This is a genomic window from Paenibacillus sp. 1182 (assembly GCF_017833915.1).
GTDB classification, from domain to species: domain Bacteria; phylum Bacillota; class Bacilli; order Paenibacillales; family Paenibacillaceae; genus Paenibacillus; species Paenibacillus polymyxa_D.
The window spans coordinates 57,672-114,430 of the sequence record NZ_JAFICR010000008.1 but is presented as its reverse complement, the minus strand read 5'-3'; the positions used below and the strand labels follow the sequence as shown (position 1 = coordinate 114,430).

61 protein-coding genes, 2 pseudogenes and 1 riboswitch are annotated in these 56,759 nt (G+C 46.3%); of the genes and pseudogenes, 22 read left to right on the top strand and 41 right to left on the bottom strand.

Features of this window, described 5'->3' with window-relative positions; all coding sequences use genetic code 11:
• Nucleotides 1–276: 276 nt before the first annotated feature.
• The 3 genes from JOD82_RS17155 (at nt 277) to JOD82_RS17145 (ending at nt 2,243) form a co-directional block, all read left to right on the top strand.
• Complete coding sequence (locus tag JOD82_RS17155) at nt 277–522, top strand: hypothetical protein (RefSeq protein ID WP_029518236.1); 246 nt, start codon at nt 277–279, stop codon at nt 520–522.
• A gap of 200 nt (nt 523–722) precedes the next feature.
• Entirely contained in the window at nt 723–1,385 is a 663-nt protein-coding gene (locus tag JOD82_RS17150) for a futalosine hydrolase (RefSeq protein ID WP_165148513.1), read from the top strand.
• Nucleotides 1,386–2,243: a 1,4-dihydroxy-6-naphtoate synthase gene (locus tag JOD82_RS17145; RefSeq protein WP_029518234.1), complete on the top strand. Its 858-nt coding sequence runs from the start codon at nt 1,386–1,388 to the stop codon at nt 2,241–2,243.
• Nucleotides 2,244–2,399: 156 nt separating this feature from the next.
• Here the strand turns inward: JOD82_RS17145 and JOD82_RS17140 are convergent, their stop codons facing one another.
• The 5 genes from JOD82_RS17140 to JOD82_RS17120 form a co-directional block, all read right to left on the bottom strand.
• Nucleotides 2,400–2,720 carry a hypothetical protein gene (locus JOD82_RS17140; protein WP_023990165.1) on the bottom strand — a complete coding sequence of 107 codons (321 nt, stop codon included), beginning with the start codon at nt 2,718–2,720 and terminating at the stop codon, nt 2,400–2,402.
• A 313-nt stretch (nt 2,721–3,033) separates the two neighbouring features.
• A complete protein-coding gene (locus tag JOD82_RS17135) occupies nt 3,034–3,324 on the bottom strand; it encodes a hypothetical protein (protein ID WP_069012616.1) in 291 nt (96 codons plus the stop codon).
• 18 nt (nt 3,325–3,342) lie between these two features.
• On the bottom strand, nt 3,343–3,669 hold the full coding sequence (locus JOD82_RS17130; protein WP_039272696.1) for a hypothetical protein: 327 nt from the start codon (nt 3,667–3,669) through the stop codon (nt 3,343–3,345).
• Between the two features lie 57 nt (nt 3,670–3,726).
• On the bottom strand, nt 3,727–4,341 hold the full coding sequence (locus tag JOD82_RS17125; protein ID WP_069012615.1) for a hypothetical protein: 615 nt from the start codon (nt 4,339–4,341) through the stop codon (nt 3,727–3,729).
• An 84-nt stretch (nt 4,342–4,425) separates the two neighbouring features.
• Nucleotides 4,426–5,355, bottom strand: coding sequence for a DMT family transporter (locus JOD82_RS17120; RefSeq protein ID WP_069012614.1), 930 nt, complete (start codon nt 5,353–5,355; stop codon nt 4,426–4,428).
• Nucleotides 5,356–5,504: 149 nt separating this feature from the next.
• Between JOD82_RS17120 and JOD82_RS17115 the strand changes: the two genes are divergently transcribed.
• Both JOD82_RS17115 and JOD82_RS17110 read left to right on the top strand, forming a co-directional pair.
• Entirely contained in the window at nt 5,505–6,383 is an 879-nt protein-coding gene (locus JOD82_RS17115) for a LysR family transcriptional regulator (protein WP_029518230.1), read from the top strand.
• Between the two features lie 193 nt (nt 6,384–6,576).
• Entirely contained in the window at nt 6,577–7,284 is a 708-nt protein-coding gene (locus JOD82_RS17110) for a DUF421 domain-containing protein (protein WP_069012613.1), read from the top strand.
• Between the two features lie 20 nt (nt 7,285–7,304).
• Here JOD82_RS17110 and JOD82_RS17105 read toward each other — a convergent pair whose 3' ends face one another.
• The 3 genes and pseudogenes from JOD82_RS17105 to JOD82_RS29240 form a co-directional block, all read right to left on the bottom strand.
• On the bottom strand, nt 7,305–7,748 hold the full coding sequence (locus JOD82_RS17105; RefSeq protein ID WP_069012664.1) for a ferritin-like domain-containing protein: 444 nt from the start codon (nt 7,746–7,748) through the stop codon (nt 7,305–7,307).
• A 134-nt stretch (nt 7,749–7,882) separates the two neighbouring features.
• Nucleotides 7,883–9,457, bottom strand: a complete 1,575-nt coding sequence (locus JOD82_RS17100) for a sigma-70 family RNA polymerase sigma factor (protein ID WP_209949704.1) — start codon at nt 9,455–9,457, stop codon at nt 7,883–7,885.
• 94 nt (nt 9,458–9,551) lie between these two features.
• Nucleotides 9,552–9,917, bottom strand: a pseudogene (locus JOD82_RS29240) (hypothetical protein).
• A 261-nt stretch (nt 9,918–10,178) separates the two neighbouring features.
• Here JOD82_RS29240 and JOD82_RS17095 point away from each other — a divergent pair.
• Entirely contained in the window at nt 10,179–10,379 is a 201-nt protein-coding gene (locus JOD82_RS17095; protein WP_029518226.1) for a hypothetical protein, read from the top strand.
• A gap of 149 nt (nt 10,380–10,528) precedes the next feature.
• Here JOD82_RS17095 and JOD82_RS17090 read toward each other — a convergent pair whose 3' ends face one another.
• Entirely contained in the window at nt 10,529–10,888 is a 360-nt protein-coding gene (locus JOD82_RS17090) for a HesB/IscA family protein (RefSeq protein ID WP_013311832.1), read from the bottom strand.
• A 371-nt stretch (nt 10,889–11,259) separates the two neighbouring features.
• Between JOD82_RS17090 and mqnE the strand changes: the two genes are divergently transcribed.
• Together mqnE and JOD82_RS17080 are read left to right on the top strand one after the other, a co-directional pair.
• Nucleotides 11,260–12,366 (top strand): aminofutalosine synthase MqnE, encoded by a 1,107-nt coding sequence (mqnE, locus tag JOD82_RS17085; protein ID WP_029518225.1) that lies wholly within the window; start codon nt 11,260–11,262, stop codon nt 12,364–12,366.
• A gap of 204 nt (nt 12,367–12,570) precedes the next feature.
• Nucleotides 12,571–13,638, top strand: a complete 1,068-nt coding sequence (locus tag JOD82_RS17080) for an NAD(P)/FAD-dependent oxidoreductase (RefSeq protein ID WP_029518224.1) — start codon at nt 12,571–12,573, stop codon at nt 13,636–13,638.
• Nucleotides 13,639–13,722: 84 nt separating this feature from the next.
• Here JOD82_RS17080 and JOD82_RS17075 read toward each other — a convergent pair whose 3' ends face one another.
• Nucleotides 13,723–13,980 carry a YuzB family protein gene (locus JOD82_RS17075; RefSeq protein WP_023990179.1) on the bottom strand — a complete coding sequence of 86 codons (258 nt, stop codon included), beginning with the start codon at nt 13,978–13,980 and terminating at the stop codon, nt 13,723–13,725.
• Nucleotides 13,981–14,067: 87 nt separating this feature from the next.
• Here JOD82_RS17075 and JOD82_RS17070 point away from each other — a divergent pair, with 87 nt between their 5' ends.
• Nucleotides 14,068–14,313, top strand: coding sequence for a NifU family protein (locus tag JOD82_RS17070; RefSeq protein WP_013311836.1), 246 nt, complete (start codon nt 14,068–14,070; stop codon nt 14,311–14,313).
• Between the two features lie 92 nt (nt 14,314–14,405).
• On the opposite strand, the gene JOD82_RS17065 is transcribed toward JOD82_RS17070, so the two are convergent.
• The 8 genes from JOD82_RS17065 to JOD82_RS17030 all read right to left on the bottom strand — a co-directional run bounded on the left by JOD82_RS17065 (nt 14,406) and on the right by JOD82_RS17030 (nt 22,486).
• Entirely contained in the window at nt 14,406–15,170 is a 765-nt protein-coding gene (locus tag JOD82_RS17065; protein WP_029518222.1) for an SDR family oxidoreductase, read from the bottom strand.
• Between the two features lie 142 nt (nt 15,171–15,312).
• Complete coding sequence (locus JOD82_RS17060) at nt 15,313–16,155, bottom strand: MetQ/NlpA family ABC transporter substrate-binding protein (protein WP_029518221.1); 843 nt, start codon at nt 16,153–16,155, stop codon at nt 15,313–15,315.
• A 74-nt stretch (nt 16,156–16,229) separates the two neighbouring features.
• Entirely contained in the window at nt 16,230–16,898 is a 669-nt protein-coding gene (locus JOD82_RS17055) for a methionine ABC transporter permease (RefSeq protein ID WP_069012611.1), read from the bottom strand.
• Nucleotides 16,895–17,917, bottom strand: a complete 1,023-nt coding sequence (locus tag JOD82_RS17050) for a methionine ABC transporter ATP-binding protein (protein ID WP_069012610.1) — start codon at nt 17,915–17,917, stop codon at nt 16,895–16,897. Before JOD82_RS17050 ends, JOD82_RS17055 begins: the two co-directional genes overlap by 4 nt.
• A gap of 136 nt (nt 17,918–18,053) precedes the next feature.
• A riboswitch (SAM riboswitch) is annotated at nt 18,054–18,194 on the bottom strand.
• A 125-nt stretch (nt 18,195–18,319) separates the two neighbouring features.
• Nucleotides 18,320–19,045: a Cthe_2314 family HEPN domain-containing protein gene (locus JOD82_RS17045; protein ID WP_069012609.1), complete on the bottom strand. Its 726-nt coding sequence runs from the start codon at nt 19,043–19,045 to the stop codon at nt 18,320–18,322.
• A gap of 51 nt (nt 19,046–19,096) precedes the next feature.
• Nucleotides 19,097–20,863 (bottom strand): UbiD family decarboxylase, encoded by a 1,767-nt coding sequence (locus JOD82_RS17040; protein ID WP_208332629.1) that lies wholly within the window; start codon nt 20,861–20,863, stop codon nt 19,097–19,099.
• Between the two features lie 129 nt (nt 20,864–20,992).
• Entirely contained in the window at nt 20,993–21,922 is a 930-nt protein-coding gene (locus JOD82_RS17035; RefSeq protein ID WP_029518217.1) for a COX15/CtaA family protein, read from the bottom strand.
• A 219-nt stretch (nt 21,923–22,141) separates the two neighbouring features.
• Nucleotides 22,142–22,486 (bottom strand): thioredoxin family protein, encoded by a 345-nt coding sequence (locus tag JOD82_RS17030; RefSeq protein WP_025723593.1) that lies wholly within the window; start codon nt 22,484–22,486, stop codon nt 22,142–22,144.
• Nucleotides 22,487–22,725: 239 nt separating this feature from the next.
• Between JOD82_RS17030 and JOD82_RS17025 the strand changes: the two genes are divergently transcribed.
• The gene (locus tag JOD82_RS17025) at nt 22,726–24,015 is read left to right on the top strand and encodes a DUF2515 family protein (protein WP_029518215.1); all 1,290 of its coding nucleotides are present in this window, start codon (nt 22,726–22,728) and stop codon (nt 24,013–24,015) included.
• A 17-nt stretch (nt 24,016–24,032) separates the two neighbouring features.
• Here the strand turns inward: JOD82_RS17025 and JOD82_RS17020 are convergent, their stop codons facing one another.
• The 7 genes from JOD82_RS17020 to JOD82_RS16990 form a co-directional block, all read right to left on the bottom strand.
• The gene (locus JOD82_RS17020; protein ID WP_029518214.1) at nt 24,033–25,667 is read right to left on the bottom strand and encodes a putative polysaccharide biosynthesis protein; all 1,635 of its coding nucleotides are present in this window, start codon (nt 25,665–25,667) and stop codon (nt 24,033–24,035) included.
• Between the two features lie 138 nt (nt 25,668–25,805).
• Nucleotides 25,806–26,285: a DUF456 domain-containing protein gene (locus tag JOD82_RS17015; RefSeq protein ID WP_061829850.1), complete on the bottom strand. Its 480-nt coding sequence runs from the start codon at nt 26,283–26,285 to the stop codon at nt 25,806–25,808.
• Nucleotides 26,286–26,336: 51 nt separating this feature from the next.
• The gene (locus JOD82_RS17010; RefSeq protein ID WP_209949703.1) at nt 26,337–27,086 is read right to left on the bottom strand and encodes a Cof-type HAD-IIB family hydrolase; all 750 of its coding nucleotides are present in this window, start codon (nt 27,084–27,086) and stop codon (nt 26,337–26,339) included.
• Between the two features lie 82 nt (nt 27,087–27,168).
• The gene (locus JOD82_RS17005) at nt 27,169–29,247 is read right to left on the bottom strand and encodes a peptidoglycan D,D-transpeptidase FtsI family protein (protein WP_069012606.1); all 2,079 of its coding nucleotides are present in this window, start codon (nt 29,245–29,247) and stop codon (nt 27,169–27,171) included.
• Nucleotides 29,248–29,424: 177 nt separating this feature from the next.
• On the bottom strand, nt 29,425–31,509 hold the full coding sequence (locus JOD82_RS17000) for a peptidoglycan D,D-transpeptidase FtsI family protein (protein WP_069012605.1): 2,085 nt from the start codon (nt 31,507–31,509) through the stop codon (nt 29,425–29,427).
• Nucleotides 31,510–31,529: 20 nt separating this feature from the next.
• Nucleotides 31,530–32,681: a transglutaminase domain-containing protein gene (locus JOD82_RS16995; protein WP_069012604.1), complete on the bottom strand. Its 1,152-nt coding sequence runs from the start codon at nt 32,679–32,681 to the stop codon at nt 31,530–31,532.
• A 16-nt stretch (nt 32,682–32,697) separates the two neighbouring features.
• The gene (locus tag JOD82_RS16990; protein ID WP_029518209.1) at nt 32,698–33,180 is read right to left on the bottom strand and encodes a hypothetical protein; all 483 of its coding nucleotides are present in this window, start codon (nt 33,178–33,180) and stop codon (nt 32,698–32,700) included.
• 223 nt (nt 33,181–33,403) lie between these two features.
• Between JOD82_RS16990 and JOD82_RS16985 the strand changes: the two genes are divergently transcribed.
• From JOD82_RS16985 to JOD82_RS16980, 3 genes and pseudogenes are all read left to right on the top strand, one after another.
• Nucleotides 33,404–34,573 carry an MFS transporter gene (locus JOD82_RS16985; RefSeq protein ID WP_069012603.1) on the top strand — a complete coding sequence of 390 codons (1,170 nt, stop codon included), beginning with the start codon at nt 33,404–33,406 and terminating at the stop codon, nt 34,571–34,573.
• Nucleotides 34,574–34,757: 184 nt separating this feature from the next.
• Nucleotides 34,758–34,826 (top strand): annotated as a pseudogene (locus JOD82_RS29235) (YjcZ family sporulation protein); the annotation flags it as partial.
• Between the two features lie 166 nt (nt 34,827–34,992).
• Nucleotides 34,993–35,337, top strand: a complete 345-nt coding sequence (locus JOD82_RS16980; protein WP_029518206.1) for a toprim domain-containing protein — start codon at nt 34,993–34,995, stop codon at nt 35,335–35,337.
• A gap of 89 nt (nt 35,338–35,426) precedes the next feature.
• Here the strand turns inward: JOD82_RS16980 and cyoE are convergent, their stop codons facing one another.
• Nucleotides 35,427–36,371: a heme o synthase gene (gene cyoE, locus JOD82_RS16975; protein ID WP_013311855.1), complete on the bottom strand. Its 945-nt coding sequence runs from the start codon at nt 36,369–36,371 to the stop codon at nt 35,427–35,429.
• A gap of 203 nt (nt 36,372–36,574) precedes the next feature.
• On the opposite strand from cyoE, the gene JOD82_RS16970 reads away from it, so the two are divergent.
• Nucleotides 36,575–37,558, top strand: a complete 984-nt coding sequence (locus JOD82_RS16970; protein ID WP_029518205.1) for a metal-dependent hydrolase — start codon at nt 36,575–36,577, stop codon at nt 37,556–37,558.
• Nucleotides 37,559–37,813: 255 nt separating this feature from the next.
• On the opposite strand, the gene JOD82_RS16965 is transcribed toward JOD82_RS16970, so the two are convergent.
• Complete coding sequence (locus JOD82_RS16965) at nt 37,814–38,035, bottom strand: alpha/beta-type small acid-soluble spore protein (RefSeq protein ID WP_013311857.1); 222 nt, start codon at nt 38,033–38,035, stop codon at nt 37,814–37,816.
• A gap of 121 nt (nt 38,036–38,156) precedes the next feature.
• On the opposite strand from JOD82_RS16965, the gene JOD82_RS16960 reads away from it, so the two are divergent.
• Complete coding sequence (locus JOD82_RS16960; RefSeq protein WP_007431986.1) at nt 38,157–38,324, top strand: hypothetical protein; 168 nt, start codon at nt 38,157–38,159, stop codon at nt 38,322–38,324.
• A gap of 43 nt (nt 38,325–38,367) precedes the next feature.
• On the opposite strand, the gene trpS is transcribed toward JOD82_RS16960, so the two are convergent.
• Entirely contained in the window at nt 38,368–39,357 is a 990-nt protein-coding gene (gene trpS, locus JOD82_RS16955; RefSeq protein ID WP_029518204.1) for a tryptophan--tRNA ligase, read from the bottom strand.
• Nucleotides 39,358–39,810: 453 nt separating this feature from the next.
• Here trpS and JOD82_RS16950 point away from each other — a divergent pair, with 453 nt between their 5' ends.
• The gene (locus JOD82_RS16950) at nt 39,811–40,776 is read left to right on the top strand and encodes an aldose 1-epimerase (RefSeq protein WP_029518203.1); all 966 of its coding nucleotides are present in this window, start codon (nt 39,811–39,813) and stop codon (nt 40,774–40,776) included.
• Nucleotides 40,777–40,866: 90 nt separating this feature from the next.
• A complete protein-coding gene (locus JOD82_RS16945; RefSeq protein WP_013311861.1) occupies nt 40,867–41,103 on the top strand; it encodes an alpha/beta-type small acid-soluble spore protein in 237 nt (78 codons plus the stop codon).
• A gap of 144 nt (nt 41,104–41,247) precedes the next feature.
• Here the strand turns inward: JOD82_RS16945 and JOD82_RS16940 are convergent, their stop codons facing one another.
• A complete protein-coding gene (locus tag JOD82_RS16940) occupies nt 41,248–41,649 on the bottom strand; it encodes a hypothetical protein (RefSeq protein WP_029518202.1) in 402 nt (133 codons plus the stop codon).
• A gap of 261 nt (nt 41,650–41,910) precedes the next feature.
• Nucleotides 41,911–43,698, bottom strand: coding sequence for a M3 family oligoendopeptidase (locus JOD82_RS16935; RefSeq protein ID WP_029518201.1), 1,788 nt, complete (start codon nt 43,696–43,698; stop codon nt 41,911–41,913).
• A 97-nt stretch (nt 43,699–43,795) separates the two neighbouring features.
• Here JOD82_RS16935 and JOD82_RS16930 point away from each other — a divergent pair, with 97 nt between their 5' ends.
• Entirely contained in the window at nt 43,796–43,966 is a 171-nt protein-coding gene (locus JOD82_RS16930) for a YycC family protein (RefSeq protein WP_014277894.1), read from the top strand.
• Nucleotides 43,963–44,199, top strand: coding sequence for a hypothetical protein (locus JOD82_RS16925; RefSeq protein ID WP_029518200.1), 237 nt, complete (start codon nt 43,963–43,965; stop codon nt 44,197–44,199). Before JOD82_RS16930 ends, JOD82_RS16925 begins: the two co-directional genes overlap by 4 nt.
• An 88-nt stretch (nt 44,200–44,287) precedes the next feature.
• On the opposite strand, the gene JOD82_RS16920 is transcribed toward JOD82_RS16925, so the two are convergent.
• Both JOD82_RS16920 and JOD82_RS16915 read right to left on the bottom strand, forming a co-directional pair.
• On the bottom strand, nt 44,288–45,019 hold the full coding sequence (locus JOD82_RS16920; protein WP_049817024.1) for a DUF2225 domain-containing protein: 732 nt from the start codon (nt 45,017–45,019) through the stop codon (nt 44,288–44,290).
• Nucleotides 45,020–45,040: 21 nt separating this feature from the next.
• Entirely contained in the window at nt 45,041–45,418 is a 378-nt protein-coding gene (locus tag JOD82_RS16915) for a globin domain-containing protein (protein WP_029518198.1), read from the bottom strand.
• Nucleotides 45,419–45,829: 411 nt separating this feature from the next.
• On the opposite strand from JOD82_RS16915, the gene ylbJ reads away from it, so the two are divergent.
• Both ylbJ and JOD82_RS16905 read left to right on the top strand, forming a co-directional pair.
• The gene (gene ylbJ, locus JOD82_RS16910; protein ID WP_039272721.1) at nt 45,830–47,125 is read left to right on the top strand and encodes a sporulation integral membrane protein YlbJ; all 1,296 of its coding nucleotides are present in this window, start codon (nt 45,830–45,832) and stop codon (nt 47,123–47,125) included.
• 66 nt (nt 47,126–47,191) lie between these two features.
• Entirely contained in the window at nt 47,192–47,995 is an 804-nt protein-coding gene (locus tag JOD82_RS16905) for an NAD kinase (RefSeq protein WP_013372943.1), read from the top strand.
• A 58-nt stretch (nt 47,996–48,053) separates the two neighbouring features.
• On the opposite strand, the gene JOD82_RS16900 is transcribed toward JOD82_RS16905, so the two are convergent.
• Both JOD82_RS16900 and lipA read right to left on the bottom strand, forming a co-directional pair.
• Nucleotides 48,054–48,968, bottom strand: a complete 915-nt coding sequence (locus JOD82_RS16900; RefSeq protein WP_069012602.1) for a YutD family protein — start codon at nt 48,966–48,968, stop codon at nt 48,054–48,056.
• 24 nt (nt 48,969–48,992) lie between these two features.
• Nucleotides 48,993–49,895: a lipoyl synthase gene (gene lipA, locus JOD82_RS16895; protein WP_029518195.1), complete on the bottom strand. Its 903-nt coding sequence runs from the start codon at nt 49,893–49,895 to the stop codon at nt 48,993–48,995.
• 246 nt (nt 49,896–50,141) lie between these two features.
• Between lipA and JOD82_RS16890 the strand changes: the two genes are divergently transcribed.
• On the top strand, nt 50,142–51,248 hold the full coding sequence (locus tag JOD82_RS16890) for a M23 family metallopeptidase (protein ID WP_069012601.1): 1,107 nt from the start codon (nt 50,142–50,144) through the stop codon (nt 51,246–51,248).
• Between the two features lie 46 nt (nt 51,249–51,294).
• Here JOD82_RS16890 and yunB read toward each other — a convergent pair whose 3' ends face one another.
• From yunB to JOD82_RS16855, 7 genes are all read right to left on the bottom strand, one after another.
• Nucleotides 51,295–52,104, bottom strand: a complete 810-nt coding sequence (gene yunB, locus JOD82_RS16885) for a sporulation protein YunB (protein WP_051718005.1) — start codon at nt 52,102–52,104, stop codon at nt 51,295–51,297.
• Between the two features lie 126 nt (nt 52,105–52,230).
• Entirely contained in the window at nt 52,231–53,163 is a 933-nt protein-coding gene (locus JOD82_RS16880; RefSeq protein WP_069012600.1) for an aldo/keto reductase, read from the bottom strand.
• Between the two features lie 89 nt (nt 53,164–53,252).
• Entirely contained in the window at nt 53,253–53,942 is a 690-nt protein-coding gene (locus JOD82_RS16875; RefSeq protein ID WP_069012599.1) for a DNA alkylation repair protein, read from the bottom strand.
• Nucleotides 53,943–53,961: 19 nt separating this feature from the next.
• Entirely contained in the window at nt 53,962–54,579 is a 618-nt protein-coding gene (locus JOD82_RS16870; RefSeq protein WP_209949702.1) for a DNA-3-methyladenine glycosylase family protein, read from the bottom strand.
• Between the two features lie 63 nt (nt 54,580–54,642).
• Entirely contained in the window at nt 54,643–55,458 is an 816-nt protein-coding gene (locus tag JOD82_RS16865; RefSeq protein WP_029518189.1) for an SPL family radical SAM protein, read from the bottom strand.
• On the bottom strand, nt 55,448–55,990 hold the full coding sequence (locus JOD82_RS16860) for a methylated-DNA--[protein]-cysteine S-methyltransferase (protein ID WP_029518188.1): 543 nt from the start codon (nt 55,988–55,990) through the stop codon (nt 55,448–55,450). The genes JOD82_RS16865 and JOD82_RS16860 overlap by 11 nt, the downstream gene beginning before the upstream one ends.
• 16 nt (nt 55,991–56,006) lie before the next feature.
• Nucleotides 56,007–56,576 carry a bifunctional transcriptional activator/DNA repair enzyme AdaA gene (locus tag JOD82_RS16855; RefSeq protein WP_209949701.1) on the bottom strand — a complete coding sequence of 190 codons (570 nt, stop codon included), beginning with the start codon at nt 56,574–56,576 and terminating at the stop codon, nt 56,007–56,009.
• Between the last annotated feature and the right edge of the window lie 183 nt (nt 56,577–56,759).

The window sequence follows — 56,759 nt, the reverse complement described above, 5'->3', positions numbered from 1 at the left end:
CCCTTTATTGTACTATTAGATGAAACGCACTAGCATCACAGTAGTGTAAACGCAATGTAAAATGTGTGTAAACACAAACTGGATATTTGAAAAGGTCATTCGGATGCTTTACAAAAATAGCATTAAGCGGTACAGTGTTTACGTCTGTTTCATAGAGTAGATTGAAGAACCGTTTCTTTTTCAGTTGTTTATGTTCGTTATGATGTGTAGTAACCACTTAGAAGCCACGTTCAATTGCTGATTTTCAAATGGCATGATATAGGGAGGATTTACGTTATGGAACCCAAGAAAACGCCACGCGTACTGCAAAAAAACATCGAATTTTTCACCGCAGCGCTGTCTCAACACCTCGTTACGGTCTGGCAAGAGGACCCTACAGGTGTATACTGTGAGATTGGCTGTGGATATATCGAGTTATTCAGTAGCGAGATGATTCGGGTGCGCAATCAAGATGGAACCCCAAGCCATTATGACCGCAATATTACCATGTTTCAGCTAATCACAAAGGATCAGCCGATATAATTATTATATGCTATGCCTGCGCTGTTCTTCCAGATTAGAATTGCTTTATGTTTACAACTACCGATTTTCATATCTGCTGAATCTTGCAGTTTTTCAAAAAGCGCCTCAGAGCGCTTTTTTTGTCGACCTTTTTTGAACATCGTTTCGAAAAGCAGTATGATAAGGGAGCATATTACCTAAATTTAAAGGGGAATCAACCGATGGAGCATACAACATCAGATGAGCGCATCCTGGTTATGACCGCGGTTGAAGGCGAACGGGAAGCTGTACTGCGGGGCCTGAAAGGCGACACCCGTTTTGTGGTCGAGCTAGCTGGCGTGGGCGCACCGTCCGCGGCGGCTTCAACCGCGCTAGCACTGGCGGCGGCTGGTGACTACCGTCTGGTCATCAGCGCCGGAATTGGTGGCGGCTTCGCGGAGGTCGCTGCATTGGAGAGCGTCGTTGTTGCTGACGCGATCATTGCCGCCGACCTGGGGGCCGAGACGGCAGAGGGCTTCAGCAGCGTGGACGAGCTAGGGTTCGGCTCAAGCAAAATTGCCGTGAACGTTGCCACCGCGCAGCGATTGGTTCAGACGTTGCGTGCCGCCGGACAGACGGCTGTCGCGGGGCCGATCCTGACCGTCTCTACGGCCACCGGTACGGCGGCAACAGCGGAACGGCTGGCCAAACGCGTTCCTGGAGCTGCTGCCGAAGCGATGGAAGGCTACGGCGTGGCCGTGGCGGCAAATAGGCTAGAACTGCCGACGATGGAAATCCGCACGATTTCCAATGCTGTCGGTCCACGTGACCGTGCAGCCTGGCGAATCAAAGAGGCTTTGCAAGCATTGGAAGCCGCATTTTCTACATTAACGGAGGTTATATAGATGCAAATTGCTTTTTCACCTTGTCCCAACGACACTTTTGTCTTCCATGCCCTGGCGCATGGTTTGATTCCGGGCGCACCCGCGCTGGACATTACATTCGCCGATATCGACATCACCAACAATCTGGCGATCACACCAGACGGACTGGATATCATGAAAATTTCGTATGCTGCACTCCCTTGGGTACTGGATGAATATGCCCTGCTGCCTTGTGGGGGCGCACTGGGCCGGGGTTGTGGGCCACTCGTGCTGACCAAGGAAGGTTCCACCGTCAAAGGCCCGGAAGCCCTGTCCGGCAAGCGTGTAGCCGTTCCGAGTGAACGTTCCACTGCCTATCTGCTGTTCCGCCTGTGGGCGGCCAAGCATGTGCCTGGGGGTGTCGGCGAGATCGTCGTGATGCCGTTCGACCAAATTATGCCTGCTGTCCGTGACGGGAAGATAGATGCCGGACTAGTTATTCATGAAGCACGGTTCACGTATCCGTCCTACGGGCTTAGTAAGCAAGTCGATCTGGGGAACTGGTGGGAAGAAGATACAGGACTGCCGATCCCGCTCGGAGCTATTATTGCCCGCCGTACGCTGGATCTGGATGCGATCACAAACTGGATACGCGCCTCTGTCGAATACGCTTGGCAGCATCCAGAAGCTTCGCGTGAATATGTATTGTCTCATGCGCAGGAGCTTTCACCTGATGTCGCCCAATCGCATATCGACCTGTACGTTAACGATTTTACCGCCAATCTGGGCGACAGTGGATATGCCGCCATCGAAGCTTTGCTCGGTCGTGCCGCGCAGGAAGGGCTGGTACCTTCGTTTGATTTAGCCCAACTGCGCCCTACATCCACAACAATACGTTAAAAGGGAGAGACATGCCTTGCATGTTTTCCTACTGAATAGAGTAGTTTAAACATATAAAACCTCCCGAACGAGCACATGGCCTAGCCATGCGCCCCATTCGGGAGGTTTTATCATTTCATATGGCGAATCTTCATTCGACTCGCTTGATCCCTATACTTAGTTCTGTTCCTGCTCCACAACCTCGGTCTTAAATACGTTATCCAGTTTGGTACCCAATCTTTTGACCAGCGGCACCTTGATATCCCGGCTCAGCTCCTTGAAAAAAGCGTCCATGTCACAATTAATCTTATCCAACACGACCTTCACGGTACCCTCCTCCAAGATCTGCTCATTCAGATCCTCCGGTACGGTAACCGAGATATCATACTTCTTGCTTAACGTTTTAATGTAGCGGGTAAAGATTTCGATAAGCTCCTCATTGTTGAACTTCTCAACTGCAACTTGCCCTTTGTTGGTAAATTTCAAATTCACTCTCACGTTAGCATTTCCCCTTTTCCTTTTGACCATTTATTTTGGATAAACGTTGAACCTTTCAGAGGCTCTTCAAAGAAAGGGCCTTACCGGTCGTTTTAGACTCTTGTCCTTTGATATACTAAGTATAACACATTAAGGCCGTTTTCATTTCCCAACTTGTCGTTTTATGATAAAAAATGATAAAATTTGCGCATTTTCAGCATAAATTCTTTCTTTTCATGCCAATCATTAGGAATACCCCCTACACAAATACACAAAAAAACGCCTATCTCGCAAAAGAAAGACGTTTCCGTATAGATGCCTAAGTGGTATGCATTTACAGAGGTTTCGTACATTCCCAACCATGTGAACGATACTCACGCACAGCGTCTCGTATATCCTCAATATCATCAGTATGCAGCAAAACGGCAGGTAGAATAACCCAATATTCATTCTCCGCTAGATCAATAAATACGTCCTCGACATCGTAATATTGCATATCGCCAAATGCCGTGTCCCTGATCTTCTGTCCAACTAAAGGTGTAAACGGAGAATCAAATGTTTTCATCACCTTCGTATATTCCTTCACGCCCGTTGCCGAGATTTGCTGTGAAATAATGACGCTCAATGCTGTTACCTCCCTGACCTAATAATGCTCATTATACCCTTCTCTCAGACCCTCTACAAAACCTTGCGTAAAAAAAATCATAAAAATCAATAGACCGATGCCAATAGCAACGGAGCTGATTACAATAATGAAGATGCCCTGCGTGTTTCTTTGTTCCATTCGTTTCGTCAAAATTCCAAAAACCAAACCTAAGACACCCAACAATCCTCCAAAGACAAAAAAACTAAATATGAACCCCAAACCTGCAAAAATCCAGCCAAAGAAAGCGAGCAGCCATCCCTGCTGCTGCGGCTCGCTCTGTTTCATCTGCCAACGTTCCCTCGCTGTAGGTGTATATCTGTCCATTCCTTAACTCCCCCGCTTCATCTGCAAAACCCAACATCGGAATACATTAGGTTCCTCCTACTGCTGACCGGTGAGTTTAAAAGTGCCGCCTTCCCGCTTCCCAAGCGGATAATTTTGAACCGTCATTTCCACCCTCGTATTCTTATCCCATACCGGAAGCTTGTCAGATGTACCGTACTCTTTCATAGCTATGTTTATGACTTCCTCCGCCTTCTTCGTCAATGCAGCTGAGGACATATTATATTTACCATAACCTTGATAAGCACCGCCAAAACCAAGATTAGGTTGATTGTTCACATTCAGTAGCACACCCTTCAACGTGCCATCCTCTGTTACATCAAAAGTCACTTTTTCCAATACAAAATCATCGGTAACGACAGATGTCTGCTCTAACATATGCGTTATGGCTGACAGGTTAGCTGTTAATCTAACTCGTCCCAGTAGCGCCTCTGTATCGTTGTGTTGCTTCGTTAACGCTTGTGTTGTTTTATTTAGTGAAGCGTTCGCACTAGTTAAAGTATTGACCTTCGTATTCAGATTATAATTCCACACCGCCAAGGCTATACATCCTAGTACAGCTACTCCTGAAATGACTGTTGCTACAACTGCGAGCTTACGAACAGAATGTGCTTGCGGCTCCACAGACTGAGCATGACTGCTTAATTCTCCCATACCAAACTTCCTCTCTACTTATATAGTCATATTTTACTATTCCCTCCTCTGATAATCTAGTATATTTTTCCTAATTCCATATTTCTATGCATTTGTACAGGAATTCGTTTCATCAGCCCTGGAGTTTCGGTTCTTTCGTTTTCTAGGAGATGCTGTATTTACCAGATACACACTGCCTGCAATCAGCACCAGCCCCACAACAAACGTCAAAGTAAGCGATTCCTTGAGCATTACCATACTAAAGACTGTGGACAACACCGGAATCATAAACGTATATGAGCCGACGGTTCCTGCATCTCCATTGTCGATCAGTTTAAAATAAATTATCCAGCCCATCGCAATCACGAATATCGAAATAAACAATAGAATTGCGATAAAGGAGGTCGTCCAGTGAATATCGCTCCATTTCTCGGTCGTAAATCCAATCCCATTGAGTATAATCCCTCCCAATACGAGCTGCATCGTCACCGCCCAAATGGAGTCCAGCTGCTGACTTTTTTTCTTCATATAAATCGTTCCGAGCGCCCAGCACAATCCTGAAGCTAGCCCCAACACAATACCCAGTACCGATAAATGCCCTGCCATTCCACCAGAGCTAATCACGATCACCCCGCCAAAACCCAGTACCAGTCCAATGACCTTCAGGGGAAACATGCGCTCCCCTAACCACATCCAGGAGAATAATCCCAACAGGATCGGCTGAAGGAATACTAAAGTGGAAAATAACCCAGCAGGCAAATAACGCAGCCCTACCGTCTGCAAGCCATAGTAGCCTGCAATATTAAATATGGACAGCACAAGATAAGTCCACGCATTTTGTCTAAAACGCAAGGTTTCCCGGTGACGTATAGCGAACAATAGCAGAATCACACCACCCAGCAGGGTACGGATTCCTGAAAAAAATATCGGCGGCGTATCTGGCAAAGCCAGCTTGGTCAACGGCCAGTTGATCCCCCATACCATCACTAATATCAAGACAAGCCACAACGTAGCTTTAGGTGTTAATTTTTTCATAGATGTCTTCTCTCCCTTAGATTTTTCATCGCTCATTGCTACCGACTAAAATCTGAATAGCCGTTTGCAAAGTTTTGCTTTACTAGCGTATACTGTGGTCACTAATAAATAAAATGAATGTTTTCAATAAGGGAGATAACTTTTCACTTATGACCATTACTCAGATTATGATCTTCGTTCGTGTAGCTGAAACGCTAAACTTCACCCAAACTGCCCATGAGCTGCATATGACGCAGCCCGCGGTCAGCCATGCCATCGCCAGCATCGAAAACGAGCTGGGTGTCCAGCTATTGCTGCGCGACCGAAAAAAAGGAGTGCTGCTGACAAATATCGGGCACAAGGTACTGCTGCAATTCCGTATGATGCTGCAAAGCATGGAAAAGGTACAGCAGCAGGTGGCTGCTGAAAAAGGTCTAGACGTGGGCACGATCACGATCGGTGCCTTTCCTTCTGCCTCAGCCTATTTTCTGCCCCCGATTATTCATCATATTCGTCAGCATTATCCGAACCTTGTTTTCGATCTACATGAAGGCTCCACGAATGAAGTCAAGGAGTGGGTGCATACCAGAGAAATCGAAGTCGGTATCATCCTGTTACCAGACCCTCAGGTAGATATCATCCCATTATGTCAGGATGACATGGTTATTCTCCTGCCAGACGGTCACCCTCTACAATCGCACAATAAAATTGCCATCCGTGACTTGAATGAGCAGGATATGATCTTTTGTAAAGGTGGACATGAGGTCGCCATTATGGAAGGTTTTGAACGCGAACAAAGTCAGTTGCAGGCACAATTCATTACTCACAATGTCAGCACCTTGGTCAGCATGGTTCGACAAGGACTGGGTATGGGCATTGTTTCTTCACTCGCCTTGTCCACGTTCCCCCATGATCTGACCGTCAAGGAGACTTCACCTCTGATCACACGTCAAATCGGTATCGCTGTACCATCCCTGCACAATGCTTCTCTGGCTGTACAGTTATTTGTGCGTACTGCGCAGGAGCTGTTTACGGATATGAAGCAGTAGAAGCATTGGATTATGAACATAAGGAGGTCTATTCATATGCAGAGAAATCAAATCATTCGACCAAATAGCTAAATTTCTAACCTATAAGCTTATACATCACATATAATGCATTAATTACATTGGTATATTATCCCATCCCAGCGGGTAACCTATATGCTGAATACCTGCAATTTTCAAACTAGGAGGGTTTTGCATGGATCATCTCGTTATTTTGATCAGAAGTTTTTCTGCATTCGTTATCCTCATGCTAATTGGGAGAATATTGGGGAAGCAAACCCTTTCCAATATGAACTTTCACGAATTCGTAACGGCAGTTATATTAGGAGCTATGGCTGCTAATTTTGCATTTAACCAAAAAATAGAAGTTGTCCACCTATTAATAGCCCTGTCTGTTTTTACAATTACTTCTTATGTTTTATCCAAGTTTTTTTTGAAATTCAGAAACTTTAAGATGTGGACAGAGGGAGCACCCACCGTTCTCATAGAAGGAGGGTTCATTCTCGAAGATAACCTAAAAAAAAATAATATGACATTGGATTCTTTAAACCAACAACTTCGCCAGAAAGAAATTTTTAATATAGAAGAAGTGCAGTACGCCCTCCTTGAGATTAACGGAAAACTATCTGTTCAAAAGAAAAAGGAACTGCAAGCCGTGACATTAAAAGACCTGCAGTTGAATGCAGGTAATGCCACACAGTTCCCAATTGAGCTTGTAATCGACGGACAGCTTTTGCATGGCAATTTAAACTCCAATCATATTCCCGAATCATGGCTGCTGTCTCAACTGAAGGCCCGCGACAAAAAGTTAGAGGACGTATTCTATGCCGTTAAAGGCAGCAACGGCCAACTCTATGTGGATGAATATAAGGATAAAATCCAGCATCCAATTGATGTGGAGTAGTATTGACTTTCGGTCAATAGTTACCTGAGATTCAACGTAATCAGATAATTGTATTTGGCAGCGTGCTTAAGCTCATCCAAAATGATACCGTACACCGTGTCCTTATAGATACCGGCAGGCAAACCAAACCAGATGTTGCGATATCGTTCCACCGCACCCAACTCTCCCATCAAGGCGCGCTGTAGACCTTCTGTATAAGATTGCACCCTCTCATATTGCTCACTACTGATGCCTGCAATTTCCTGTCCTGTCAAAGCCCGATACATCTCTCTGAACATTTTATTGTGACCGCGCTCATCATTACGGATGCTTTCAATAATAGCCACCTGCTCTTGTGAGGGTGCCAAATTGATCAATTCATCGTAGAACAACTCATCGTTACGCTCCCCTTGTACCGCTTCCTTTATCATTTGTACTGCTTTCGGAAATCCTGTGTTCCAGATCGGTACAAAATCGGCCCGCATATAGTATGAATTTCCCCAGTAAGAAGGTACTTGATACAAGTTTATTCCTCCTAATGTTAGTTTTTAGAAAGTATATGCGCATCTGCCCATGTCGGTTCCTAACATTAGGAGAATATACTGATGATAGCTATCCTTCAATGTCGGATCAAACCTCCAGCTACATCATCCCAGCGCCAAGAAACCTCATGTCCATGGAGATGCAGCCCCCCAAACCACTCATCGATCCCTTGAACTGCAATGCGGTCCGCTGATCCATTCAGTACCTCTTTACCCAACTCTGTCAGAATTACCTTTCGGTTCAGAAAATCCGGAATTTGTCTGAAATCCAAGCCCGCCTCAATCCCGTCAATGATCAGCAAAGGATGTTCGCCTTGCGCCAAAGCACGAATAAATTTCCAGTATTCGAGATCACCCATGCCAAGCACATGCAGAACGTCAGTTACCTGACGAAACAATTCCAATGCCGTATTCACTTCATTATGAACGGCCTGAAGCGTGGTCTGTTCCACAATGCCAAGACCATTCTGCTCCGAGGGCAGCCGCTTGAGATGCGCTGTGAAAGCTTCATAGGCAAAAGGCAGGCCGGATGCTGCCAATTCTGCCTTCTTGTCTTCCAGCAGATTAGCCATTTGAACAGGATCAGGAGAAGCATACGCCTTCCAAAGCTCGCTTCCGAGTTCCATTTCTTGCCGCCCAATAGTCCGCCAGGTCCCAGATAATGTCTGAAGCTGTGCCGGAGTGAGCTGTCCCAAGCCATGAAAGCGTTCGATTCCCGGAAACTCCCCAATGCAGAGCAAGCTCAGCTTCGTGCGGCCCAGTTTCTGTCTTTTGAACCAGTGGAGCAGATAGGCGAGCATGCTCTGATCAAACAGGTCATGCTCAAACCACAATACGACTTCATCATACTTAATAAACTCACGAAGTTTCTGCTCCTGTTCCTCACAACCCATAATATATTCGCTGGTCGGAATACCCATCGATTCTTCTAGGACCCTGGCCCGCAATGCCCGTTCTTCCGCCCCCGCTGGATTTAAAAATATCGGTCCTGCCGGATATACCTCTCTCCATACAAGCACATCACCCTGTACAACACCCTGCTTCAACATCTCGCCTACAACATCACCGTTAACAATATGTAGCATGTTTTGCCCTCCCTCATACAAATGATTGAACACAGAAACGAGATCAGCTACCGGGAGTGTACCTTTCAGCTTTCGGCGAGCATCGTGCAACCGCTTCTTAAGCGTCGGGACCGGAGTGCCCAGATAATCGGAAATTTCCTGAAGAGAATAGCCGTAAAAATAAAACAGCAGCAGAGGCACGCGCAGCTTGGCAGACAGTGCCTTCACCGATTGTTGCAGAACTTGGCTCTCCTCCCTACGCTCCGCAATTTCTGCTACACCCGGTACTCCTCCCGATATCTGCACAGCCTCATCCAGAGGAAGCACCGAATGATGCTTGCGCCGCAGCATTCGCTGGCACTGTCTTACCACAATGGTCTTGAACCAGCCTGGAAAAGCAGACGGGGTCTGCAGCTTCTCCAGATTCTGATAAGCTTCTATGAGCGCATCCTGCACGGCATCTTCCGCGAGATGAACATCCTTCAGCATGTCATAGGACACCGCATAGGCCATCCCGCGAAAATGCAGCATTAGCTGCCCGAACGCTTCTTCATCCCCCTGCCGTGCCTTTTCAACCCACTCCTTCATACATCCCTAGCCTCTTTTCTCTCGTGTTCTTAGTCTTAAGTGCCAACTCCGTGGAGGAAGGTTACAAATCAGCTAGTTTCTCAACAGAAATATATCATCCTTTATTTTTTACGAGGTTAAGTTCAATATGACTTCGACCATGTAGCCATAGCAGTTCGTCCAGTAAAAACGTCAATCCATCCTTACTACGCAAACGCTCGATCAGTTCTGTAACGACTTCCATAATCCCACGCTGTACATTCTTCGCTAGTTAGAGGCCCCCACTTTCCCCATCCACATAAAGATGTGGATGGTCCGGTTGTTCTACCTTTCTTACATGTCGCAGACACAGTATCCCATGTTCAAGATAAAAGAAATAACTACGATCATACAGAACTCCCTCAAATAATTCATACATATGAGGATCATCATCAGGTCCATATGTCATGGTAGCCCTTTTTAAACTAACTGGATTGTTCATATATTCTTTCACTCCCTCAGAATTTAAATTGTAAGTTCCTATACTGAAATTCTAGTGAAGTAAAACTCTAATTAAAATAATGTGAATTTTTTATTTGATAAGTCCTGAATGTTTGTATGCAATACTGTAATTTATGTATAAGAAGTCGTTCATTAAATACATTCGCAATATGGTATATATACCAAGTTAACTTCTATTTTGTTAATGAGGTACTTATACTATATGTTTTGAATTCTTATAATCAAATTGGAGAGTGATACAATGAATTTTATAAAATCTATTTATACAAAACAAAACGTAAATAGCTCAGTACTCTTTTTTGCATTTTTAGTTTTATATAGTGTTTTTTCTAAGATTGAAATTAAACCCGTAGCTCTTTTGCTTTTTACAGTTGCATTTGCCTTTTTTAATGCCCTGAGTAAATTTGTCCAATCCACACGTAGTGATAATGATCCTAAGTAAGTAATCTCTACATATTAAAAAAGACCTCCAGGACGAATATAGTACGTGACTATACCGTTCTGGAGGTCTTGATTTACATTTTCGAATTGTTAACACCCCATCATGCAGGTTTGCAGACAATTCATTTCATTGTACCCTTTTAAACTACCTTAACAAGGCTCTTCGTTCGGTTTCCCGGCATCTGTAGCTGTACGGAAGCTTGAACCGCAGCCGCATGTAGCTACGGCATTCGGGTTATGAATCGTGAAGCCGCCTGACATTCCAGACTCTTCAAAGTCGATTTCCAGACCGTCCAGGTAGCGGATGCTTTCCTTTTCCACTACAATCTTCATATCCTGTACGTTCATATATATATCCTGATCCGTCTCGTTGTCGTCAAAGCCCATTGCATACGAGAATCCGGTGCAACCACCTGGCGTAACACCCAGACGTAAAAACATATTCGGCGTTTCCTGCTGCTCCAGCATATCCTTCAAACGCTCAGCAGCGGAATCGGTGATGTTAATCATAGCTCCATCCTCCTCTTTTACTTCATGTTCTCCTTCAGTATACTCCACTATTTGCAGGTGCTCAAGTCATGGAATGTCCTTCCCTTACAGGCTTCAAGACCTGTTTTTCTATTCGTTTGTATTGAACACCGGTGGTGTGAGGTTTATAATAGGTGAAGAGTGTGTAAAAGAAACTGTCGGAAATTTGTCATTTCAAAGGCGATATTTTGAGATATTCATCATTGTAGCCTGGCATTGTAACATTTTTCACATATCGTATATCCGCGCTGCCGTATTTTACCGACGGAACGGGACATCCTGTGCGCACTTAGCGCTTGTGTCGCTGATTTGGCGGACAGCCTCGCACAGAGCAACTTGAAGGAGGAATAGGCATGTCCACATTAGTTACACCTTTTACAGACCGCAGAATGGCGGAAATTGTAGAAAAGGTACAGAACGGGATTCGTTTGAACCTCGAAGATGGTATATATTTGTATGAAACTGACGATATCCTCACACTGGGTCAGTTGGCTAACGAAGCTAATTTACGCAAGAACGGAAAAAAGGTTTATTTTATCGAAAACATGAGCCTGTACTTCACCAATGTATGCGAAGCGCGCTGCGCGTTCTGCAATTTCCGCAAGGATCAGGGGGAAGACGGCTCTTATACGTTGTCCGGGCAGGAAATGATTGATTATGTAGAGCAACACATCCATCCGGGGGTAAGAGAATTTCATATCGTCGGTGGTCATAATAATCATGTGCCTTTCCAATACTATGTAGACTCATTGAAGGCGCTGAATGAAAAATATCCCCACGTTACACTGAAAGCCTACACAGCAGCGGAAATTGACTTTTTCACACGCATAAGCGGCTTGAGTATTAAAGAAGTGCTTGAGGAGCTGCAAAAGGCTGGACTTCAATCCCTGACTGGTGGTGGCGCAGAAATCTTGTCCGACGAATATCGCAAGAAGATGCGTGTTACCAAAGCCAACGTGGACCGCTATCTCGAAGTACATCGCACGGCCCACAATCTCGGCATGAAAACTCATACGACTATGCTGTACGGTTCGGTCGAATCGTATCAGGATCGTATTGAACATATGCTGCAAATTCGCGAATTGCAGGACGAAACGAACGGATTTATGGTATTTATTCCACTGTCCATGCAGCCGAAAAGCAAAAACGCCAACATTATGCGTCGTAACTCCGCTTACGAAGATCTCAAAACCATTGCGATCAGCCGCCTGATGCTGGACAATATCGACCATGTCAAAGCTTACTTCATTAATATTGGCCCGCAATTGACGCAGGTCGCTCTCACCTTTGGCGCATCAGACGTCCATGGCACGATTGTGCGCGAGCAGATCAGCCATGCCGCAGGTGCGTTGACCCCTGCCGGATTGACCCGTAAAGAGCTGATCTGGCTGGTCAAAGGTGCAGGACGCATACCTGTAGAACGAGACACCTTCTATAACGAAATCGAAGTTTTCGAATAAATGTAATATCGGATTCAGATTTCCCGCGAGCATATCATCCCCATTACTCACATCATGCAGCATCATGCTGCCCCGGAATACGCTGGTCTGTCTGCCACAGGCAGGCCCGATTCTCGGGTTTTATAACAACAAAAACTTGTGTTAGATCGACGAGACACCAGACCATTTGCCGGGGACACGGTAGCGAAAGGAAGGCGGATTTTGATGAAAAATTTCGTTATTCTGGGGGGCGGCTATGGCGGCCTTACCATTGCCAAAGAATTGCTGGATAAACACATTCCCGACGATGTTCAAGTTATTTTAGTGGATCGAATGCCCTTTCAGGGCTTGAAAACAGAGTACTATGCCCTCGCAGCAGGTACGGTTTCTGATTTTGATTTGCGGGTGCATTTTCCAGATGAGCAACGTCTTATTCGCAAATACGGAGAGGTCACCTCGATGGATCTGGAGAATAAAATGGTCCATTTTCAAGACGGTGAACCCTTGCCCTATGATCAGCTTGTCATTGCGTTGGGTTGTACCGACCGCTTTCACAATACACCGGGGGCTGAAGAACACAGCTGTACGATCCAGTCGTTTAACCATACCCGCCAAACCTATCTGCGCTTGAACGAAATCAAGCCATATGGACATGTCCATATTGTAGGCGGCGGTCTTAGCGGTGTTGAGATTGCAGCGGAGTTACGTGAAAGCCGCACGGATTTGAATATTACCATTATGGATCGGGGCGAGCGGGTGCTGTCAGCATTCCCGCAACGTTTGTCTGCCTATGTACATGCTTGGTTCAAGGAGCATCAGGTTAATGCCCTGAACCATGTTGCGGTTTCTCGTATTGAGCCGGGGGCTATTTATAACCGTGACGAGCAAATTGTAACGGATGCAGTGGTATGGACGGCCGGGATTCAGCCAGTAAAAATCGTGCAGGATTTAGCTGTCCCTAAAGACCCTCAGGGTCGTATCGTGCTCAACGATTACTACCAAATACCAGATCATCCAGAGGTATATGTGGTCGGAGACTGTGCGAGCCTTCCCTACTCTCCAAGCGCTCAGGCAGCAGAGGTGCAAGGGGAACAAATCGCACATATTGTACGTGATCTATGGAAAGGTCAAACGCCTCACCCGCATCCTTTAAAGCTGCGCGGTACATTAGGCGCACTTGGCAAGAAGGCCGGGTTCGGCTATGGCTTTATGGGCAGCACTTCATTGCGCGGCCGTGTACCACGCCTGCTTAAAAGCGGTGTGCTCTGGAAGTCCAAACGCCATTTTGGCTGATCATGCTAAACAAACAAAGAAGACCCGCTCCCAAAGCAGGTCTTCTTTGTATATTGCGTGTATGGGCTAACAGAGCATTATATTTCAATCCAAGTCTAGGTTATCCCATGCTTCAGCTTCCTTAATTTTGTTCATAATCACTTCGTACAGAAGCTCTGCTGAATCTGCGGATACAATCTCACCATTGACCATCGCATAGGGTTCCGCGTTACACTGACCGCAATTGCTTAGGCAGCCGTATTCAATCACATCATAATCTGGATTCTGTTCCAGCTTGGACATGATTTCATCAGTGCCCCAATGCATATTACTGGTGCAAAACTCAATAATAGGTCTTAACATTTTTTCACCTGCTTTGGATGACGGGCATTTTAATTTGGCCCGCTTTGTAATATAATAATAAAGGTATAGGAAAGGAGTTGAATTCTAATGAGCGAAACACAAAGCGTTCAAATGTATGATGAAGTAGCAGATGTACTGGATAAGCTCCGTCCGTTCCTGCAACGCGATGGCGGCGACGTTGAGCTGGTTGACGTTGAAGACGGCATCGTTAAGCTGAAGCTGGTAGGTGCTTGCGGCAGTTGCCCAAGTTCCACAATCACGCTGAAAGCAGGGATTGAACGCGCTCTTCTCGAAGAAGTCGACGGCGTCCAAGAAGTGGTACAAGTATTTTAATGCTTGATGCATAATGATCATGAGAGTCTTGACTTCGGTAACGAAGCTCAAGACTCTTTTTTGTGTTACAGCGTCTGAGGGATCACTCAAGCTTATATGGTTGGCCGAATGGGGTCCAATCCTCCCGATACATCCATAATATTGCCTGTTATAAAATCCGAATGCTCCTCACACAAATAGGCGATCACTCGCGCAATGTCCTCTCCGCTCCCCGGACGCCCACGCGGTGTCTCTTTATCCTGCATGCCGATGACATCGGCGATTGACATTTCCTTATTTGCTCCTCGAATATCCCCTGGACAGATCATATTGACCGTGATGCCATAAGGAGCCTCCTCTACAGCCAGTGACTTCGTAAAAGACACCAGCCCCACCTTGGCGGCTGCGTAGACGGCGCGATGCGGCCAAGCCCTCGCTTCTCCAGCATGACCAAAGCCAAAATGAATAATACGTCCCCATTGCTGGCTACGCATGTGAGGCAATACCAAATGATCCAGCAACATGGTACCGACCAGATTCCCTTGTATCATGGTATGAATCTCAGCTACACTGTAATCCGCAAACAGGCGGCGTTCCCGGATGAACGGTCCAGCATTGTTCACCATAATATCGACTCCGCCTAGCCGATCCTGGACTTCACCAATCAGCCTCGTGATATCTTTCTGAACAGTGATATCCCCTTGTAAAGACAGGCAGCGTACTCCCTTAGACTCAATCACCCGCTTAAGCGCTTCGGCTTCTGCTTGGCTATGCACATAATTCAGCGCAATATTACAGCCTTCATTCGCCAGACGCAGAGCGGTCGTTTTACCTAAACCTTTGGCACTACCCGTTATGAATGCGACTTTATCTCTCAACAATTTTCCTCCTGTTCACAGAGAACGGTCACCCCCAAGTATAAAATATTTAAGCTTCCCCTACAACTCTATCCAAAAGAAACCCCAGTCCTCTTGTTCAAGAGAATCTGGGGTTTGCGTGCAATGTGTTCTCGTTCCCTACTTAAAATGCCGGGATAATTGCGCCTTGGTATTTATCTTCAATGAATTTTTTAGTTTCTGGGGATTGCAAAGCTTTAAGCAGCTTCTGAATCGCTTCAGAATCTTTATTATCAGGACGAGCTACCAGAACGTTAGCATATGGAGAATCTTTATCTTCCAGTGCCAGTGCATCCTTCGTCGGGTTCAGCTTAGCTTCCAGAGCGTAGTTCGTGTTGATCAACGCAATGTCCACTTCAGGCAACTGACGTGGCAGCATAGCCGCTTCCAGCTCCTTGAATTTCAGGTTTTTCTTATTTTCAGTAATATCTTTTACCGTAGCTTCAATGTTGCTTGCGTCTTTCAGCTTGATCAGACCTTGTTTTTCCAACAACAACAATGCACGGCCTCCGTTTGTTGCATCGTTCGGAATGGCTACCGTTGCGCCATCTGGGAGTTCATCAAGCTTTTTATATTTTTGGGAGTAGATGCCGAAAGGCTCCAGGTGAACCGCGCCCACAGAAACCAAATTCATTTTGCGCTCTTTGTTCATAACATTCAAGTAAGGTACATGTTGATAGAAGTTAGCATCCAACTGCTTGTCAAACAATTGAACGTTCGGCTGTACATAGTCGTTAAACTGAACGACTTGGAGACGAACCCCTTCTTTTTCCAACTGAGGTTTGATTGCTTCCAAAATTTCCGCATGCGGCACAGGAGAAGCTCCAACTTTCAGCTCCACTTCACGTGGTGATCCGCCTGTATTTTCGGCCGCATTGTTTGTATCCGATGTTGTGCTCTTTGTGCCGCAAGCAGCCAGCACCGCAATTAATGTCAAGCTTAATACAGCCAATACCCATTTCTTCATGTTATTACCCCTCCAATAATTTGTAATATTCAGGAGCAGACGTCCTGATCAATAAGGATATCTATATGTTTTCCCTATTTTCGAGTATAATGCCGCACGAGACGGTCTCCCGCCATTTGCAGCAATTGAACCAATACGACCATCAGCACGACCGCAACGATCATTACAGCCGTTTCATAACGATAATAGCCGTAGTTGATAGCCAGTGTACCCAGTCCACCGCCCCCGATCATCCCGGACATTGCCGTGTAGGATACGAGTGTAACGACGGTAATGGTTAATGCGGCTAGCAGTCCCGGAAGTGCCTCACGTAACAGCACACGCCGGATAATTTGTCCTGTCGAGGCCCCCATTGCTTGTGCGGCTTCAATGACACCCTTGTCCACTTCACGCAGAGACGTTTCGACAAGACGTGCGAAGAATGGGGCAGCCCCGATAACCAATGGTGGGATGGTTCCCAACACCCCGGTCGAGGTACCTACCAGCGATCGTGTAAAAGGAATAAGTGCAACGATCAAAATGATAAATGGCACGGAACGTAAAATGTTAACGATGAATGATAATACAATGTATATCACCTTCATCAGAGTCAACGAGGAGCGGCTCGCCAGAAACAATAATATGCCGAGCGGCAAACCAATAATGAGGGTGAACAATGCGGATGCACCGAGCATCTGAAGGGTTTCCATAGTAGAATTCCCTAGCTCTTCCCAACTCACTTGTGAAAAATCAAGTTCGCTCATTGTCCGATCACCTCCACATCAAGTCCTTGCCCAGACACTTCGCGCAGCGTATGCTCTATATCCTCATGATTTCCTTCAAAACGAACGATTAGCTGACCATAGGGTACATTTTTAATCGTAGATATGGTTCCCTGCAAGATCGCAAAATCAACCCCAGTGCTTCGAGCCGTACGCGACAGAATCGCATCATATGTTTTGCTGCCCAAAAAGGAGATACGCACCACCTGTGCCGACTCGCCGCCACCTGCTGCCGCAATCGCTGCTTGCAACTCCTCGGGATGTTCTGACTCCCGCTGGATAAAGTCCTTGGTTACCTGGTGCTGTGGCTTCAAAAATACTTCCGCCACCGGACCTTGCTCCACGATGTCACCCTGATGAATGACGCCAACTTTATCACAGATGCTTTGAATGACATGCATTTCATGTGTAATCAGCACGATGGTTAAATTAAATCGCTGATTAATATCCAGCAGCAATTTCAGGATAGACCCCGTCGTCTGCGGATCAAGCGCAGAAGTCGCTTCGTCACACAGCAATACATGAGGATCACTAGCCAACGCCCGCGCAATTCCTACCCGCTGTTTCTGTCCACCTGAGAGCTGTGACGGATATTTTCCACTGTGCTCTTCGAGACCCACCAGTTCCAGCAGTTCACGGACCTTCTGGTCCAACTTCTGCTTGGGCGTGTTTACCAGCCGCAACGGAAATGCAATATTGTCATATACCGTCGCCGAAGACAACAAATTAAAATGCTGAAAAATCATTCCGATTTTTCGGCGCTGCATTTGTAACTGGGATTGATTCACAGTAGTGAGGTTTACCCCGTCTACCCATACTTCACCTGAAGTAGGGCGTTCCAATAAATTAATACAGCGGATCAATGTACTTTTCCCCGCTCCGGAGTGACCAATCACTCCGAATATTTCTCCACGCTTTATAGAAAGATTCAACCCAGACAGCGCATTAACGCGTCGGTTGCCTTTGCCATAATGCTTGGTTAACTGCTTAAGCTCTATCAACGTGCTGCGACCCCCTTCACTTCTTCCTTACCCTTTTTACCAGTTGTCATCTCTCAGGATTGTATAAAATCGCTATTTATTTATACAAAAAAGAGCCCCTTTCACAGAATGAAAAGGGCCCCACCTAGCGATCCTTTTCTCATCTGCCAAAATCGCTATAACTCTAGCGGTTTTGTAGGAATTAGCACCATCATGTTCCCTCCCAGTGTATTACACCGGGAAAAAAACGGGTTGCCGGGCTTCATCGGGCCAGTCCCTCCACCTCTCTGGATAAGAAAAATATGTTAAACTCCAGCTTTAGCTGTCCGTTAAGTTTATATAAAAAAACATAATTCAAGCATTTTTCTGAAACTAGGTTTCAGTATAGATAGTTTACATTGCTTTGTCAAAGGATATTTTCTATCATATTTTTGGGCGTACTGCCCGGTTCTCCCATTGTTTCGCAGTATAAGTAAAGGCGATTGACAACGACCGACACACCATTTCCAAGCCCTGCTGCAAATCTTCCAAATGGTGATCGAGATCCTCCAGTTGGATTTTTCCATACAAAGCTCGGTGTCGTTGCCAGAGATCATCCTGCATTTCCGTATTCATATAGTGTATCTCCGTATTTCGCCGCTTACGCAGCCGATTGATGGCATCGTTGTATGTATCCTTGATATCATTTAAATTATCGGTCAATACAGGATGCATTTTGAGATACTTGAGCTGCCGCAACACGGTAAAATACGAATAATGAGCCTTATACTGCCCTGTTTTTAAATCATACAGATCATTTAGCCAGTTGCCCAGCTTATCCAAAATGGAAAATACCCTCACAAACCCATCTTTATAAAAGAAAACATACAATGCATAGTCGGATTTTTCATCCTCACTCATATCTTCAGCATATCCGGCTTTCACTTTCATACGGAAAAAGGCGGCAGCATGATGGCTCTGCTCCAGTTCATCCAGAGATGACATTAGACCGCGTGTCAAAATATCCGCCTTCCGAAAATCGTGGGTCGGATCTCCACCAGCCTGAATTTGCCGTTCCAGCAGGTTCAACATATCTGACATGCTATTCATGGCATCTAGCAGGATGCCCTTGTTCACACGCGGCGGCTCACCCAGTAGCTTGCGTATCATGCTTACGCCTCCTTATAAATATAAAATCCGGCTGTAGGTTTAATTAGGGCGTCAAGCGAAATAACTTGTCCATCGTTGATCTACAAGCTTAACAATATCCTCACGCGGTAACACCTCATCCGGATACCCCGGCTTCATACGCGCATCCACTACAATCGGCAGCTTATAGTTCAGATGATGCAAACGCACTTCGCTGTCCGCGTACATATCCGTAGCCGGGTTAAAGCGAGTGAATACCGTCCACAGGAACGAGGCTTGAGAGCGAACGACTTCCTTGGCATCGTCCACAATGAAAACGAGCGGCCACTCTTGCTCACCCGCAGCTAATCGCTCCAATACACGCGCAGCGAGTTCAGGCTCCTGCTCAAAGGAAGAGCCGGACACAACGAGGCACCCTCCGCAATAGGGCTCAATTTCACGAATGCCCGGCAGATCGCCTCCCTCATAAGCACGAGGCAATTCACGTACAGGCTCACCTATTCCCATCAGGATCGCCTTACTGCCATGATTCAGCTTGCGGCCTGTGTAATCGAGTGTATCGTGTGACGTGTGATTGAAAATAAATAAATCCCTTGCTGGATTAAATCGCTCCAGAATGGTTTCTAACAGCAGGTTAAAGTCAGATAAATCAATGACTCGATCTGTCAGCATCAGGAACTTGGTCAATGACAATTGACCTTGACCCAAAATGGTAAAACCGGATACAAGCGCTTCACGGGAGTAGCTTTCACGTACGACTGCCGCTGCCAGCGCATGTACGCCCGTTTCCGCATACGCCCACAGGGACTTGACGGAAGGCATCACAAGCGGATAGGCAGGCGACAGCAGACGTTGCAAAAACTCACCGAGGTAGTAGTCTTCTTGCCGAGGCTTACCTACAATAGTTGCCGGATAAATGGCATCCTTGCGGTGATGCATATGTTTGACATGAAATACAGGGAAATCATGCTGTAATGAATAATATCCAAAATGATCGCCAAACGGGCCTTCCGGACGGCGTTCATGAGGTGGCACATAACCGCTGATTGCAAATTCTGCTTCTGCTGGAATCCGATGACCCCCAAGCGGGTCCTCTGTCATGGGCAGCTTGCCTCCCATAATAAGCGAAGCCAGCAACAGCTCAGGCAAGTTTTCCGGTGCTGGAGCAATGGCAGACGCAATCAGAGCAGGCGGGCCACCGATGATAATCGTCGTAGGCAACGGCTCATTACGCAGCTCCGCTTCATGATAATGGAAACCGCCGCCTTTATGAATTTGCCAGTGAATGCCCGTCGTCTGATCATCATAAATCTGAATGCGGTACATCCCCAGATTATGATCCTTGGGCTGACCTGGCTTCTCGGTATACACGAGTGGAAGGGTAATAAACGGTCCTCCATCCTCATGCCAACTGGTCACTTTAGGCAGTGGTGCCAGCGGAGCCTCTGTACGGCGAACTCCCAATACAGGAGCCTCGCTATGAGATACTGTTTTTAGGCCTACTTTTAGCATGTCCTTAATCAGGCCACGTTCATTCCACAATGCTTTGGGTGTAGGTGGAAACAATGTTTTGGTTGCTCCTACAATCGCATCCATCAGTTGCTCTGGGCGCGGGCCAAAAGCCATGTCCACACGGCGATTCGTGCCAAACAGATTACTGGCTACAGGAAACGGAGTTCCTTTTACATTCGTGAACAGCAGTGCCGGCCCTTCTTCCTCAATGACTCTTCGATGAATCTCAGCCAGCTCCAAGTAAGGATCGACAGGTGCCTCTATAATTTTAAGATGATTTTCTTTACGCAGTGCTTCAATAAATTGGCGCAAATTCTGGTAGATCAACTGGACGATTCCTCCTAAGCAAATCAAGCCCTCGAGAAACTCGTGGGCCTGGTTTGTTTCTTATATGCTATTATACGTGTTTAAACGCCACTTGGGCAAAAATCCGCTTCACTATGATCTATGAAATGCTTAGGTACGTTGTGCTTGGGTCGGAACAAGCTTGCGATCCGGTGACAATTGCCATACACGATAGCTCAGATAAGCCAAGATGGAGAACAACGATGCAATCACCAGCATATGCCCCAGCACGATAAACATGTAGATTTCAGGTCTGTTGACGTACAGCAAGATAATTCCAATCACCACTTGAAGCAGGATTAACAAGACCGATACAACACCCAATATACGGATGTCCCGGTGATTCGGGTGATAACGGTATGCGTAGTGACCCACAGCCAAGATAATGACGAACAGCAGACCGGCTGAAATCTGATGAAGCAACAGTGGAGATATGAAGCCTCCAATATTTACAACCTTCTGGATGACCGAGTGACTAAGCAATGCCCCTGAATAGACAGCAATATAGGTATAGATCGTCGATAGCCATATAAAATTACGAAAGCCCCGACTGACAGGCCCAGGAATCAGACGCGGAGTGTGGCGTGAGTCCGCATGCTCCTGCCAGGCCCCCAGCGTCATCATAGTCGCACTGGCAAAAGCGATAAGCGCAAAGCCAAAATGCAGTCCCATGACCGCAGCTGATTGGGAGAATATGACAGCCAACGCCCCCATTGCACCTTGTATGATCACAAACAAGAGCGTGAGCAGCGAGAATAGCTGTAAATCCTTTCGATGCTTCATAAACAGCAAAAAGCCAACAAATGAGGCGATAGAAAGAATCCCGGCCATGGCACTGACGGAGCGGTGAGAGAACTCAATAAGGGATGCGATCGTATGTGCCGGAACCAGCTTACCATTGCATAGCGGGAATTCCCGGCCACAGCCCAGACCCGAATCCGTCCGCGTCACAACACCTCCACCGAAGGTAGCCAAAAACATGACAATACATGTTACGAGTGCCAGCCATTTTAATATTCTAATTTTGTTATTCAAATTCACCCGTATCCTTCCAAATATAATATTTATTCACTTTATATGTTGTGAAATGATCACTTATAGTAATTATAACTGATATATCGTTCCTTGACATACGAGCTTTGTTGACAAAATGTGAACGTGTTCGTGAGAAAGCCGCCCCCTTGAAAGGAAGCGGCTTTCTGAATGTCTTGATGTTTAAAATTCAATTTGGAACCTTCATGTATGCATGTACAGCATTCATTATTTTGCCAAGCTCGCATGGACTTCAACAGCCCGATCCAAAAATTGCTCAATCTCCTCGCGGGATTTGCGCAGTCTGTTCACCAGACGTACCAGTTCTCGCCCTTCACTGTAAGCGATAAAGCTAGGAATCCCCAATACATTCTGCTCTTGACTGACGCTTTCGGCCTGTTCTACATCAATCTCAATTAATGTAAGCTTATCTGCATATTGTTGTTCCACATCAGGCATGAACGGATCAATGAAATGACAATCCCCACACCAGTCCGCCTTAAATACAGCCACCGTTACGCCCGGAGTGGATATTGCCTTATTAAAGTCTTCATGAGAGACGATTTTTTGCATGGATGATTCCTCCTTAAATTCTTTTTATACTGAAAAGATTGCACTTTCTATTGTAACGCCAAGTGAAGCTTTTGCACACTCCCCCATTCTGCTCACATGCCGATTGGAAGCCCTCTCATTGAGGCATACTAAATATATACTTAAGAATCCACCACATAAACGACGACATCCTAACAGCATACCCAACTTACTTGGCAGGATACGGGGATGCTTGCAGTTGGAAAGGAGGTTATTTAGTCATGTCTCTTACCGAATGGCTCCATACGGCATCTCGACAGCTTCAGGGAGGGCTAAAGTTACTGGGTTCCGTTCCCCGTGTTGCTGAGGAAGCTTGGGAAGGCAAACGGGCAGCCTGGACCGAATCCCGCAAATTACGCTACCCCTTGCGTGAACTAGCGTGGGATTATCATACGGCACAGGCCGCTATGAATGAAGCTGAAGCGTTAATGTTGGTGAACGGACCCGCTACGCGTCCCTCTTCTCTGAATATGCCCTTATGCGAAACAGACTGTGAGCTGCTGGAGCGGATCAAGAACGATACAGCACAGGAGAATCGCAGCAACGTTACCCGCACTGCTGCTTACCTTGAATGCTATCGTGGCTACCCGGAGTTACACTGGGCATTACTGGCTCACCTGGTTTCTCGTAATGGCGGCTATCATATGACCGATCTGAAAGGGGGACTGATTGACAACCTATTCGGCGAGCAGGAAAAGGAATGGCTGTATCGGCTACTGGAGCGCTGTAACGCCCTTATTTTTCAAGACGCTTATCCGCAGTTGCAACTTTACATGCACAGCCGTCATTTAGGTCGGAGTTGCTTTCATTTGTTGCCTTATTTTCACGTTTCGCCATTCATGAAGCCCTTTTGGGAACGTTTCTGGGCATGGCGTGATAGCTCTCTGTTGACTGTGGCGCTCATCATTAATGAACAAAACTATATTGAAGGACGTGTGGTAAAAGATCCGTATTTTCAAAAATTTGTGACACACAAGCCGGGCTTTTATTTGCATGACTGGCTCCAGCTTAATCAGGTTATATTTCCACTTGGGCTAAACGGTGGGCTTGCTGGACTAGTGATGGAGCGTTTCGGCCATTTGGACGAGCGGATCGGCTTTGGCAAAAGTCTCTATGCTATGCTCTTCGGCCATCAGCAGGTGCTGGACCAGGCATCAGCATTCGCTAACAGTGTGCCGCATACGGGTTCACGCAGCGACTATTGGCCTGGACTATTCACCCCGAATGAACAAAAAGCGTTGCACTCTCCAGATGAAAGTGCAACGCTTTTAGCACATGAATGGCTACCGCCAGGACAACGTCTGTACAGCCCGGAGCTGAACGCCGTCTGGTCCGATACAACTTATGATCCAATCCCCCGGTATGACTGGTTTCAGGACGGCTCCACACTTGGGCATCTAAGCGAACCAAGGCGACCGCTGTTATTTGCCATGCGCCACGAGCATCGCCATGGCATACAAAAAACAGCAATGGCCCACGTTGCCCATAACAGCTTGCAACCTTTCCACTGAAAGACTGGAGAGCTCTTTTAGCCTCGCTGTCCTGTGGACTCACGCTGTAGGCGCATTAACGGACGTAGTACCTTTTGCAACATACGTGGGTAGTTGCCCAGCTCGTCCCTGCGCAATACGCGCAATACAACCAGCAACACCAAGTAGCATACCAGTACAGTCGCTCCGGCAATGCAGCATGCGATGAAGAAGGCTACACGCGCAGGCATCAGATGCACCAGCAGAATACAGGCTTCATTTACACCGTATCCGATAGCTCCTGAGACGACGACTGCGGTTAGGAAACCTGCCCAGCGACGGCCCATGATGGAAAAGGAGACGATCCCTTTAAGCACACGCAAATTCAGCAATGTGATCACGAGGAAACATAATCCGGTTGCGGCAATGATCCCGTAAATCCCAAGCCAACCAGCCAGCAGCCAGCTCGCTGCAAACTTGACGACGATCCCGACCATGACATTAACCATTGAAATACGCGGCTTGCCCATACCGATCAATATCGAATTAGAAGTCATCATCGTAATCTGGAATATCGTTCCGAGTGTCAGAACAGCGATGATACCACTGCCTCCAAGCGAGCTGAACAGTAAACCATTAATAGAATAGGCGGTCACACATAAAGCCAGCACAATCGGCATTCCAGTCAAAATAGAGATACGCAAAGCCAGCGTCATCTGATTTTGTAAATGCTGCTCATCCTTACGAGCAAATGCCGCTGAAATGATCGGAATGAGCGATTGGCTGAGCGCAATGGCCAAAATCGGCGGAATCCCCGCCACACTCTGTGCCCGAGAGCCTAGATAACCCAACTGAGTAGTCGCCTGATCCAACCCCACTTGACCAGACAGCAGTCTCACCACAATCGAGGTATCAATAAAGTTGACCGCCGGAACGGTCAGAGACGACAATACAATCGGAATGGAAAGCTTAAAAATATCTTTGTAAATGCGCATCATCGGTAGCGCGGAGCTTTCCTCTTGGAATTGATCTTGACGATCCTGTCGATCCTGACGACGCAATTTTACCGTGTAGTACAACATGACCGCCAGAGCGCCAAGACTTCCCATGACACCCCCAAAGGAGGCCCCAGCTGCAACCTCGCGATCTCCATAACCCAGCTTCAAAATAATAAAAGCGAGTATAATAGCGGTCGCTACCCGTGCAACCTGCTCCACGATTTGTGAAATACCGCCTGCGGTCATATTACCGCGCCCTTGGAAGTATCCACGCATCATAGCAATGGCAGGGAACAGCAGTAATGCTGGTGCCAAAGCCTGAATGGCCAAAGCGGATTGCGGAACCCCTGCTACATGCTCGGCAAAATAAGGCGCTCCAAAATACAGCAGCGCTGTAATGATAATGCCTGCCGCAGCCGCGAATATTAAAGCTGCACGATACACACGTCGCGCTTCCGAAGGCCGATCCAGTGCATAACGTTCTGAAACCATTTTGCTCAACGTGCTTGGAATGCCGGCCGTAGCCACCGTGAGCAGCATCAAGTAAGCGTTGTTCGCAATGGTAAACGAGGCGTTCCCTACGGAACCTAGCAGATGCTCCAATGGAACACGCTGTACCAGACCAAGCACTCTGGCCACCAAGGCGGCAGCAGCTAAAATAAGCGTACCTTTAAGGAATGTTTCTTTATTGGACAAAATGCGTTCCCTTCTTTCTTGCTGTTCACACGCATGCAAAAGCCCCGCACAAACAATCATGGCCTGAGCCATCACCGGTGCGGAGCCGCATGTCGATTCTGTCTCTGCAAATCATAATAAACGAAAACGAATCTCGGGTCATAACACCCAAATCAAGAATACAATAATCATGGCAAGCTGCAAAATCACTTTCATCACGGTGCTGGTAAAAAGACCTAATACAGAGCCAAAGCCCACTTTTATAGCTCGATCCAGCGGGGCTTTGCCAATCAGCTCACCCAGTACGGCGCCGATAAATGGTCCCAAAATCAGGCCAAATGCCGGAATAACGAAGGGGCCAATAATAATCCCGACAGTGCTGAGGATTGCTGACAGACGCGAGCCGCCAAATCGCTTGACTCCCCACGCATTCACAGCATAATCGGCAACAAAAAGGGCAACGACGATTAGTGTTTGTATAATCCAAAACAATGCATTGTATGGAGCAAACGAGAAAAACCAGCCGTATACAAAAAATGCAAAATAGATGGCGAGCGCCCCCGGCAATACGGGATATACCGCCCCGGCCATGCCCACAATGAACAACACAATGACAACAATCCAACCTACAACGTCCATGGGCCTCCTCCTTCTCGTCCATTCATCCTGCTTGCTGCATCATTCGTTGTATTACACAAGCACATAATCACGAATCACTTCTACAATGCCGTCGTCATTGTTCGAAGCCACGACCACATCAGCGGCTTCTTTAACTGTATCCTGAGCATTACCCATGGCTACGCCCAGTCCAACCGCTTGAATCACAGCCAGGTCATTCAGACTGTCGCCAACAGCAACCACCTGCTCCAGAGTAATGCCCAGCAAGTCGCACACTTCAGCGATTCCACTGGCTTTGGATATACCAGCTGGGTTAATTTCCAGATTTGTCATCGAAGAATTGGAAATTTCAAGTCCACCCATGTCCTGAAGCTTAAGCAAAATTTGGTGGCGAATTTCATCATTTTCCGTATTATAACCGAATTTAAGCCATTCCTGTGTGTTCAATGTATCCGGCCAACGATCTCTGTTATATAATTCCTCCGTTGAGTAAGCCCAGAACCAAGAGCCTGTTTCTACGGCAATCTGGTGCATCTTACGAACGAGCTCCTTATCAAGTAAATAACGGCGCCACAACTCGTGGGGTGATTTCCACACCTCACTGCCGTTTACAGTTACCATTGGCGTCTCCAGGCCGAGTTGCTGACCGTAAGGCAGAGCATGCATCGCTGCACGTCCAGTAGACAAGCATACAAGGATCCCTTCCTGAATCGCCTTGTTAATCCAGTTAATCGTTTCCAAGGAAATTTCATGATTATCATTCAGTAAGGTTCCATCCATGTCGAGCGCAAGCAGTTTGTATTTATATTGGTTCTCTCCCATAGTGTCTCTTCCTCCTGTATGTCCCTTATGTCCAACGACATTTTACCATGAAAAAGAGAAGCCCACAAAAAAATTCAAGTCCTCACTTTGCTGCCAGAGGCTTTTTAGGAGTACCATCTAGCCCATATACTTCGTCATACGCATCAAATATTTTACGCGCAACCGGTCCCGCGCTCGTCGCACCAAAGCCCCCTTCAGGAATGATGACCGCTACTGCCAGCTTCGGATTTTGACGTGGAGCAAAAGCGATGAACACCCCGTTATCTTTAACCGTACGTCCCACCACCTGCTCGGAAGTCCCCGTTTTACGGGCATAATCATAAGGAAATCCATTAAAGGCTTTAACATCCGTAGCCATACCTCGAATCACTGTATTCCAGTGCGCATCTGAAAAAGCGACCTCATTCAGCACCTTCGGCTTAAATTCACGTACAAGATTCCCCTGATCATCTACAATTTTGCTGACCAAATGAGGCTGCATACGCTTGCCCTTTGTTGCCAGCACAGTTGTATACTGGGCTAACTGCATGGCCGTATACTTTCCCTGCTGACCAAAGGATGCCTGTACCAAACGTGTCAGCGCACTTTCATGCTTGCTCATATACTCAAGTCTGCCTGCCCACTCGCCCGGCAAATCTACTTCAGTTGGTACGCCTAATCCAAATTCCTTCATATACTTGTCCCATACATCAATTCCCTGATGAATCCCTGCATTACTTCCGTATTTGTCATACATCGGCTTGCCGATCATATCCACCATAAACGTATTTGACGAGACCTCAATTGCCCTGCTAGGTGTCAAAGAACCATACACATGTCCGCTAGAATTCCCAACCCGGCTGGAGCGATTTTTACCGTAGTACGCACTTCCCGTATCCTGATAAGTCTGTCCGGGGGAAAACAGGTTTTCCTTCAACCCGATCAGCACGGTCAGCGGTTTAATGGTTGAACCCAGAAGTACCGAGGATTCTGGATGTGGACCTGCTTTACCGCTAGGGACGGATTTAATGGTTCCGTTTCCCATTTTATGCTGAATTTCGTCATATACCGAAGGTGGGGTACTCCCACTTTTCCATACATTAGAGTCATAATCCGGCATACTGGCCATTGCCACGATATTTCCGGTCTCTACCTCCATCGCTACAGCGAAGCCAGTGGTTGCGTCTTGATGAAGCTTCCCCGATACGGCATGAGTATGAAGCCAGCGAAGCTGATCCATAATGGCCTGTTCGGTTTTCTGCTGAATTTCCTTGTTGATGGTGGAATATAAATGATTTCCTTTTTCAGGAGGAGTAATGGATTCAATGCCCTCCGGCATGCTGCGAGGATTGACCTCTACCGTTTTATATCCGTTTTTCCCTCTCAGCTCGTCCTGGTACTGAAGCTCCAAGCCATCATATCCGACCGTTTCACTTTCCGAATAAACCTGTGCCGGTTTTAAAACCTCTGAATTCGCTTCATAGAGCTCTTTATATTTGGGCCGGTTCGTTCGAGCTCCTTTGAACTTGTACATATATCCAATCGTTTGTACCGCCACCCGATCCGGGTCATAATGGCGTACACTTTCTTCTATAACCTCTACACCAGGGAACTCTGTCCGATGTTCCAGAAAATAAGCGATTTCCTCCCGACTCAAGTCGGATTTGACCAATCGCGGGGTAAATCCCCTATATTGATTATAGTCCGGGTCCAGTCGCTTTTTTATTTCCTCTGCATTAAGCTGCTCCCCTTCGGTATGCCCCAGTTCGTTTAATTTGGCAGCAAGTCTGGTAGCAAAAGCATCGAGCTCAGGGAGCAGCTTTTCCCCCGGCTTGCGATCTTTCTCCGTACGTTTGCTATAATCCTTAGATAAAGTTACATACAAGGACTGTACTGAAGTCGAATACGCCAGCTTAACCGTACCTGTAGAGTCATAAATCGTGCCGCGACTCGGGGCTAACGGGACATTTTTCGTATTTACGGATTGCTGCTGCCCTTTCAGCTCCTCCGATTGTACAAACTGCAATACAGCTAGTCTGGTAATGATCAGGGCAAACAGCACAAAAGCACTAAAAAACAGCAGGTTGGTTCGTAAAACCGTCCGTTTTTTTCGTGACTCTTCATTCTCTTCAACATTTTTCTTTTTGAATGAAAACTTTTTATCCAAACTTCCTCTGTCCATATTAGCTTGTCATTACTCCTTCCAATAGGGTATATTCCTGATCCTACCATATCCAAAGCCATAAACGATGAATTCCGAGATGACAATTTTGTAAGAAAACATAGAAAAAACATAAAAAAGCTTCCCTCAGCCCAAAGGCTAAGAGAAGCTTTTATGAAATGATATCGTATAAAATGATTATGGCTGTTTGATTGCGTTAGGATCGGTTGCTGTGGCATCCTTTTTCTTAGGTACCCCGTCCAATCCATAAACTTCGTCGTAGGCATCAAAGATTTTACGTGCCACAGGTCCGGCGCTCCATGCCCCGAAGCCCCCCTCAGGAATAACAACCGCTACTGCAAGTTTGGGATTTTGACGTGGAGCAAAGGCAATAAATACCCCGTTATCTTTTAGTTCTCTGCCCACACTTTGCTGCGATGTCCCTGTTTTGCGAGCAAAGTCATAAGGGAAACCTTTAAATGCGCTGACATCTGTTGCCATCCCGCGTATGACCTCATTCCAGTATGCATCCGGGAATTTCACTTCATTTAGCACCTTCGGCTTAAACGTTTGAACTACATTACCGTTGGTATCTTTAATTTGGCTGACCAAATGTGGCTCCATCCGTTTGCCCTTGGTAGCCAATACTGCTGTATATTGTGCAAGCTGAAGCGTTGTATATTTACCCTGCTGACCAAAAGAAGCATATGCAAGTTTAGATAATGAAGACTCTTTCGAATTATGAGCATACTCTCTGCGTCCAGACCATTCACTTGGTAAATCTACACCCGTAGAAACACCTAGTCCAAATTCCTTCATGTAGCGGTCCCATACATTCACACCTTGATCTTCCTTGGCATTATTAATGTATTTGTTGTACAATCTTTTGCCCACCATATCGACCATAAATGCATTGGAGGAATGCCGAATGGCAGAAGCTGGGTCCAACCCGCCGTACACATGACCCGAGGAATTCCGAACTCGTGACGAATTATTACGCCCAAAGTAAGCCGCTCCTGTATCCTGGTAATACGATGAGGTACTGAATAGATTTTCCTCCAGTCCTACTAACACAGAAAGCGGCTTAATGGTGGAGCCAAGTAGGACAACCGACTCTGGATGTTGACCTGATTGGCCCGATCCAAAGGAGCGAATAGTACCATTCAAGTATACATTTTGTATTTTCTTATAATTATCGCTAGATATATTTCCGGTCTGCCAGTAATTAGCATCATAATCCGGCATACTAGCCATCGCCACCACATTTCCTGTATCCACTTCCATAGCCACAGCAAAGCCTGTTTTAGCATAAGGATGGGTCTTGCCAGATACAGCGTGTGAATGGAGCCATCTCAATTGATCCATAATAGCATCTTCCGTTTTAACCTGAATTTCTTTGTTAATCGTAGAATATACATTATTTCCTTTTTGCGGAGGAGTAACAGAATCTACACCTTCCGGCATATTGCGTGGATCAATCGGAACCGTTTTATAGCCATTTTTCCCTCGTAACTGTTCCTGATATTGATATTCCAGTCCATCAAAGCCAACAGATTCGTTATCCATATAAATGAGGCCCGGATCATTTTCAGCTGACATGGATTTTTGAATATTCTTATATTTATCCAACGTTTCACGCGCACTTTTATAGCTTTTAATGTAGCCAACCGTTTGGACAGCTACCGTATCTGGATCGTAATGACGTACCGTTTCCTCTACGACATCTATGCCCGGGAACTCACTCTTATGCTGCATAAAATAGGCCACTTCATCTTTGTTAAGATTCGTTTTAATCAGACGCGGCGTAAAACCGCTAAATCGCTGATAGTTACGGTCCATAGCGTCCATAATTTGCTCTGCCGTCATTTTCGGCTCATCTTTATTCCCATATTCAGCAAAGCGATTCGCCAGCTTCTGTGTCATTTTCTCCAGCTCAGGCAATAGCTTTTTGTCATTATCACGCTTTTCTTCCATACCATCACTGTAGTTCTTGGAGAGCGTGATATACAGCGATTGTACAGGTGTAGAATACGCTAGTCTGTTCTGCCCGGTGGAATCATAAATCGTTCCGCGAATCGGCGTAAGTGGTACATTTTTGGTAACATTACTGGCCTCCTGCTGCTTGAGCTGAGGTCCATCCACGAATTGAAGTATCGCCAATCTTACAATGATGACTGTAAATATAATGAACGAGCTGAAAAAGAACAGATTGATCCGAAAGCTGAATCTTTTTCGATCAGACGTCCCATTGTCTGTTCCCTGCTCGTTGTCTATCTTTCTCATGTGCCCTTTTCCACTCCTTATTAAATCACTTTATCCTTGATATGTGTTTGGGCAAAACCAGGCGGATTAAACCAGTCCCCACTTTGCGCCCAGGTCGGGTCTAGCGGTACCCACTGATTCTGTCCGCTCAAATATACCTCATTCCAGGCATGGGACCCGTATCCTCCCTGTCCGTTGTACCCAAGGCCTGTCACCACCTTGACCTGTAGCCCCTGCGAACGAGCCATCATTGAGTACAGGCGGGCATAATCAATGCACACTCCTTTACGTGTATCAAACGTATCTCTGGGAGTCTGTTCATGCCAGTCACCACGTTGCTCATAGGCTTCGACCTTACTGTAATCATAGCTAATACGGGTGCCTACCCATTCATACAACGCTCTAGCTTTTTGCTCGTCACCGCTAGCCCCTTCTGTAATCTTGGCCGCTGCCTGAACGATATCGCTTGGAATGTCCCGGTCGATTATTTCATATTTGCGCTGCATGATACCATTCAATTCCTTGGTAACGGCCTGCGTAAATACGGGCAGCTTATCCTTAATCAGAGTCCCGGACAACGGCTCAATGACCGATTGCGCACCTTGCTTATAAATCGGCGAAGCTTGTACGTAGCTGCTAAACCCGCTGTTTGGGTACAGACTAACGCCTATGAACAGCAGGGCTATGATCATCATGGCGCGAGCTCCACCAATAAGGGTACCTATTCCGGCCCCTGCCACCCTGCTGAAAAAGCCCGATTTTTTTGGATGCTCATGGAGGGAGGAATCTGATTTTCCACCTACCATCAACACATAAATGGCACGCAGTATAAACTGGGCAATAGCATAACTGAGCATGAACAATACGGCGAATCGCAGCAGCGGAAAACCCTCTATCCCCGCCACAAGCGTATAATAAAATTGCTCAATCCCGCTTAGTTTTCGCTGTGGCAAATGCTCCATGTAAGCTGCCAGCCATTGTTGCACCTTCGGTGAAAGCCACATGGCTAATCCGAGCGAGCACAAAATACCCGCTACAGTCAGTATGCCATCCACAATAAGACTAAACAGCGCCCCTACAGATCTGGAAGCTCCTCGTCTCCAGCCCTGAATCAACGACAGCAGTACAATGACAATTAAAAACACCGTCACGCCATTCCAATGAAGAATAGGCTCCAGCCAGGATGGTTTCATTGTGTTCCTCCTGTCTCTACGGCGACTGTGGCGACTGTGTTACAGCCGAGCCTTTCGCACCTTCGATATATTTCTTGACGGTATCGCCCATACTCCACTCGCCCAGCGACATCCCCTGAAACCATACCTTGACCTTGTCACCATCAAATGGACCTTTCACTTCCAAGTTGGAGCTGGTTACCGAAAACGTACCATCCGCGTTGGATGTGTATTGGGCATCCCGTCCCTCTTTGATCATCATGTTCAAGGCCTCGCTCTGAACCTTGTTAATCGCATCATCCTTTGCCTGAGTAACGACCTTGCCGACCTGTTCAAAGGAAATGCCACTGTAGATAAGCAAGCCTGCAATTACGACGATGACAATCAGCCATTTTATGAGAGTTCTTACAACCTTCAATATGACTAACAATAGGACAAGCCCAATTAATATATACAGCCAATTATCTTGAACAATCTGCCAATTATGTTCCAAAAACTCTCTCCAGACGCCCTTATCCATTTCGCTACACTCCCGTTTTCAACTACATGATTCGAATTGCAAAATTGTCTCTGTAATTATACATGATTACGCAATGTCCTGTCAGCTTAGGTCTTATACATACCTTGTCTTTCAATTCTTGTCCATACAAAGTGGTCTATGTTCGTCCAATCCAGCGTACAACTTAGGAAGGGCCAATACGAAGTAACATGAAAGTTTACATTAGGGAAAGGGGGTCATTCACATGAAAACAGCCCTCTGGCTGTATCTCTTTTTGTTCATTGCCTTTTTTGATCTGCATGCGCAATATCCTATTTTGACGCCATTCGCCATCTCTCTGGGGGCAGCTCCTACCTTTATCGGTTGGATGATGGGGATTTACTCTCTGACTCACCTGCCTGGCAATTTGATGGCAGGTCCCAAAGTCGACAAACACGGCAGTCGCCGATATATTATGTTCAGCCTGACAGCTGCAGGCCTGATCCTGATCATTCAATCGTACATCCATACACCGTGGGAATTACTTTTTCTGCGTGCGATTAGTGGCTATGTGTTGGCTTTTTTATCTCCAGCCTGTCTGGCCATGCTGGCGCAACTGTCTGATCATCCGGTTACGCAGGGTAAATATATGTCGGGGCATGGTGTCGTCCATACGTTGGCCTCTGTTCTGTCTCCAGCCGCAGGCGCATTTATCGTAGCCAGTTTTGGCTTTAGCGAGACATTTAGTTCCCTTGGCATCATTCTCGTAATCACGGGGCTTATGGCTTATTTCACCTTACCCAAAAAAGCACCCGCTCCGCAGGCCCAATTATCTGATGGTCATACGATACCTGCTCCACTCTCGGCAGCACAGACGCGGTTACCATTCAATTGGCGTTACCTGCTTTTACCTTTTGTTTTGGCGTGCGCACAAGGCATTTTATTTTATGAGATCCCATTACGAAATAACGGTTCTGCGTCCATGATGTCCACCGGATTGCTTTTTTCCATCATCAGTTTGGGAGCACTCTGTACGCTTAGTTTGCTTTTTCTGAACAAATATTCACCGATGGTCAGGCTACTTTGTGGCATTATTCTGATGTCTTTAAGCTTCTATGCACTCGCCACCACGCCCGAAGCGACAATAGGCATCATCCTGTTTATTTTGGGAACAGCCAAAGGCATCATTTTTCCAGCGCTGGCCTCTCTCTTCATACGAATTGGAGGTGCTCGATTGGGCAAAACCTTTGCCCTGCAATCCATTGCAACGTCAATCGGCTCCTTTGCCGGGCCTGTACTGGCGGGTCAGCTTCCGGATCACATATCCCCTTTTTTTATCGCATTTCTGATTCTGATGGCTGGCCTGCTATTCGTTCCCGTTAAGCGCATATCTCCGACGCCGCCACTGTCTGCCACAGGACCTTATCATTCCTAGCTAGTCTGAGGCAGTGGGTATGCTAAAATGCTATCTTTAAAGCCCAAAATGCCGTTCCAGAGGGCAGATGCACAGTACACTATACCCCTATCCACATAGACTATTTTGACTGAACATTCACTAATAAAGGGAGGTGCAGCCTGTGAGCCACTGTCATCCTGTAAGCCCTTGCCCTGTTTTTGGAACTTCAACTGGCACCATTCTTGTTCTTTATATTCTGCTCGTCATCATTCTCCGTACTTGCTGGTTTTAATGTCTAAATTGCCCTAACATGTTGTCCCTTGTACCCATGCCTGCCACTTCTGGCAGGCTATTTTGTTATTTTTTGCATGAGAACCCTATTTGGAGCTACACTATACTCATATTCTTCATTTCCCGGGGAATTTCGAGCATATGTATCAGACAAGGGGTGAGCTTAAATGGCGATAACCGTGATCGTCGAAGGGAAAAATGACCGCAGCAAACTTCGCCGATTACTTGACCCGGAGGTTCACATTTTATGCACCTTCGGCACACTAAACTCTATAAAACTGGAATCCCTCCACAAGCGAGCCAAGCACGACGAAATATATTTATTTATGGACAATGACAGCTCAGGGAAAAAAATAAGGGGTGTGCTTGCAGACTCTTTTCCAGATGCCTACCATATGTATACCCGCAAAGGATACGCTGGCGTAGAAGGGACTCCAGACGAATATGTGATCGCTCAATTGGAAAAAGCAGGATTGGAAGAATACATTATATACCCGCCACCTGTTCTTTAGTCTTGAATAACAAAAAAGGCTGTCCTCAGGCCGCTTTCATGCCTGTTGGACAGCTATATGGTGTACTATAAAATGCCTCTAAAATGACATTAGAATTTATGAACCGTATCGACGATCATCAGCAAGAAGCTGAGTGTCAGATGGTTAATGGAAAAGAAAAATACTTTTTTGGCCCAGGAATCCGTTTCTTCTTCCTTAATCGTAAAACCTTTAAAGGCATAGAATGCCCACAGCACGGACAGTAACACGGACACGATCATAAAAATCATACCGGCATATCCATAAGCATACATAAGGATGGGTACCGGAATCAGCAATACAATATAAGGAATCATCTGAATCTTTGTCCGATGGATACCTTTTACGACTGGCAACAACGGAAATCCTGCTGCGCGATATTCCTCAACTCTGCGAATAGCAAGTGCCCAGAAGTGAGGCGGCTGCCATAAGAACAGGAGAGCGAATAAAAGCCAAGCGCCCATATCAATACGACCCGAAGCGGCCACATAACCAATTACAGGAGGCATTGCACCAGAAATACCGCCGATGGATGTACTCCATGTAGATGAACGTTTTAACCAAAGTGTATAAATACCGACGTAGACGAACATACCAAGTAATCCCAGTAACCCTGCCTTTACACCAGAGAAGAAGAATAGAACAGCTAACCCTACAACACCCAAAATAATAGCGTATGACAACACCGTTGTAGGGGTCAGACGCCCTGTTGGCAGTGAGCGATTACGTGTACGCTCCATTTTCAAATCCAGCTCACGGTCAAAATAGTTGTTAAAAACACAAGAAGACGCCATAACTAGCATTGTACCTAAAAGTGTAAGAATTAGCTTTATATAGTCAACGTCCCATTGCGATGCTAACCAAAAACCACCAAAGGCTGCAACCAGATTGGTACGAAGGATGCCTGGCTTGGTAACTGTAATAAAATCTTTCCAAGTGCCCGCTTTGCCGGGTGGTTTAGATTTTACAGAATAGGTAGCCGCATCCGAAGAAGTCTTATAACTTATATTATCCATTGTGAGTAACTCCCCCTTAGAGATGTATGAATTCGGGAGTAAGTTGAACTCCGATATAAATTTTATCATATACCTACCCCAAAAAGTTTGACAGAAAACGCACAAAACGTTCACAATTCCGATGGCAAATCGCCCCTGCTGATCGTTTACAGTAAATTTGGGTAGTAATAAGTACAGGAAACAATACAAAAGGAGCGACAGATATGGATACAGCCACACACTTTGTCATGGGAATCGGATTGGCCGGTCTGGCCTACACTGACCCTGTCGTCGCCGGAGATCCAAAGTTGGCCGCAGTGGTGCTGCTCGCTACAGTTATAGGGTCACAAGCTCCGGATTTTGACACTTTGCTTCGGTTGAAAAATAATGCAGCCTACATTCGCAATCACCGTGGACTGTCGCATTCAATTCCCTTCTGGTTGATATGGATCTTGTCCATAACAGGGCTAATTTGCCTGATCTTCAGAGATGTGCCCCCAGGTCATGTAGCATTATGGGTAACGATTGCCGTCTGCCTGCATGTATTCACAGATTTATTTAATACGTACGGAACACAGGCATTCCGGCCGTTTACAAACAAGTGGATATCTTGGAATATCATCCATATTTTCGATCCCTTTATTTTTGGCACCCATGTTGCTGCGATTATGCTGTGGATCACCGGATTGATTCCACCCGCTCCCTTATTTATTACGCTGTACGTCATTATTGGCCTGTATTACATTTGGCGAACCTGGAGTCATTTTATTACCAGAAAAGCGGTACGTAATATGGACAACGAGCGTCAGGAGGGCGACAATTATTATATCATTCCCACCGTATCATGGAACCGGTGGCATGTGGTAAAAGCTCATCAGAATGGAAGTTATGACATCGGTGGATTAAATGGCTCGCACTTATTTTGGACGAAACACGCAATTCCATCCACACATCCTGCCGTAGAAGCATCCAAATCCTATCGCGATGTGCAGGCATTTCGCTATTTTTCCTCCTTTGCCGTTGCCGAGGTGGAAGAACTGGAATGGGGCTATATTGTGCGATGGGGAGACGTCAGGTATCGACACCGGAGACAATATCCATTCGTGGCTGTGGTCGCGATGGATAAGCAGTTTGGGCTGATCAACAGTTATATCGGATGGCTCAGTGACGAAAAGATGCAAAAACGCCTTTCCCTGCATACGAATTAAAATCTGCTTACAAGCTAACAACCAGCCGTATGAACAAGAGACAGCAAGTTCCCCCTTAATCTGGGAGCTTGCTGTTTTTTTGGCCATTCGCGCCAAAAATCACATCTCATGAAAGCGCCCTCTTGACGAAGCGGACTTGCGTGATTCACAATGGTCATAAGCCATGCGTAAAAAAAATCCGGAGCATGATCGCTCCGGATTTTCTTCATGACAGTTGCTCATAATACAGCTTCCAAGATGGAGTGTTTATGTGTATTACTGCAAACGGCTGCTGCCCGACAAGGATTGTTCTGCTTGTTGGACTAGCTTTTTCGTAATATATCCCCCAAGAGAACCTGTTTCGCGGGAAACAACATTACCGAAGTAACCGTCCTGAGGGATGGTGATGCCAAGTTCTTGAGCTGCCTCATATTTTAATTGTTGTAAAGCGGCGTTGGCCTGCGGTACTTGCAGGTTGTTTGAACGACGTCTGCTCATATTTGAATCTCCTTTCAGTTCTTTGTGAGTGAGGTTCATTGCAAGCTTGCAAGATTATTATGGCTCGCTTACAACTACTTATTCCTGAAATTCAACATTCGAACACTGGAGGTTTTTACCAATGAGCAAAGGTTTATCCCTATGGTTCGCCGTTTCATCCATTGTCCTGCTGACCGCAGCCGCTATATCCATCAGTTATTCCGCATGGCTTGCCATTCTACTGGGGCTATTATCTGTCGGCAATATTGGCTGGGGTTTCGTGGTCAAAGCCCGACAACGCCGCTCCTAATCCAATCCTATAAAAGGCCTAATTCGTTTCGCCTCAATATGCTTTAGCGTAGACGTGGCAGAAAGCCCATGCGCTCTTTGACCGCAGACAGCGTGACTTCAGCAGCTTCTTGTGCACGCTCTGCGGATTGGGCCAAAATATGTCCAATTTCACCAGATTCCCGGATATCGCGATAGCGTTGCTGAATCGGTTCAAGCATAGCCACAACCGTCTCTGCCAGTTCTTTTTTAAATGTCCCGTACATTTGGCCTTCATAACGATCCTGCACTTCTTGGAGCGACAAACCGGAACACTGGCTGTAAATGCTCATTAGATTACTAATTTCAGGTTTATTGGCCAGATCATATCTAACCTCACTGCCAGAATCGGTCGTAGCGCGGCTGATTTTCTTGCGTATGACTTTCGGTTCGTCCAGTAGCGCAATAAAACTGCCTGCATTCGGATTACTCTTGCTCATTTTTTTGGATGCATCATCCAGGGACATAATTCTCGCCCCTACTTCAGGGATATACGGCTCGGGAATTGTAAAATAATCTCCATAACGATGATTAAAGCGGCCAGCCAAGTCCCGTGTCAGCTCCAGATGCTGTTTCTGATCTTCGCCCACCGGGACGAGATCCGCGTTGTAGAGCAAAATGTCAGCTGCCATCAACGACGGATATACGAACAACCCTGCTCCTACGGAATCCTTGCCAGCAGCCTTGTCCTTAAACTGAGTCATACGTTCCAGCTCGCCCATATTCGTCAGTGTTGTCATCAACCATCCCAGCTCAGCATGCTGAGGAACATGGGATTGTAAAAAGACGTTGGATTTCTCTGGGTTAATACCCGCTGCAATAAATAATGCCGCTACCGCCTCCGACTGCTCGCGTAATTGAGCTGGTTCCTGCGGTACGGTAATCGCATGAAGATCTGGAACCATAAAGTAACATTGGTGATCCTCTTGCAATTTGACAAAGTTTTTCATTGCACCAATGTAGTTGCCCAAAGTAAGTTGTCCGCTAGGCTGAATACCTGAAAGTACAGTTTTCATACTCTTCCTCCTCCGATTATTTCAATATTTAGAACGCAAAAAGGCCCCGCATCCTCAAGGGACGCGAGACCGTGGTACCACCCTTATTCATTGCCGTCAGCCTTTGCTTATCGGAGCTATGCGCCATGACTGATTGCAATCTTAAAGCTCCGTTAACGGGGAGCAATCGGCCGTCATACTGAGGACTGTAAAATCCTGTTCTGTGCGGCACTCCAAGGTCCATTCAGCAATGCAGGCTCACCGGTTCCCATCCACCACCGGCTTTCTGAAGAGCTTATGCGAAAGCTTACTTGTCCTCATCATCGCGTTATCCATGTCATTACTTTCTAAACTACATTAATGATAATTCCGCATAATGTTATTGTCAAATGACGATTGTGCCCTACGATCAAAAATCTGTTATCATAATGACACGAAGCTTCAACCGATTATAGTGGACAAAGGAGCATGGATATGAAACAAGTGACCAAAGAACACTGGAACGGTTACGACACGTATGTTTTACATAGTGGTGAACTGGAGGTTACGATGATCCCTCGCCTCGGGAATAATATTATCTCAGTGCGTGATCTGAAGCTCGACAGGGATATCGTACGTCGGCCCGGTGAGGAAGAATTGGCTTTTTATTTACAAAAGCCTTATCATTTTGGCTTGCCCATTTTGATTCCTCCTGGCCGAATTCGCAAAGGACAATTTGAGTTTGACGGTGTTCCTTACCAGTTCGACCGAAATACAGCCAATGACAACCATATACACGGTCTGCATCGTAATCAATCCTGGCGCTGCAGTGATATTGAAGAGGATGAAGAAGGTTGCAGTGTCACTACCGAGCTTTTGACAGAAAGTGATCCGCACTGGATGGAACAATTCCCCATTCCTTTGCGTCTGGAGATGACGTATCGCTTGCAGGGTGCTATATTAAGTCAAACACTGCGCGTAACCAATTTGGGTGAAAAAGCAGCCCCATTTGGCTTGGGATATCACACTTGGTTTATGGTGGACGGAGAACCTGAGCGCTGGCGCCTAAAGCTACCTGTAAACGGCGTATATGAACAGGATGCTGAACAGCTACCTACAGGTATCATTACTTCGTTGAATGACTTGGAACAGCTCTCTTCGGGTCTTTCTCTGAAAGGAACGAATCTAGATACGTTGCTGCGGGCAACGGAAGGCCCTGCTGTAGCTCTTTTGACTCGTGATGATGGTTATCAAATCCGCTACACAGCAGATGAGCAATACTTTAAGTATTGGGTGTTATACACCAAAGGTGAATGCGATCAGTATCTTTGCATTGAGCCTTATACCTGGCTGTCAGATGCTCCTAATTTACCTGATCCTGTTGAAGGAGGCGGGCTGATCCGTCTGGAGCCTAAGCAATCCATCGATCTCAAAACTCAGATTCATATCATATATCCGTAATTTCCCTCTAGTCACTTTCCTTCCTTCGGCGCATATTTTCATAACTCTGTCGCATACTAACCTCATCACAGCCGAAGGAGGTGACTACACATGAATGAAGCTAATCAAGGCAGAAGTCGTCGCAGTAACAACCTTGTTGTTCCTCAAGCCAACAACGCACTGCAACAATTGAAATATGAAGCTGCACAAGAGCTGGGCATCACCATTCCGGCAGATGGTTACTACGGTGACATGCCATCCCGTGAAGCTGGTTCTCTGGGAGGCTATATCACTAAACGCTTGGTACAGCTGGCCGAACAGCAATTATCAGGACGTTCAGGTCAATAAGCGTCATTATTCCACATGAGCATTCCGTTCATCGTAATTTACCAAAATGCGTTATAACGGGCATATAACATAGGCGGTCTTCCCAAGGAAGGCCGCCTTTTCTCTTTTTTAAATTAGGATTTTGCAAAATTCTCATATTGATGATTATTCCGAATTAGCCGCTCGGTATGTAGGCTTGTTGTAGCGGATCATGAGATTCGCCATGTTGTAGTTGGACTCCAGTGTTGCATCTACCAAAATCGTTCCTTGTCTGATGGCAAAATCGAAAGCAATCTCACCATGAGTCCAGCTACGCTTATGATTTAGCGTTTCTAGGGCCATACGCCGAAAATCCTCCCGATGCTTTGCTGATAACCCCGGTTCTACTGCTGCTAACGTGCCACCTTTACCTGCAAGCGGATTATGGCGAATCCCAAACTTCCCAACTACATTGTTACGTATTTGTACAAATACGATGCCTGACGACAAACCCGCCAGTTCATTATCCAGTTCTTTTAAAACGATATCCATCTGCCTTGCCAACGACAATTGACCTACTTCATCCATTACAAAAACCCTCCTATATACCTTGTTCAAAAATAATTAATAGGTCTTACGACTCAATTATATGCGAAGATTTTTAACCTTACAATCAAAACCAACATAATTGGGTATTTATAACTATTTTCTAAGTATATCCATCATTTTAAATTTCGCCAACAGGTAATGTTAATTACACTTCGACATTTTGCGACTTTGTTCATCATCTTCTGCAAAAATTACAAAAAAGGCCTCCCTTATAGGAGACCTTTCAAAAGTGTAAATCCGTTATTTTGTCATTTGTAAAAATTGCTCAATATCCTGAACAGTAACTTGCGCAGCATTACGCCAGAAGTCAGCCTGTGTTAAATCGGTACCTAAGTGCTTGGAAGCCAATTCTTCGACTGTCATGCGACCAGTATCACGCAGCAAGGCATCATATTGGTCGGCGAAGCCGTCAGGGTTTTCCTTCGCAAAAGCGTAAATTCCTGCACTGAACATATACCCGAATGTGTACGGGAAGTTGTAGAAAGGAGTGTCCGTAATATAGAAATGCAGCTTGGATGCCCAAAAATGAGGATGAGCCTCATCCAGGATACCACTAAACGCTTCACGCTGCGCTTGTTCCATCAACTCGCTTAATTGTTGTGCTCCTACGACTCCTTTTTTCCGCAACTCGTAAAAACGGGTTTCAAATAGGAAACGGGCATGAATGTTCATAAAGAAGGCTACACCACGCTGAATTTTATCCTCCAGCAAAGCTACCTTCTCCTGACCCTCGGCAGCTTCCAGCAAAGCATCTGATACAATAAGTTCTGCCAGCGTCGACGCCGTCTCAGCTACGTTCATGGCATAATTCTGATTCAATGGGTGCAATTCATTCATCACATGCTGGTGATAACCGTGTCCGAGCTCATGGGCCAGTGTCGAAACGTTGGATGGTGATCCGGCATAGGTCATAAAAATACGGGTCTCTTTGCTTAGACGCAGAGATGTACAGAAACCACCCGGACGTTTGCCAGGACGATCCTCTGCTTCAATCCAACTTTTCTCAAAAGCCATTTGGGCAAAGTCAGCCATTCTCGAGCTAAATTTACCAAATTGCTCAACAATCGTTACAGCAGCATCGTCGTATGGGATTTTAGTGGTTGATGTTCCCAGCGGAGCTTCAACGTCATGCCAGGACAGCTTCTCTAAGCCCAGCAGCTTTGCTTTCCGCTCCAAGTATTTAACTACAATAGGCTTTGTTTCATTAATAACCTGCCACATCGTATCCAGCGTTTGTGCGGACATACGGCTGATTTCCAGCGGTTCTTTAAGCACATCTGTCCAGCCTCGTTTTTCATATAGCTTCAGACGGAAGCCTGCCAAATGATTCAATGTATCCGCGCAATAGTCCTCTACCTGAGCCCATGCCTCTTCCCAACGTGCAAACACATCTTTACGTACGCTGCGATCTGCTTCATCCAACTTATTAGCTGCCTGACCTACAGACAGGTTTACGATCTCGCCATTTTCTGGTACAGGGATCGTCATATTTTTGACAATGGTATCATAGAAGTCGCCCCATCCATGGTAGCCATCCACTGCCAGATCCAATGCAAGGCTTTCCAGCTCAGGAGCCATTTTTTCACGTGCTTCGTTCCGATATTCGTTCAGGACAAAAGAAATCGGCTGGATAGCTTCGCGCTCCATCCATTTCTGCCAAATGTCTTCACTGGTTTGTGCCAGCAAGTTCTGGAAAGATACTAAAGCACTTTTCCCTTGGGCATACAGCGTGTTGACACGCGCTCCCAGTTGAACAGCCAGCTTGTCGTGCTGGTTTTGAGCAGTTAGACAAGAGACAAAGGAACCCGCCTGCGACGCGCCATTAAACAGCTCCTGGATGCTACTCAATACACTATCCAGACGCTCGGTATCCAATACCGTTTGTGGTACTTTAGCTGCTTTAAGCTGGGACTGCAGCTGTTGGACCTTGCTTTCCAATTCTTCCAAAAATGCATGGAATGAGGCAGAGGAAGACCCTCCGCTAAAAATAGATTCCAGATCCCATGTTTGCTTTAACGGTGTTTTCATAATAGTTCCACCTTTCTTTTTTGGCGAATTCATGTGGTTTCATATACAATAAAGCTACATCGTGATAGTAAATCACTACAATTGGGAGGAAAACAGAATGAGACCCTTACAAATTTCGCCGGAAACGGCTGTGAAATTATCCGAAAAGCTCGGTATTCCGCTGGAACACCTTATGCATACACCCCAGCACATTTTGATGCAAAAGCTGGCCGAACTGGCTAAAGAAGAAACCGCTGACCCGAACGGCGGAGAATCGGACAAATCATGATCCCTTTTCATAAAACCTGGCCTTATGACATCGTCATGGGAGACGTTTATGTACAGTCTTGTCCGTTTTGCGACCAGGATAATGTATTGCTGCCCCTGAAGCCTAAAGAACTTAAGCTCATACACGAAGGTATGAAAAAGCTGCTTGTGTTTCCATGTTGCCATAACAAGGTTACTTTAGTGGATTGTGATGACGATTATTTGCTGTCAGATACCACATTGCGTCATCATTAATTCATGAGTTGTAAGAGAATATAACCCGTTTTACAAACAAGGTGTGAACCATGAGCCTAAATCGGCCATAGTGCACACCTTTATTTCTTCAGGAGGAGCTTGCGTCTTGCATTTCCTCCGGCAGTTGGAAATTTTTAGCCATCATTTGTTCTCGCAGTACAGACCACTGTTCGCGGGAAGCCCGGATCATGGCTGCATCCATAATCTTTTTGTCATTAATGACACGCGAAAACCAGCGTACCGCTTCGTTAAAGTTCCCTGTACGTCGATGCAATTCACCAATCAGATACAGCAGTTTGGCATTATTCGCCCCGACACCCTCCAGCTCATAAACCCGAACGTAAGAATCCAGACTAAATTTGAGAAAGCGAAGCTCCTGCTCCTCATTTCCCTGGTATCTGTACATCCATGCGATATGCTGTAATAGACTGGCTACTACGCGTTCCTTTTCTCCGATGACCTGGGCACAGAGTAAACCCAGTTTATACGTTTCTAATGCCTCTTCCCAGCTACGATGCCCGCCATATTCGCGAGACTGCCAGCGATTACCGATTTTATCTCTAAAAATCTTGGTTTGCTGATCGCTTAACTGAACGGTAGAGTGCTCTGTCGAGGTAAACCCACAATGAGGACAGACCCTTACGACATAAAAATCCGGATTTTCATTCTTATAATAAGCGCAAAAATCTGAATCTGTACGAATGGCCTTCTTTAGGCTTGGTCTGACACGAGATGTCTGAAATTCTTCTTCACAATGTGTGCAGGTGATTTTAATCTGATATAACGGTTCAAGTTCCAATGTTTTTACAACCCTCTCCAAAATTCGGCAATCCCCGCAAGCTTACGGGGTATTTACAAAATGATGCGCAGGACCAGACAAACGGTTAAGTATGATGGAACGAAGCGGCTCCTCAATGCCCGTATCCGTTAACGCACCTGCCATACAAGACAACCATGCCTCTGCTCGCTCCTCCGTTACGGGAAACTTCATATGTCTCGCACGTAACATTGGATGACCATATGCATCAGAAAAAAGGGACGGTCCTCCAAAAAACTGGCTCAGGAACATAAACTGCTTTTCCTTAACCGGTTCCATGTCTTTAGGAAACAGGGGACTTAACAACGGATCTTTATAAACTCTCGGGTAGAAGGCCTCAATAATAGCACGAATACCTTCCGCGCCCCCAAGGTTGTCATAAATGCTCAGGCTAGGGTTCACTTTTCCTCCAACTTTCTGTGCTATGGTAATAAATATACACCCGTATTATAACAAAAAACAAAAAATGACGCTAAAAATAAGCGTCATTTTATCAATTTAACATATGAAGAGGATGTGCTTCGTTGCACATAGCTTCGTCATTCTATAAATACAATTAATAACTCCGCCAATCCTCTTCACCGGAATGGACGAGAGAGGCACGAATAACATACACAAAAGCACATACGAACAGACCGGCAACGATACTCATCCTGATCACTCCATCCTTAAGGTTATGGATCGTTGTTTTCCTATTTTAACATACTATTTACAAAAATACAGCAACAAATGTAACCGTTTTCTTTATTTTTTTGTACTCTTTGTCCATCCCCGACATAGGTATAATAGTACAACTCCAAAGGAGGGGCCTCTATGTCGCTATACCGTCGTTACTCGCTTCCTCTGCTCATCCTTTCACTGCTATTCCTATTTATACTTATGGCTGTATACCCGCAATCTTCTCTGAATGCCGGGCTTCGGGGGCTTGCCATCTGGTGGGACGTGCTGTTTCCGTCTTTATTCCCGTTTTTCGTTATTTCCGAGCTTCTCCTCGGTTTCGGAATTGTTCATTTCATAGGTGCGCTGTTGGATCCGCTGATGCAGCCTCTATTCCGTGTACCTGGCTGTGGAGGTTTTGTCGCTGCGGTCAGCTGTGCATCCGGTTACCCGATTGGAGCTAAACTAACAGCCAAGCTGTGGGAGCAAAAATGGATCACACGCATTGAAGGAGAGCGTTTGGTCGCATTTACGACTTCCTCTGATCCGATATTCTTGATCGGTGCGGTTTCCGTTGGCTTCTTCCATCAACCAGAAATTGCACTCGTGCTGGGCGCGGCTCATTATGGTGGTGTGCTCATCATCGGGCTACTTATGCGCTTCCACGGTTCCCGTTCAGGGGAAACAGATACTCGCAGCGACCGCCCTCAACCTACTCCAAAAGCCTGGTCGAAGTCCACGAATACAAAAGCTGCAGGTCGCAATAGACAGCCTGGACCCCTACGCCAAGCATTATATGCCATGCATACAGCTCGTTTGGAAGATGGTCGTCCATTGGGTGAGTTACTCCGTCAGGCGATTACTTCCTCCCTACGCCTTATTATTGTCGTAGGAGGGCTAGTTGTATTCTTCTGCGTCATTTTAGAAGCTTTGACGAACTCCGGTTTAATGAGCGGGCTTCATCTGCTTACGGCAAACCTCTTGACTGCATGTGGTCTTCCTCCTACGTTAACGGAGTCCATCGTAGGTGGCATTTTCGAAGTCACTTTAGGAGCGCAGGCCGCAGGTAAAGCCACGGCAGCGGTACCATTCAAGGTAGCCGCAGCCGCTTTTGTGCTCTCCTGGGGCGGGCTATCGGTTCATGCGCAGGTTGCAAGTATTTTAAATATGACGGATCTTCGTTATATGCCATTTTTGTTGGCCCGGGCTGCGCACGGCTTCATCTCGGCACTGCTCGCTCTCGTGTTATGGCAGCCTCTGATGGGGCAGGGAAGCTCTCCAGTCTTTTTTCCAATATACGACATCGTATGGTCCCCTGGCTTCTCGTCCGCCATGCTGTTGCAAAGTCTGCTGTTTCTTGGCTTTATACTGGCTGGAATGCTTAGTCTCTCATGGTTGAGTGTGGGTACACGTCGCTTATACGTACGTTTGAGAAGAACACACAGGCAATGAACGATTGTGTTCTTGCTCATAATTGATTATGATCGATATATACCCATGACAAAGGAGCTTTTCATCTTGAGATATTATGTTCTGGATCGCGGGGATCAGCACTCCATGGACTTGAGTCAGCAATTTCACCGTCTTGCCCAAGAAAAGAATTTCAAGCTGGATGCCGAATCGCCGGAAATCGTCGTGTCTATTGGAGGCGATGGTACAATGCTTCATGCGTTTCATACCTTCATCGACCGCATTCCGGATATTGCCTTTGTTGGTGTACATACCGGTCATCTAGGCTTTTACGCCGATTGGCGTGCGGACGAGCTGGAGGAGCTAATCCACCTGATGAGCCAAAGCGGATCTGAGGGACCGCTTAACCCGAGAATCGTTAAGTATCCACTGATTGAGTTGGAAATTCACAAGAAATCAGGCAATGCTTCTTTTATTGCCTTGAATGAGTTTACGTTAAAAGGGGTGGATGGCACTGTCGTTGCCCAAGTAGATATTAACGATATCACCTTTGAAATGTTTCGCGGTGACGGTATATGTGTTTCTACCCCCTCAGGGACGACCGCCTATAATAAAGCACTTGGCGGAGCTATGGTTCATCCCACCATTGAAGCATTGCAATTGACTGAGATCGCTTCCATTAATAACCGCGTGTATCGGACACTAGGATCGCCATTGCTACTGCCCAAACATCATCATTGTGATATTTTTTCACGGAAAGATCAGCGTCTTTTATTGACAGTAGATCACCTGAACTTTCCTGTGGATGACTTAATCTCTGTTCGATGTCAGGTCGCAAGTCAGAAGATCAGCTTCGCTCGTTACCGTCCTTTCCCATTTTGGGATCGAGTACGCAACGCCTTTCTTAATTAGAACCTGTAAAAGAGCCGACTCTGGCTCTTTTTTTACAAACAAAACGGTTCCTGAAAATTCAGGAACCGTTTTGTTGTGGAGCAGTAAATGTTTTATTCTTTTTACTACCCTCAGTTTTTTCGGCTTTAGCAGCTGGATGGGTCTGACGCTGGCCCTCAGGTTCACGTGAGACACGAACTTGCCGTCCCTCCCGATTTTCCTTTGGTTGACGCTCATAGCGTGGTCCACGTGATTCCTTTTTATCGAAATTCCCTTGCTGATTGCGCTGTCTACGCGGTTCGCGGGCTTGCTGCCCTTCACCCGGATTGCGTCCATCCTTCGCTTCACGTGGTTCTCTTGGCTGGCGCGAATCACGTGCTTCACGTGGCTCACGTTGCCGATTTCCTTCACGTCCTTCTCTGGATGAACGACTTTCACGAGCTTCACGCGGCTGTCGCTCACGTACTTCCTGGGCATCCTTCGGTTCCCGACGTTGCAACTCGCGTGGTTCTCGGAATTCTCGAGGCTGCTCCACTCGCGATTCCTCCGTAGCTATGGAATCCTGTTGTGGTTGCGGCCACTCCTGTTCTCCAGCTGTATGTTGCAATACTTCTTGCTGCTCTTCGGTTTCTAACGTTCCCGCTTGTTCCCTTTGAGCATCTACCAACTGCTGAATATCTGGAGCAACGATTTCATCATTGACGCCGTTTTTATTAATCACTTCACGGCTTTTTTGCAGCACAAAATAGGCACAGCCAAAATTGCAGTATTCATTAATGTAATCGTCCAGTACCACTATAGATGTATCCTTATTTGCTTTGGGATGGCCGTCTCGATAAAAGCCCTTCAGACGCAGCTGATTGTAACCCCAATCACCAATAATGTAATCATAGCGATCCAGCACTTCACTATACCGATCACGAAACGCTTCGGGATTCCATCCGTTCTTGTGATCCTGCAACAATTCATAGTTTTTACCACCGATTTGAAACAAGCTATTCTGACCGCCTTTCCCGGATCAAGCCTGCGAAAGGGCGCTTTCTTCCTTATGCTGAGCGGCTGACTTCACCTGCTCATGCGCTTGGTAGGAGCTGCGGACCAACGGTCCAGATTCAACGTGGCTGAATCCCCGCTGTAATCCCTCTTCCTTTAACTTCGCAAAATCTTCCGGTGGATAATATTTTTGCACATATAAATGTTTCTCGGACGGCTGCAAATATTGACCAATTGTCAGAATGTCACAATCGACTTTACGCAGATCATCCATGGCTTGTAAGATCTCGTCCCACTCTTCTCCGACACCTAGCATGATGCTTGATTTCGTTGGAATAGCCGGATTTAATTGCTTCGCACGTTGAAGCAGCTCCAGAGAGCGACGGTATTTCGCTTTAGCCCGAACCTTGTCGGACATGCGCTCCACCGTTTCAATATTATGATTCAGAATATCTGGTTTGGCATCCATGACGATTCGCAGCGATTCAATATCGCCCATAAAATCGGGAATCAATACTTCTACACTGCACAAAGGTAACCGGCCGCGAATCGCACGAACCGTTTCTGCAAATATAGTAGCGCCCCCATCTTTTAAATCGTCGCGAGCCACACTGGTTACGACACAGTGCTTCAAATTCATGTTCCCAGCCGCTTCCGCGACGCGATCAGGCTCCTGCAAGTCAAGTTCCGTAGGCAATCCCGTATTTACTGCGCAAAAACGACACGCACGCGTACAAATATCACCCAAAATCATAAATGTAGCTGTCCTATTGGCCCAGCATTCATATATATTAGGGCATCGTGCCTCCTCACATACGGTATGTAATGTCTTGGAACGCATCATGCTCTTGATTTCTTGATAGTTATCGCCTGTCGTAAGTTTAATACGAATCCAGTCGGGCTTAGCTTCCTTCTCTTTTCTAGACAATGGCATAGACCTTCTTTCTGATAAGCTTAAGCTGTCATTGTCATACATTATAACATGAAAGCCATGGAAAAACCTCCATTCATTGTTCCCTTTTTGATATGACATTGATGCCGAAAAAAGTAAACTTTTTATATGGATAAAAGCGGCGGATATGGCTCAATCTAAACAAAAGCGCCCTATTCACGCTATTGAATAGGGTCTAGAATTTACTGGGCGGTTAAGCCCTTCTATAGGAGGTCGGTTCACGTGCCTTACCCTACGCGGACAGCCCGCGCTGTTCGTCTGTTATCGCTGCTGATATGCGCTGCTACACTGACAACGGCCTGTCCGCTTCCTGCCCATGCCTTTGCCAATCACTTACAATCCTCGTCCGCCGGAAGCAGCCTGACAGTTAATGTAGATGCTGAACATGCACAGTCTTCAATGTATATTTCCAGGCTTGCTTTATATCGTTCCATCGAAGCCCTGACAGGAGTCCCTTGGTACAGGCTGGCCGCCATCGACCAGTATGAACGTACACTTACGGTGGCCCATCCCAAAGATCGCAAGCATGCAGAACGGACCATAGGTATTTTCGTTACGGGACCGATCTGGTCCGGCTTGATGAACCCTGATTCGGAGGATCAAAATCCACGTTCCATAGAACTATTTTCCGGGCTGGGACAAGACGGTTCGGGTGATGGAATTGCTGACCGTAATAATGACAAGGATCTGCTGTTCAGCATCGCATCTTATCTCGGAAAGTATGGAAACAACGAGGATGAATTTGGTATTGCTGTTTGGGAATATTACCATAACAGCCGCGCAGTTCAAAGAGTTCAGCAGTTTGCCAAGCTGTATCGGACGTATGACAAGCTGGATCTGGTCAGTCAAGCTTTCCCCCTTCCTTTAGGCAGCATTTATAGCTACCGCAGCACATGGGGAAGCCGTCGCAGCTGGGGGGGCTACCGTATACATGAAGGAACTGATCTGTTTGCTGGCTATGGAGTTCCAGTTCGCAGTACCTGCTACGGTGTAGTTGAAATGAAGGGCTGGAATCCCTTTGGAGGATGGCGCATCGGAATCCGAGATCTCAACAACCGCTATCACTACTATGCGCACCTTTCCGGCTTTGACAAAACCGTTCACAACGGAGACGTCGTTACACCTGGCCAGACGGTTGGCTGGGTCGGAAGCTCGGGCTATGGAAAACCCGGTACCCAAGGCAAGTTTCCACCGCATCTGCACTATGGTATATATCGGGACAATGGCTGGGCAGATTGGTCCTTTGACCCGTATCCATTATTAAGACAGTGGGAGCAGTCCGAACGCAAAGCGCTCAAAACAGGAAAGACAAAAGGGACCTCCTCATAGGGTCCCTTTTATTTTTCCAGAGCAACTCACGCCACTCCACTCTGCTCTATGGCGTTGGGGGCTGACTAGAGGAGTTTGGGTCTTCCTGTACCTCTGGAACACTTACTATGCTGGAATCTATAGCGCCGCTACTCTCTATGGAATGGGGAGGCAACGCCAACTGCGGAGCGGCTGCACCATTTTTACCTACTGGTTTTCCCTGATTGTCATAGTAGTACATCGGAACGTTGCCCACCACCAGCAAATAAGAAACGGGGATTTCCGTCTCCACAATCTGAGGTTGCATCTCAAACGGTATAACCACAGACACTTCCGTCGTAATCCGAATATACACTTCAACCAAGATCATGTTTATGCCCGCATCCTGTTGCCGCGTATTTAAATCCACCTTGATCGCTCCATGCGGCTCCACCTTTAGAGGAATCTTGGGGCCATAAGCTGCCAACAATGGACTGCCCAATGCCTGACCAATCGGAACGCTCTCATCAAAATGGCTCATGCTGTCCATCGTTGCCTTAACTGCTTTGAGCGTGTCTGACGTAATTCTCATATGCTCTGCATAATTCAGAACAAAGCCGGAGGTTCTTCCTTGTGCATCCGTTCTCCATTCGATCAAATTATCAGCTGTCTTCCCCTGCTCTACCTGTGCTGTAATTGCTGAATTAATAGCCTCCGTCGCCATTTGTTTGACCCGCACTTTTGCCAGATGCATCATGGGCGGCTTCAAATGCTGCTCCACATAAGCAGCCACCTGTATGATTCCTACCAGCAGCGCCAGTACCACAATCAAAAATACTCTACGTCTGCCGCGTCGCCTTCTGTTGGGCGCGCTGTGCCATTGCGGTCTTCTCATCATCCGATCCCCCCGCAGCGTTGAACTTACCCTACAAGGATATGCAAGGAAGGGACGAAAAAGAAGCCGCCCGTCCGGCAGCTCCTCTAGATGGAACAAATATATAATTGCAAATATAAGGTGCACTCATTATTTGAAAATATGGTCAATCTTTTCGATATCAGCCTGACTCAATTGGACATTTAGCGTCTTCAGATTCGCCAGCACCTGCTCCGGCCCCTTCGCCCCTGGAATGAGGGCATCAATCGAATCGCGGGTCAAATACCATGCGAGCACTACGTGAGCAACCTCTGCATTCAACGCATTGGCAATCTCCCGTACCTGCTCCACTTTGTCCAAATTAAGAGCAAATGTATCTCCCTGAAACAGTGGATTATTCGCTCTAATGTCCGTGAAGGTCATGTCTTTCGTATACTTACCACCCAGCAATCCTGAAGCTAGCGGGAAATAAGGCACAAACGAAATGCCATTTTCCTTGGTATAAGGCAGCAGATCCTTCTCAGCTTCCCGTTGAAACAAATTATATTGGGATTGGAGCACATCTACATAACCGTCGCTATTCGCATCCTTAAGTTGTTCAATGGAAAAGTTAGATACGCCAATAGCCTTGATTTTGCCTTCGTCCTTAAGCTTCTTCAGTTCTCCGACTGCTTCTGCCTTCGGCGTAGCTTCATCGGGGAAATGGATATAGAACAGATCGATATAATCGGTCTGCAATCTTTTCAGACTGGATTCGACGGATTCACGCAAAAAAGCAGGCGAGTTGTCAAAAACGACCTCTCCGTTCACAAATTTGTGTGCACCCTTCGTGGCAATAACAGCTTTATCACGCTGACCACGCTCTTTCAATACCTCACCAATTAATCGTTCCGAGTGCTCAGGTCCATAAATAAAAGCCGTATCCAGAAAATTGATGCCGTTATCCAAAGCTGTGCGAACGACTTCTTTGCCCGTTTCATTGTTCAAATCGGAAAAGAGATTATGTCCTCCCACCTTATTTGCACCCAAACCGATTGGTTTTACATATAAATCTGTTTTACCAAGACGCACTTGCTCTGCCAATTCACGTCATCTCCTTTTCGAAAGTTACTTCCATTTTATTATTAAATTCCAAAAAAGGCAAAGTGCGTACCTGGCTGCTGAGCCCCATCCTATTTTCTTTTTCGCTTCATACTACGAATGGTCGTTTTTGTGGCCTGATCCACCCGATATGATTCCGTGATTTTTTGCAGAGCTTTATTGAAAGTAAAATCATCCAATGTATTATGATTTAAATACGCCATCGTTGCCTCAGGCAGTTTGATATAACAGATCGATATCGCCCATGCTACCGCCATTTGTACATAATAATCCTCACGATGGGTCTGATCTAGCAGAGCAAACACCCGGTTCATATACTGTTCCTCAATATAAAAATTCAGAAGCATAACTACACCAAACCGAATTTCATATTCTTTCTTGGAGAGCAAGTAGGGTTGAATAAACTCCCACACCCGTTCTTTATGATGTTTGGTGATTTTCAATCCGGCACAGAAACTATCACATACGGACCAATTATCAATTTTAGGAACAAACTTGGCGGTATAACTCAAAACTTCCTCTATATCCGTTTTTACAGAACCAATCACCATGCCTTGCAGCATGACTTCTTCGAAGTGATCACTTTCAGCAGTCTCCAGATAGAGACGCCAATCCCCTTTGGCGATATTTTGAGCTAGCTTACGCAGCATTGGCAGACGTACACCCAGCACATTATTAATCGTCGGAAGCAATGCAGCCGTGAATTTCTGAAAATCCGCATCCACATATGACAGTATTTGTTCTCTGATTGTTTTCTCCATCGTTTCCACTCCCTGATTTTTAACGAAATGAAATACTCCACAAATAAATGGAGGCCACCGAACCATAAGGCGAATAGACTCGGCGGTACTCCTCGAATTGCTGCTTGGTCAATGTATCCAGATGGTACAACTTCATCATTCCCCGTCGAATAGCCATATCACCCCAACTGACGACATCTGGACGCTCCATGCAATTCATCAGCATCATTTCAGCCGTCCAAGGTCCTATTCCTTGCAGCGAGGACAATTTCTGGATCACCTGTGCATCGGAAAGCTCATATAATTCCTGTAAATCCAACAGGCCCTGCTCGATCGTCTGGGCTATATTAAGGATACATGTGGCCTTTTTCATGGTGATACCACAGCTTTGAATATCTAAAGCCGTCTGAACGGCTATATTTTGTGGAGTGATCACGCCTAACTTCTCCTGCATCCTTGCCCATATGGTCTGAACCGCCTTGGCCGATATAAGCTGTCCCACAATTGCATGAACGAGCGCCGCAAACAGGTCAGGAATGATCACCCGTTCTACCTTGCCCATTTGCGTCATCGCTGCACCAAGTACGGTGTCTACGTTTTTTAGATAATTGATTTCCTTGTCCCCATAATCAAAGTTTTTGGTCATTACGGTTTGCATTCGTTCTCCCGCTGCCCCCTTATATGGTTCACTCTTGGTTCAATGGCATAGACTTCTGTTCCATCAAGGTTCGAATCCTTCTTTGCTCACGTAGAGCTGTTCTTTCGGGAAAACATGGAGAAAACGTTCATAAACCGTCTTATAGGCAGCAGGATGATACCATTCTTCCAGCCCCAATGACTCGTACAGCGCACCTATTTTTAAGCTACGCGTTCGTCTCCCCCCACTGCCATCTCCCATAAAATAATCATCAATACAGACACGGTTGACCAGAGGCAAAAGCTTGTCTGCAAAATGTTCACTGCTTGGAAGCATCGGAGCAATCGTAGCTTGCGTCGGTACACCTGCCTCCTTTAAGAGATGCAGCGTTTGGAGACGAGCCTGGATGGGAGGAGCTTCCGGGGTAAAATGTTTGCGTATATCTTCTCGATCTGTTTCTACAGTCATACTTACACGAACACGATCCCCCAATCGGAGCAGTAAATCGGTATCCCGCCGTACCAGTGGACTGCGCGTCTGTAAAAAGAGAAAATCTGGTGGCTCATCCACCATCACCTCCAGCAGAGACCGGGTCACCTCTTCCTTGTACTCAGCAGGCTGATAAGGATCTGTGCTTGACGACATGAAAATCGTGACTTTACCTTTGGATTTGGCTCTACGAAGTTCCTTGCGAAGAATATCTGCCGCCTGATTTTTAATATCAACCCATGTCCCCCACGCTTCCTTCCGAAATGTGGAGACTGGCAATTGGCGTACATAGCAATACGAGCAACCAAAGGTACAACCTGTATACGGGTTCAACGAGTGTGTATACCCTGACAAGAAGCCGGTCCCTTTATTCAGAAGTGTCTTTGGGGATTTGTAATACTCATTTTTCATACTGAACCAACGCCACTCTTTCCTTTTCGAGCTGCAAAAGCTTAACCTTCATGTCCAAACCACCACGATATCCGGTCATAGCTCCATTTTTACCAATGACCCGATGACAAGGGACCGTAACCAAAATCGGATTAGCACCGATGGCGGCCCCCACCGCACGAACAGAGGCTGGTTTTTGAATAGCGTTGGCAATATCTGAATAGGATAGTGTTTCCCCATACGGAATATCACACAACGCATTCCAAACCGCCAGCTGGAATGCAGTCCCCTGAAAGTCAAAGGGCAATGTAAATTGGGTGCGCTCCCCTTGGAAATATTCAATCAGCTCCTTGGCATAGGGCTGTAAAGCAGCATCCTCTTCAACTAAAGGGCTACCGGGAAATCGACTTCCTGCCCATGAAAACAATTCCTCTACAGGATGATTGGGCGAGCCCACATAACATAGTCCTTCCGATGTAGCTGCAATATATAAATTCCAATCCTCATGTGTCAACAATGACCAATAGATCGTTTTATTTATTTGATGTGCCATGCTGTGTACCTCCATTTTATGTTGCTTTCGATTTGAGTTGGCGATATTGCAATGGGGTGTAGCCTGTATTCTTTTTAAATAACGTAATAAAGTAAGGTGCATTGGACAGACCTACGTTCTCCCCCACTTCCGCAACAGATATATCTGAGCAGATGAGCAGCTCCTTCGCTTGTTCCAACCTGGTCTGCTGTATATATTCCATCGGGGTTAGATGCATGACCCGCTTGAAGGTACGATGTAAATGATACGGACTTCCATGACTTATCTCAGCTAGGATGTGCAATGTTAAGTCCTTCATATAGTTAGAATTCACGTATTCTGTAACCAGTGCGATCCATTCATGATCAGGCAATCGTTGTCCTGTCGGTTTGCATCTTTTGCATGGACGGAAATGCTCGGCCAATGCCTGCTCTGCTGTTTTAAATATACGGATGTTTTCTCTTTTGGGAGGACGGGATTTGCAGGAGGGGCGACAAAATATTCCCGTTGTCTTCACAGCGTACAAAAATACCCCATCATAAGACTTGTCGTTTTCTACAATAGCGCTCCACTTGTCGTCAGTTATGGATAAATCGGATGTTCTCATTCAAATCACCTCTCTGATGCAAATGTGGCCTCCCCACATATCCATGGCAGGACTATTCAAAATCCTTCTGTCTAAATTATAGACTAAATAGTGAACATATGTACCCTTCTTGGAATGTAAAGGCAAGATAACGAAAAAAAGATGACTCCCCGCGGAGTCACCTTTGATCTTACTTAGCTATCA

What these genes read in the sequence shown, in the direction of transcription:
- JOD82_RS17110 (WP_069012613.1), top strand. Translation starts at nt 6,577, where the DNA reads ATGGATCATCTCGTTATTTTGATCAGAAGTTTTTCTGCATTCGTTATC.
- JOD82_RS17080 (WP_029518224.1), top strand. Translation starts at nt 12,571, where the DNA reads ATGAAAAATTTCGTTATTCTGGGGGGCGGCTATGGCGGCCTTACCATT.
- JOD82_RS16980 (WP_029518206.1), top strand. Translation starts at nt 34,993, where the DNA reads ATGGCGATAACCGTGATCGTCGAAGGGAAAAATGACCGCAGCAAACTT.
- JOD82_RS17130 (WP_039272696.1), bottom strand. Translation starts at nt 3,669, where the DNA reads ATGGACAGATATACACCTACAGCGAGGGAACGTTGGCAGATGAAACAG.
- JOD82_RS16865 (WP_029518189.1), bottom strand. Translation starts at nt 55,458, where the DNA reads ATGAAAAATGAGTATTACAAATCCCCAAAGACACTTCTGAATAAAGGG.
- JOD82_RS17095 (WP_029518226.1), top strand. Translation starts at nt 10,179, where the DNA reads ATGAATTTTATAAAATCTATTTATACAAAACAAAACGTAAATAGCTCA.
- JOD82_RS16970 (WP_029518205.1), top strand. Translation starts at nt 36,575, where the DNA reads ATGGATACAGCCACACACTTTGTCATGGGAATCGGATTGGCCGGTCTG.
- JOD82_RS17155 (WP_029518236.1), top strand. Translation starts at nt 277, where the DNA reads ATGGAACCCAAGAAAACGCCACGCGTACTGCAAAAAAACATCGAATTT.
- JOD82_RS17100 (WP_209949704.1), bottom strand. Translation starts at nt 9,457, where the DNA reads ATGAAGGAGTGGGTTGAAAAGGCACGGCAGGGGGATGAAGAAGCGTTC.
- JOD82_RS17120 (WP_069012614.1), bottom strand. Translation starts at nt 5,355, where the DNA reads ATGAAAAAATTAACACCTAAAGCTACGTTGTGGCTTGTCTTGATATTA.
- JOD82_RS17015 (WP_061829850.1), bottom strand. Translation starts at nt 26,285, where the DNA reads ATGGACGTTGTAGGTTGGATTGTTGTCATTGTGTTGTTCATTGTGGGC.
- JOD82_RS16965 (WP_013311857.1), bottom strand. Translation starts at nt 38,035, where the DNA reads ATGAGCAGACGTCGTTCAAACAACCTGCAAGTACCGCAGGCCAACGCC.
- JOD82_RS16960 (WP_007431986.1), top strand. Translation starts at nt 38,157, where the DNA reads ATGAGCAAAGGTTTATCCCTATGGTTCGCCGTTTCATCCATTGTCCTG.
- yunB (WP_051718005.1), bottom strand. Translation starts at nt 52,104, where the DNA reads ATGATGAGAAGACCGCAATGGCACAGCGCGCCCAACAGAAGGCGACGC.
- JOD82_RS16990 (WP_029518209.1), bottom strand. Translation starts at nt 33,180, where the DNA reads ATGGATAAGGGCGTCTGGAGAGAGTTTTTGGAACATAATTGGCAGATT.
- JOD82_RS16950 (WP_029518203.1), top strand. Translation starts at nt 39,811, where the DNA reads ATGAAACAAGTGACCAAAGAACACTGGAACGGTTACGACACGTATGTT.
- JOD82_RS17055 (WP_069012611.1), bottom strand. Translation starts at nt 16,898, where the DNA reads ATGAGCGAACTTGATTTTTCACAAGTGAGTTGGGAAGAGCTAGGGAAT.
- JOD82_RS16860 (WP_029518188.1), bottom strand. Translation starts at nt 55,990, where the DNA reads ATGGCACATCAAATAAATAAAACGATCTATTGGTCATTGTTGACACAT.
- JOD82_RS16930 (WP_014277894.1), top strand. Translation starts at nt 43,796, where the DNA reads ATGAGACCCTTACAAATTTCGCCGGAAACGGCTGTGAAATTATCCGAA.
- JOD82_RS17125 (WP_069012615.1), bottom strand. Translation starts at nt 4,341, where the DNA reads ATGGGAGAATTAAGCAGTCATGCTCAGTCTGTGGAGCCGCAAGCACAT.
- JOD82_RS17045 (WP_069012609.1), bottom strand. Translation starts at nt 19,045, where the DNA reads ATGATACGCAAGCTACTGGGTGAGCCGCCGCGTGTGAACAAGGGCATC.
- cyoE (WP_013311855.1), bottom strand. Translation starts at nt 36,371, where the DNA reads ATGGATAATATAAGTTATAAGACTTCTTCGGATGCGGCTACCTATTCT.
- JOD82_RS17090 (WP_013311832.1), bottom strand. Translation starts at nt 10,888, where the DNA reads ATGATTAACATCACCGATTCCGCTGCTGAGCGTTTGAAGGATATGCTG.
- JOD82_RS17070 (WP_013311836.1), top strand. Translation starts at nt 14,068, where the DNA reads ATGAGCGAAACACAAAGCGTTCAAATGTATGATGAAGTAGCAGATGTA.
- JOD82_RS16925 (WP_029518200.1), top strand. Translation starts at nt 43,963, where the DNA reads ATGATCCCTTTTCATAAAACCTGGCCTTATGACATCGTCATGGGAGAC.
- JOD82_RS17005 (WP_069012606.1), bottom strand. Translation starts at nt 29,247, where the DNA reads ATGGACAGAGGAAGTTTGGATAAAAAGTTTTCATTCAAAAAGAAAAAT.
- JOD82_RS16985 (WP_069012603.1), top strand. Translation starts at nt 33,404, where the DNA reads ATGAAAACAGCCCTCTGGCTGTATCTCTTTTTGTTCATTGCCTTTTTT.
- JOD82_RS17030 (WP_025723593.1), bottom strand. Translation starts at nt 22,486, where the DNA reads ATGCAAAAAATCGTCTCTCATGAAGACTTTAATAAGGCAATATCCACT.
- JOD82_RS17150 (WP_165148513.1), top strand. Translation starts at nt 723, where the DNA reads ATGGAGCATACAACATCAGATGAGCGCATCCTGGTTATGACCGCGGTT.
- JOD82_RS16945 (WP_013311861.1), top strand. Translation starts at nt 40,867, where the DNA reads ATGAATGAAGCTAATCAAGGCAGAAGTCGTCGCAGTAACAACCTTGTT.
- JOD82_RS16870 (WP_209949702.1), bottom strand. Translation starts at nt 54,579, where the DNA reads ATGCAAACCGTAATGACCAAAAACTTTGATTATGGGGACAAGGAAATC.
- JOD82_RS17025 (WP_029518215.1), top strand. Translation starts at nt 22,726, where the DNA reads ATGTCTCTTACCGAATGGCTCCATACGGCATCTCGACAGCTTCAGGGA.
- JOD82_RS17075 (WP_023990179.1), bottom strand. Translation starts at nt 13,980, where the DNA reads ATGTTAAGACCTATTATTGAGTTTTGCACCAGTAATATGCATTGGGGC.
- JOD82_RS16875 (WP_069012599.1), bottom strand. Translation starts at nt 53,942, where the DNA reads ATGGAGAAAACAATCAGAGAACAAATACTGTCATATGTGGATGCGGAT.
- trpS (WP_029518204.1), bottom strand. Translation starts at nt 39,357, where the DNA reads ATGAAAACTGTACTTTCAGGTATTCAGCCTAGCGGACAACTTACTTTG.
- JOD82_RS17105 (WP_069012664.1), bottom strand. Translation starts at nt 7,748, where the DNA reads ATGCGGGCCGATTTTGTACCGATCTGGAACACAGGATTTCCGAAAGCA.
- JOD82_RS16940 (WP_029518202.1), bottom strand. Translation starts at nt 41,649, where the DNA reads ATGGATGAAGTAGGTCAATTGTCGTTGGCAAGGCAGATGGATATCGTT.
- mqnE (WP_029518225.1), top strand. Translation starts at nt 11,260, where the DNA reads ATGTCCACATTAGTTACACCTTTTACAGACCGCAGAATGGCGGAAATT.
- JOD82_RS17000 (WP_069012605.1), bottom strand. Translation starts at nt 31,509, where the DNA reads ATGAGAAAGATAGACAACGAGCAGGGAACAGACAATGGGACGTCTGAT.
- ylbJ (WP_039272721.1), top strand. Translation starts at nt 45,830, where the DNA reads ATGTCGCTATACCGTCGTTACTCGCTTCCTCTGCTCATCCTTTCACTG.
- JOD82_RS17060 (WP_029518221.1), bottom strand. Translation starts at nt 16,155, where the DNA reads ATGAAGAAATGGGTATTGGCTGTATTAAGCTTGACATTAATTGCGGTG.
- JOD82_RS16855 (WP_209949701.1), bottom strand. Translation starts at nt 56,576, where the DNA reads ATGAGAACATCCGATTTATCCATAACTGACGACAAGTGGAGCGCTATT.
- JOD82_RS16995 (WP_069012604.1), bottom strand. Translation starts at nt 32,681, where the DNA reads ATGAAACCATCCTGGCTGGAGCCTATTCTTCATTGGAATGGCGTGACG.
- JOD82_RS17145 (WP_029518234.1), top strand. Translation starts at nt 1,386, where the DNA reads ATGCAAATTGCTTTTTCACCTTGTCCCAACGACACTTTTGTCTTCCAT.
- JOD82_RS17010 (WP_209949703.1), bottom strand. Translation starts at nt 27,086, where the DNA reads ATGGGAGAGAACCAATATAAATACAAACTGCTTGCGCTCGACATGGAT.
- JOD82_RS17115 (WP_029518230.1), top strand. Translation starts at nt 5,505, where the DNA reads ATGACCATTACTCAGATTATGATCTTCGTTCGTGTAGCTGAAACGCTA.
- JOD82_RS16935 (WP_029518201.1), bottom strand. Translation starts at nt 43,698, where the DNA reads ATGAAAACACCGTTAAAGCAAACATGGGATCTGGAATCTATTTTTAGC.